The sequence below is a fragment of the Pseudoneobacillus rhizolycopersici genome, assembly GCF_054786815.1.
Window position 1 is genome coordinate 230,685 of the sequence record NZ_JBTOOE010000004.1, and the last position, 44,540, is coordinate 275,224.

The following is a 44,540-nucleotide window of genomic DNA, read 5'->3' on the forward strand; positions in this document are numbered from 1 at the left end:
GCTCTCCACCTAGGCCCATTCCAATGAAGAACCGCAACATTAAAAAGAACGATAGCGTTGTGGCAAAAGCCGATACGCCGCTGCCGACTGAAAATAATAATAGGGTGATGATAAAGACATTTTTTCTACCGATTCGGTCAGCCATAACGCCAAACACTAGCGCCCCAACGGCCATACCAATACTGTTAATGCTACCGATCCAAGCCATTTGTTCAACAGATAGGTCCCAATCTGTCTTCAATGCGGCAATAATAAAGGATAATATCCCGACATCCATCGCATCAAACATCCAGCCAAGTCCGGCAACTCCTAGCAATCTTTTCTTGGAAAATTCTTTCTTTCTAGCCATACGTCCCTCCGTAAATGCCATTATGTAATAGTTTACCTTAATTCCTACCATCTCATTCTAACAGGTGTCTTGACAGAGGTCATCCATTAGTTTCAATAATAATAAAGGATTGTCCTACCCCAGTGCCGAATAGTTATGACAAACGAAAAAGTAAGGAGAGATATCAATGCCACACATCCAAAAAATCGGTCAAATTGGCGTTCCTGTTAAAGACTTTGCCAGAGGGGTGCAATTTTACCAGGAGACTTTAGAACTACCGCTTCTGTTTAATACAGGTAACCTTGCTTTCTTTGACTGCCAAGGAGTACGCTTACTCGTAAGTCTCAATGAAAATGACCAATTTCCAGACCGTAGCTCCGTTCTCTATTTCCAAGTAGAGGATATTAAAAAGTCCTATGAAAATCTACTAGAAAAAGGTGTCTCCTTTATTGATGAGCCGCATCTCATTGCGAAAATCGGGCAAATGGAAACGTGGATGGCGTTTTTCAACGATTCAGAGGGGAATATCCATGCGTTAATGAGTGAAATCACTGTTGAATAATGTTAAGGGGGGACTACTCTGGTGGTCCCTCCTTCCTATTTTAGAAAGAATACTTTATGGTAAAATAATTGCAAGGAGGTGTTTGTATGTGGGATAAAGCCAGGTATTGGGACTTATCACTATTTTTTGCCGCTGTCGCCATTGCGTTTTTTTCCGAAAGGGTTCCGATAGACCGATCCATTTTTGTTATATCATTATTCATCTTTTGGCTTTTCTCCAGTCTTTACTATCACCTTCGTGTTTTAATAAAGAACGGCCAGACCAATATTGATTACGGAATTAGCTATAGCTTTGCCTTTGTGCTTTTTGCAGGTCCGTTAGGTTTATTCATTTTCGAATCTCTCTATCGTTTTACTGTCTATGTGGCGAAAAAAAGGTCAAAAACGGCTGACCCCGGTGAATTTTTAGACACGCTTTATAACATAGGAGTCTTTGTCGTCACCACTTCGATTGGCTATTATTTGTATGTTGCTCTCCTTCCCTTTTTTCAACAGATTCCTTTTGGTTACTGGATTCTAGTATTTTTGCTCACGTTATTATTATCGATTCTTTCTAATCTCTCTTTAATGATTGTTTTCTTTATCAAAGGCGATATGAAAACGTTCAAGGAAGCCTATACCTTCTTCCGGCGAAGTCGAGCTAGCTTGGATATTGCAAAAGTAGCGCTTACGAACGGGCTGCTTTACCTTTTCTTGCAAGAGCAGCAATGGGAAATGATGATTAGTTTATTTATTTTAAATTATATCGTTAGTCGCTCGTTTATTTCTAAAGAGCAAAATATCGAGGATAAAATGGAACGCGATAAATTTGAGCAAATGGCCTATACCGATTTTTTAACTGGTATTCCCAATCGAGCCTTTATGGACAAAATAATAGCCAAACTTAATCAAAGTGAAGAGTACATCGGCATCGTCGTTGTGGATATCGATAAATTTAAACGCATTAATGATAACTACAACCATGCCGTCGGAGATCAAGTGATTCGCCATTTTGCCGAGACACTAAACAGTTTTATAACCAAAGAAGATTACTTATTTCGAAGCGGTGGCGAGGAATTCACTCTCTTCTTAAGAGGACGTACCTTTGAGCATTGTCAGAAACTAGTGAAGCAGATTCAAATGAAGGTGGAGAAAACCAGTGTCGAGGTCGAATTTCGTTCCGAAATGACCACCCTTGTCTATACCGCGTCATTTGGGCTGTATTATATTAAAATAAATGAAAAACTCCCAATGGAAAAAGGCTATGTACTTGCCGACCACTTACTGCTCCAATCAAAACAATCCGGTCGAAATACGGTTTCCGCCATAAATGGCCAAGCTACCCAAAACCGCGCTAAAGGCTCTGTCTGAATGACAGAGTCTTTTTTTAGGTTTGAAAACATAAGCTTTTCTTTTCCCTCATAAAATTTAATACCTGTCCACTTTAGAAAGGAACATGATTGAATGCATGCATTTCAAAATAAAACCTATGCCCTAATGAATTTTCTTTTTCTCTATGTCAATGTGTTGGTCACATTTGCGGTCATTTACCTCTTTTTGGATATCACCGGACTTGGTCCTTTAATTAGTATTCTTCCCTCAGACGGGCAGCCCGTTCTATTAATGGAAAAATGGCGAAATTCGTTACAATTTAGTCTAAAGGCCTTATTTTTTGATGATTTTAGTGGGGACATCGCGGTTGGCTGGGCCAAAGGGGTGGCATTGGTGGAAGGCACGGTTGGCTTTCTTCTGCCGGCTTTTATCATGTTAAAATTTATGTCGGTGGACCATGTCCGCTTAGAGCGGCAAAAACGACCGATTATTAGAAAAGTATTACGCGCTTTTTTTGTAACGGCCGGAGCTTTATTTGTCGCCGTTGGGTTGGAGCTCTTTTTAGTTCCAAATAAAATCATCGATGGTGGAATTGTTGGTATTTCTATCATGATGAGCTATTTAACGGGGCTAAAGCTTGAATTGTTCCTATTGGTGTTAAACATCCCCTTTCTCTATCTTGGTTATCGACAAATCGGCCGCAATTTTGTTCTGGCCACCCTTTTGGGAATTACCATCCTATCACTGGGGACTTTGACGCTTTATAATGTCGCGGTCGCCACGGACAACTCTTTATCCGCGTCGCTTTTCGGTGGCGTTTTCTTAGGAGTAGGGGCAGGATTGGTGATTCGCCATGGCGGCTCCCTTGATGGCACGGAAATTCTAGGGATCCTGCTAAACCGCAGAACCCCATTCTCCGTCGGCAACGTCATCCTATTTCTTAATATCTTCATCTTTGCCAGCTCCGGATTCGTCTTCGGCTGGGATCGCGTTGTTTATTCCTTATTTGCCTACTACATTGCCTCGAAAATGATCGATATAACATTAAAGAGGTATCATTGAAGTCATATTTGGCCTAGGTGAGGCTGTAAATTCCCAAACTTGGATCGATTGGCGAAGTTAGGGAATTAACTAGGTCATTTTATTCCCAAACTTGGCCGACTCTTCGGAGTTTGGGAATTAACTTAGCCTTTTAATTCCCAAACTCCGCTGACTCCTCTCGGTTTGGGAACCAACGAAATCTTTACTTTAAAACCTTCTTAGTCAAATAATCCGAAAAACTCGCCGTATCCCTCTTCTTCGAGTTTGTCTTTTGGGATAAACCGTAGTGCGGCGGAATTAATACAGTAGCGTGCATGGTCCGGGCCTGGGCCGTCATCGAAGACGTGTCCGAGGTGGGAGTCACTCGTTTTGGAGCGAACCTCGATTCGTCTCATCCCATGTGAGGTATCAAATTTCTCCTCGATTTCATTGCGGCGAATCGGTCTCGTAAAGCTCGGCCAACCACAGCCGGCATCATACTTATCCTTAGAACTAAACAATGGCTCACCCGAGATAATATCGACATAAATGCCGTCCTCTGTATGATCCCAAAACTCATTACGAAACGGCGGCTCGGTTGCGTTACGACGTGTGACCTCAAACTGCAGCGGGGTTAATTCTTCCCTCAGCTCCTCATCACTCTTCCGTTTCTTCCAATTTTCACGAATAAATCCAGCTCGGCCAGATCCCTCGCGATAAAGATTATAGTGGAACGGATTTCTTTTATAATAATGCTGATGTTTTTCCTCCGCTCGATAAAACGGACCTGCCGGCAGAATTTCCGTCACAATCGGTGCCGAAAACCGTCCACTTGCAGCCAATTCCGCCTTTGAAGCCTCCGCCTCGGAACGTTGCTCTTCATTATGGTAAAAGATAGCAGTCCGATACGAAAGCCCGCGGTCATTAAACTGTCCGCCCGCATCTGTCGGATCAATTTGCTGCCAAAACAGCTTTAATAACTTCTCATAAGGATATATGGCTGGATCAAACGTAATCTGGACCGCCTCATAATGCCCGGTTGTATCCGAACACACTTCTTCATAGGTTGGATTCTCCTTATGACCACCTGTATATCCTGAAACCACCTCGATAATCCCCGGCTGCTCATCAAATGGTGACACCATACACCAGAAACAGCCGCCGGCAAATGTCGCCAACTCAAACTTTCCAGACATGCGATTCACTCCTTATTATTTGTAAAAAATTTCCCTAACAAAAAGGAATTCCACTACCTTTTATTGTATGATAAAAAAAGATAATTACAAAGGAGTACGAACTGTATGTCATTCCTACAAGACAATATTGAAAGTATCATTGAAAAATCAATGGAAAGTAATCGAATCCCAGGCGCAGCCTTTGCCGTCATTCAAAACAATGAAATCATCCTATCAAAAGGATTTGGACGTACAACCCTTGAAGAGTGGGGGACCCCGGTTGGCCCGAATACACTATTCCGGATTGCCTCCGTCAGTAAGCTTTTTACCGGCACGGTTATGATGATGTTAGTGGAAAAGGGCCTGATTGATTTGGATAAGACGGTCCAAGATTACATTCCATGGTTCACAACGGCAGACCCGGAACGCTCGAAGCTCATCACCATTCGGATGCTTCTGTCCCATTCATCGGGACTGCCGACCGGAGGGGGCTTAAGCTTCCACTACAATGAATCGGCATTATTAGAATACATGAAGGAAGTCGTTCCAACATTACCCATTCTTTTCGACCCGGGAACAGCCTATTCCTATGGCAATCACGCCTTAAATATTGCCGGATTCGTAGCGACCCAGGTAACCAATAAACCATTTGCAACCCTTATCCAGGAAATGTTGTTTGACCCGTTGGAGATGACGCAAACGACCTATCAGCCATTGAGGGCGATGACCCAGTCGCTAGCACTAGCGCATGAGCATGATCAAAATGGAAAATTAGTACCGGCACAGCAATTTTTCGATAATGCGGCCAGTTATCCGTCTTATTATGCCTTTTCGTCGATTGCGGATTTAATAAAATTTGCCCAATTCCACTTAAACGAAGGGCTTTACCAAAATAACCAAATCCTACAGGCATCCTCGATCAAAGAAATGAGGAGCGAGCAAAGCAAATGGTATAACCTGAGCGATGGCGGCTGTGGGATTACTTTTTTCAAAGAAACGAAGGATGGGATTACTCGTTTCTGGCATTATGGCCAGTATAGCCATCAGTATTCCAGTCAATTTATCCTCGTTCCGGAAAAGGGAATCGCCGTAATCGCATTGGCAAACGGGGAAAATATCTTCCAGGCCGGCTACGAGATCGTCGATGAACTGCTAAAACAAGAAAAGAGTCCCCGACAGGAAGAACTACAGACCAACGACGAAATACCGAATCTCGCCAACTATCAAGCTACTTATTTACACAGTTATTACGGGCTATTCCAGCTTGATCAAGAGGGGGAAAACTGGAATTTAATCCACGATGGCCAAGCCTACGAACTAACACCTTATCGCAACGATATTTTTGTTTGTAAGGATGAGCAAGGTCAAATCCGCTTTACGGTTGGTTTCCCGAAGTTCCAAACCCAAAAGTGCTTGATGATCAACAGCAGTGCCTGCCCGGAATTTGTACAAGATTACCAATGGAATCCTGAAGACTGGAAAGCTTGGCAGGGTCGCTATGATGATGGTCGAGAATCGTACGAAGTTTACATTGAAGAAAACCAGTTCATCATTCAGGAGCAGCCAACCAATAAACGATTCGTCGGACAAGCCATTAAGCACAATCAATTCCTCACCAAGGAATATGGTCTAATCCGTTTTATTGACGTCCATGGCCAAACCAACTTGGAATTTGGCTATGCCTGGCGTTATCCGAAACAAATGGAGTGAAACCGATGTTCAAACTATTATTAATTGAGGATGATGTTACCCTTTTTCAAGAAATCAAGGAACGGCTCACTAGCTGGTCCTATGATGTGTATGGAATTAACGATTTCTCCCATGTTCTCCAAGAATTTGCCGAAGTCAAACCAGATTTAATTATCATTGATATTCAACTGCCAAAGTTTGACGGCTTTCACTGGTGCCGGATGATTCGTTCCCATTCCAATGTGCCCATTTTGTTTTTATCATCACGGGACCACCCAACCGACATGGTCATGTCGATGCAGATGGGTGCCGACGATTTCATTCAAAAACCGTTTCATTTTGAAGTGCTAATTGCGAAAATCCAAGCAATCCTCCGTCGTACCTATAATTACAGCACGGAGCAGAACACGCTGAAAACCTGGTGCGGGGCAACGATTGATTATGATAAAAATACGGTCACCAATGAAACAGGAAGTATCGAACTAACCAAAAATGAACTATTCATTTTAAAACAGTTGATTACGCAGAAAAACAAAATTGTCAGCCGCGAGGAATTAATCAGAAGTCTATGGGAAGACGAGCGCTTTGTCAGCGACAATACGTTAACGGTCAATGTCAACCGGCTGCGAAAGCGACTTGATGAAATTGGCCTCGGTCATTTTATCGAAACAAAGGTTGGTCAAGGCTATATGGCATTGGAAGGGGAATCCCTATGATTAGAGCATTTTTACGGGAACGGCGTAGCTGGATTCTCCTCTTTTTTATCTTACAATCTTTGATTTTTTTTGTAAGCTATACGGACCCAAGTATTCCATTGCATGCTACTTTTTATATTTTTTTCTTGTCCTTACTGATTTTCATTCCATTTCTATTGATTCGCTACTTCAGAGAAACGAGATATTTTCGAAGTTTAACGGAATGGGAGAATGAGCTTGATTTAACCCACCTTGACGCTGCGGAAAGTCCATTTGAAAAAATCATCGAAGACAGTCTAACCAATCAGACGGAAGCGCTTAAAAGATCCGTTACGCAGAATTGGGTCGCTCTAGAGCTGGAAAAGGACGAGCTGTTGGCGTGGATTCACGAGGTAAAAACACCGTTAACGGCGATGCACCTAATGATTGACCGACTGCAGGACCCGTTAAAGGCGTCGATTGCCCATGAATGGTTGCGGATTCATCTATTGCTTGATACCCAGCTCCATCAAAAGCGGATTCCATTTATCGAAAATGACTTATTTATGGACGAGCTTGATTTAAAAACGATTATCTATCAAGAGATTAAAACGCTGCAATCATGGTGCATTCAGAAGGGAATTGGCTTTGAGGTGGAGTTAGCGGTGCCGCGCGTCTTAAGCGATGCCAAATGGCTTGCCTTTATCATCCGGCAGCTACTGACAAACGCCGTTAAATATAGCGAGGCCTCCGACATTATCATTAAAAGCTATCAAGAGGACGAACAAACAAAACTAATGGTTCAGGACTTTGGCCGGGGGATTTCCCAAGCTGACTTGCCGCGAATCTTTGAAAAGGGATTCACCTCAACCGCCAACCATCACGACAACGCAGCAACCGGTATGGGGCTATTCCTAGTCAAAAAAATCGCCCAACCATTAAACATACACATCAACATCCAATCACAACTCGGCAACGGAACCACCGCCAGCCTCACATTCCCACGCAAAAACGACTTTAACACTTTAACACTTTAAAGCGCAGCGGGACAGTCCCCACATGCTTTAAAGCACTAAAGCGTGCATGTGACAATAATGTCACATGCTTTTGTTTGTTTGTTAGGTGATTCGAAGGATGGGGTTTCGGGTTGGGGCTATAATGGGATTATCAAATGTGGAGTGTGGGAAACGATGATGATTTTAGAAGCGACGAAGATTCAAAAAAGTTATGGGAATAAGTTTAATAAACAGGAAGTGTTGAAGGGGATTGATATCCAAGTTCAAAAAGGAGAATTTGTTAGTATAATGGGGGCGTCAGGCTCGGGGAAAACGACCTTGCTGAATGTGCTATCTTCAATCGATAAGGTCAGTGGAGGTACGATCCGTATCGAGGGCAAGGAAATGACGGCGATGAAGGAAAAGCAGTTGGCTGAGTTCCGCAAGAACCATTTAGGATTTATCTTTCAGGAATACAACCTGCTTGATACGCTGACCGTCAAGGAGAATATCCTGTTACCGCTATCGATTTCAAACGTATCTAGAAAAGCCGCCGACCAGCTTTTCAAAGATGTGGCTGAAGAACTGGGAATCTATGAAATAAAAGATAAGTACCCGAACGAAATTTCTGGTGGGCAGAAACAACGGACCTCAGCGGCGCGGGCATTTATCCATGAACCAAGCATTATATTCGCCGATGAGCCAACCGGGGCGCTAGATTCGAAATCAGCCTCCGACCTCCTAAATAAACTAAGCGATTTAAATCAAAAGCGTAATGCGACGATTGTGATGGTCACTCATGACCCATTAGCAGCAAGTTTCTCTAACCGCGTTGTTTTTATCAAAGACGGGCAAATCTATACGCAATTGTATAAAGGCGATCAATCAAGACAAACATTCTTTAAAGACATAATGAAAACGCAAGGAATCTTAGGTGGGGTGCAAAATGAACATTAATCAGCTCATCTTCCGAAACTTGAAAAAAAATCTCAAAAACTATTTTCTTTATGTGTTTGCATTAATTTTTAGCGTTGCCTTATATTTCGCCTTTGTCACCCTGCAATACGACCCGGCGATGGATGCAACAAAGGGTACGATTAAAGGAGGAGCAGCCATCAGAACAGCTTCCATCCTCTTGGTAGCCATTGTCTCGATATTCCTTTTATATGCCAATAATATTTTCATCAAACGACGCAGTAAAGAAATTGGCTTATTCCAACTAATTGGGATGACAAAAGGAAAAATCTTTCGCATCCTCACAACCGAAAACTTTATCCTTTATTTCGGGTCGATGTTAATTGGAATCTTTCTCGGCTTTGCGGTTTCTAAATTGGTGTTAATGACGCTATTAAAAATCACCCATGTTGACGCAATTGCCACGCTACATTTTTCAGATAAGGCATTCTTGCAAACGGTGATTGTCTTCGCGATTATTTACTTGTTTATCATGCTGACAAACTATCTTTTTATTAAAAGGCAGACGATCCTAAACCTATTTAGGGTGACTTCCTCAGCCGAAGGGAAAGTTAAAAAATTATCCGTGTTTGAAATTTTACTAGGAATCCTGGGGATTGCCTTCATCATCTCCGGTTATTATGTCTCTTCCAAATTGTTTAGCGGTGATTTGGTCACGATGATGGAGCTGTTTTTAGCAATGGCATTTATTTTAGGAGCCGTGATTCTGGGGACTTATTTATTTTACAAGGGTTCGGTTAGCTTTATTTTCAACCTAATCCGCAAAAAGAAAAACGGTTATTTGAACATTAACGAGGTCTTATCACTGTCATCCATCATGTTTCGAATGAAATCAAATGCGTTATTATTAACCATTATAACGACCGTTTCGGCGCTGGCCATCGGGTTATTATCACTTAGCTATATTTCGTATTTTTCCGCGGAAAAATCAGCAGAAAACCAGGTTGCTGGGGACTTCTCTTTTAATAATAAAGAGGACTATGAAGCATTTTCGAAAGCACTAACAGCGGAAAATATTCCTTTTACGGAAAAACAAATTGACGTTCTGATGGTGAACGCGAATTTAGAGTCGATTATGGATGCTGGCAAATTAATAACTGATACAAAAAATATGTCATTAGCCGTGATTAGCGAGAAAGATGTGACCGACAAAGATGTATCTCCAGAAGAGACCGTCTTTACCGGATACAACGATTTACTGCAGAAGTTTATGACGCTAAAAGAAAGTGGAAAAGTTGTTTTAAAGGGGCTGAAGTCTACTATCGAGTTAGACTACCTCGGTTTAGAAAAGGATTTCCCTGTTTCCTGGTATTTCACAAGCGGCGGTTCACCTGTTGCCATCGTTGATCAAACGGTATTCGACCAGTTGAAAGCTGACATGAATCCTGCGATTCAAAGGGAATCCTCTCTATTTATTGGAATCCACTTGAAAAATGAAGATCAGCTAGAAAAGGCTAACGATATTTTTACAAGAATGACCTTTAAAAATGAGCGATCTCATGATTCACGTTTGGAGATGAGTAATAATCAGAAAGAAGTCATTGGGCTAGCGATGTTTATCGTCGGTTTCCTTGGCTTAACGTTCCTGATTACGTCTGGATGTATCCTTTATTTTAAGCAGATGGGCGAGGGCGAAGAGGAGCAGCCAAGCTACACGATTCTCCGCAAACTTGGCTTTACTCAAACTGATTTATTGAAGGGAATCCGCGTGAAGCAAGCCTTTAATTTTGGGATTCCGCTAATCATTGGCCTTCTACACAGCTATTTTGCCGTCCAATCAGGCTGGTTCCTTTTCGGTACGGAAGTCTGGACGCCAATGATCATCGTCATGATCATCTACACGGGGCTTTATTCCATTTTTGGGGTGTTATCGGTCTATTATTATAAAAAAATCATTCGCGAAGCGCTATGATTGGGTGAACGGGGTCGAGGTTTAGTGCCTCGACCCGTTTTCTATTCCCCGCCCGCAGCTTCCCATTTCGCAATCTCTTCGCGGACGCGTGGAGCGACTTCTTTTCCTAATAGCTCAATCGACTTCATTACCAGCTCATGCGGCATTGAGCCAACCGGACAGTGCAGCATAAAACGAGTGACGCCAACATTTTTACGTAAATGTATAATCTTCTGTGCTACCGTCTCTGGGTCGCCAACGTATAGCGCACCTTCAAAGCTACGAGCGGCATCAAAACTTGAACGGTCATATTGCCCCCAGCCCCGCTCGCGACCAAGCACGTTCATTACATACTGTGTTGATGGGAAAAATTGATCTGCCGCCATCGCTGTATCTTCTGCGACAAACCCATGGGAATGCGATGCAACGGACAGCTTACTGATATCATGACCGGCTTGAGCTGCGGCACGGTAATACAACTTTACCAATGGTGCAAACTGAACTGGACGGCCACCAATAATCGCTAACACAAGCGGCAATCCTAACAACCCAGCGCGAATAACCGATTGGGAGTTTCCACCGCTACCAATCCAGACTGGAAGGGGATTTTGCTCTGGTCTAGGGTAAACACCACGATCGTGAATCGCCGGACGATGGCCGCCGCGCCATGTTACTTTTTCCGACTCACGAATTTTTAACAAAAGCTCCAGATTCTCATCGAATAACTCGTCATAATCCTTTAAATCAAAACCGAATAACGGAAACGACTCAATAAAGGAGCCGCGTCCAGCCATAATCTCGGCGCGACCATTCGAAATCGCATCCACTGTCGCGAAATCTTGAAAAACTCGGACAGGATCAGCCGAAGATAACACTGTCACCGCACTCGTTAACCGAATCCGTTTCGTCCGTGACGCTGCCGCTGCCAATACAATCGCAGGTGCAGATGCCGCAAAATCCTCACGATGATGCTCACCGACACCAAATACATCCAAGCCAACTTGATCGGCTAACACAATTTCCTCGACCACATCACGCAATCGCTGGGCATGGCTGATTACCTTGCCTGTTATCGGATCTGGCGTTGTTTCAACAAACGTACTAATACCAATTTCCATTCTAAAAAATACCTCCTACTTTCAAGTATCTCCATTTTGAGACATCTACAACTCACTTTCAAGTTTTTGAACTCCATACCATTTATTGTGACCAATTTTATTTACTAATTTTAATCCGCTGATAAACTTAATAATGAAGAAGAAGAGGGGGTGGTGCGAATGTTACCACAAAAACAAGGAGAGGCATTGACCTTAGAAAATAAATTTCAAACCTATCTCGGTTCACCTGAAAAGCAAACGGCACTTTACCGACGAACGCTATGGATTGTCGCAATCGCACAAATATTCAGCGGTGCCGGACTTGCTGCGGGGATCACAGTAGGGGCGCTGCTTGCCCAGGATATGCTCGGCAGTGACAGCATCACCGGGGTACCGGCAGCGATGTACACCTTAGGATCTGCGTTAGCGGCGTATGTTATCGGCCGGCTTTCGCAACGACATGGACGCCGTCTCGGGCTTGCCGCCGGTTTTTTAACAGGAGGAATGGGTGCGATTGGTGTTCTAATCGCCGCGATGACCAATAATATTTTCCTTCTATTTGCGGCCCTTTTCATTTATGGGTCAGGATTTGCCGCCAATCTCCAAGTTCGCTACGCGGGAACCGACCTCGCCAATGCCAATCAGCGGGCAACAGCCATCAGTATGACCTTGGTGGCAAGCACCTTTGGGGCAGTCGCAGGTCCTAACCTTGTCAATGTGATGGGGAACTTTGCAAAAGGGGTAGGGGTCCCAGCCTTAGCAGGACCATTTATCCTGTCGGCCTTTGTTTTTCTGCTAGCTGGATCGATTTTATTTATTTTCCTTCGTCCTGACCCACTTTTTGTGGCAAAAGCACTGACAGAACGCGAAAATCAACAAGCAAACACCCTTAGTGCCCCACAAGAAGTGAACAAACGTGGCATTGTCGTTGGCGCAGTCGTGATGATTTTATCGCAAATCGTTATGGTTGGGATTATGACAATGACACCAGTCCATATGGGTCATCATGGACATGACCTCGGGGATGTCGGTCTCGTCATCGGTATTCATGCAGGGTCGATGTTTCTGCCATCGCTTATAACGGGGCGACTCGTTGATAAAATTGGGCGGCTAGCAATGGCTATCGCATCAGGTATCACCCTTCTTGCTTCAGGGGTTGTTGCTGCGATGGCACCACCTGATTCCATGATCTTCATCACCATCGCCTTAGCTTTGCTTGGCCTTGGATGGAACTTAGGCTTAATTAGTGGAACCGCGCTCATTGTTGATTCTACCAGCCCTAAATCGCGTGCGAAAACGCAAGGGTCTGTCGACGTATTCGTCGCTCTGGCCGGAGCATCCGGAGGCGCGCTTTCCGGGATCATTGCGGCACATACCAGTTTTGCGACCCTGTCTCTCATTGGTGGCTTTTTGTCATTTTTGCTAGTTCCAGTTATTATCTGGTTTCGAAAAAATTAATGTCTCATTGGAAGGATGAACGCCTTGAAGAAACTTTGTCTATCTATCGCCATGATTTTGCTGATTTTATCAGGTTGCACCGCCAAGGACGACAGGGAAAACCAAAAAGCTTCCGAGAAGCAAGTTGAATTAACGGTTTCCGCAGCAGCAAGCCTACAAAACGCCTTAGATGAAATTAAGGCTAATTTTGAAGAAGAATATTCTAATGTTAAAATCTTTTTCAACTTTGGTGCTTCCGGTGCGCTCCAGCAACAAATCGCTCAAGGCGCTCCGGTCGACTTATTTTTCTCGGCGGCTGAAGATAAATTTGATGCTTTATTAGAGAAGGGGCTCATCAACCCTGGCCAAGGCATCGATTTAGTCGGCAACGAATTAGTTTTAGTCGTGCCAAAGGATGGGGATCAAGCCATCAAAGCTTTTGAAGACCTTCCTAAAGCTAAAAAAGTTTCCATCGGCACCCCTGAAACAGTCCCAGCCGGAAAGTACGCCAAGGAAACATTAGAAAATATCCAAGTTTGGCCATCCCTCGAGGACAAGGTGGTTTACGCAAAGGACGTTCGCCAGGTGCTCACCTATGTGGAAACAAACAATATCGATGCGGGTATTGTTTATAAAACGGATGCCTTAATTTCATCTAAGGTTGATATTGTCGCAACCGCACCGGAAACGGCTCATGCGCCAATCATCTATCCTGTCGGGATGATTAAAAAAAGCTCACATAAAAAAGAAGCCCAACTGTTCTATGAATACCTGCAAAAGGATGAATCAATAAAGGTATTTGAGAAGTATGGGTTTAAAAGCTTAAAATAAAAAACCAGCATCTTTGTTGGTTTTTTTATTTTAAGGTAAATATTTTTACTTTATAAGGTAATTACCTATTGCTTTTAAACGTAATTTTTATTACTATGAAACTAGGAGGTGTAAATATTGGAAAATATACGTTTGAATGTTCCGTTATTGCGTAGAAAGGTGCCAAACCTGACGAGTGCGGCAAAATCAATCGGTTTACGTCCAGCAACCGTATCGAATTTATGTACTGGGAAAATCCCAGTCGGGCGTGCTGAGGTTCGTACGCTAGTCGCGTTGGCAACATTAGCGGAATGTAGTTTAGATGAATTAATTTTACGAGGGGAGACCGTCGAGATGATTGAAACCAAAATTAAGACATTGGATTTATTTGCTCCGATTGCCAAGGGCGGCACGGTTGGTTTGGTGGCGCGTCCGGGAATGGGACAGTTAGTCGTGCTATCGGAATTATTTTACCGACTAAAACAAGAAGGGTACTTTACTATCTTGCTGAAGCCGGAAGGAAACTACCCTGAAATCAGTGACATGCTTGATTATGTTGACGCTTTAGTAGATTCAATTGAGCAGGCTTATGAGAAAGCCGTTTCCCTAGGTGGAAATGTTGATGTTCTGTTTGCCGCTGACCGTTCCCATGTATTAACGGGAGCAATCTATAAGCTTCAGGAGCAATTCCAAGCATCCCATGTTCAATCGGTGACAACTTTCCTACTAGATTTAAAAGGGGAGGCAATGGATGAAGAGCTTCCGTATGGACCACTTGAAACATTGTGGCACTTCGACGCAGACCTCACAGCTAGACATCGATTCCCTGCGGTCAATCCTATCTCTTCAACATCATCTGTCCTAGAGGGTATTCACCTCGATCAAAACCATCTATCTCTCCAATTACGAGCGCAAAAACTATTACGCCGCTATCGTGAATTGCGTTCTTTGGCGAATGCACGCGGATTAAGTTCGATTCCAGCTTCAGAAGAGCAAACCTATAGTAGGGGCGAACGACTAGAAGCTTATCTCACCCAGCCGTTTTATGTCGCAGAAGCTTATACCGGCAAAAAGGGTGAATCCGTTGAGATAAAGGACACCTTAAACGATGTTCGCAAAATTCTTGACGGCGGAATGGACTCGGAAGAACTGAAAGCATTGGATTATATCGGAAAGCTTTAAGCTGGTAAAAGTTAGGGTAATTGAGTGGGTGTGATATGAAGCTAATCGTGACCGAGAGAGATTTTTCCCGGGAGCGATTAGCTTTTTTTTCATGAATGAGAGAGCTTTTGCTGTCACGATTTGCTCTTTTTCGTGACCGAGAGGGCTTTTGCTGTCACGATTTGCTCTTTTTCGTGACCGATAAAGCCCATTTTGACCTCGTCCTGTCTGAACTCATGCCTTGTTCGGACTCCATTTTGCTTTTTCGAACCTAGCCTGTCCGAACTCATGCCCTGTTCGGACTCCATTTTGCTTTTTTGACCTTGTCCTGTCCGAACTCATGCCCTGTTCGGACTCCATTTTGCTTTTTCAACCTTGTCCTGTCCGAACTCGTGCCTTGTTCGGACTTCATTTTGCTTTTTTGACCTTGTCCTGTCCGAACTCATGCCCTGTTCGGACTTCATTTTGCTTTTTTGACCTTGTCCTGTCCGAACTCGTGCCTTGTTCGGACTCCATTTTGCTTTTTCAACCTCGTCCTGTCCGAACTTATGACCTGTTCGGACTCCATTTTACTTTTTCAACCTCGTCCTGTCCGAACTTATGCCCTGTTCGGACTTCATTTTGCTTTTTCGAACCTAGTCCGTCCGAACTCACACCCTGTTCGGACTCTGTTTCTCTTTTTCAACCTCGTTCTGTCCAAACTCGTGCCTTGCTCGGACTCTGTTTCGCTTTTTATCGGCCATTTTGTCCGAACTAAGAATATAAAAGCTAAATTACCCTATTTTTCCAAATAAAATAAAATTTTTCCAAAAAACTTGATACGAAACCCAACTTACTTCGTCTAAATAATTGGAAATGACAAAGGGCCCTTGTCATCAAAAGAAACTTCAATGATGAAAGGAAAATGAATTATGAAGAAATCATTTATTTTAGCAACCGCATTAGTAATGGGAATCACAACAGCCTCCTATACGGCTTATGCCGGCCAACAGCCTCGTAATGAGGTAACGCCAGTCCAACAAGTGGTGGAAAAAGGCTCCATTGAGGAAAGACTAGAAATGTTGGAAAGAGCGATTGTGCCTACTACAGCAGAAGGAACTATTAAACTGTGGGCAACCGCAGTCAAAGATCGCAACGCCGCCCTCCAATATGCTCTATTCACAAAGGAATCTAGAGTAGGATTAAAGCAATCCTTCGAGGCATTCCACTGGGTATCAGGAGCTTCCAGTCCATGGGTCGAATCGTTTAAGGTAATTAGCGAAAAAGAGAATCAAGACAAATCGCTAACCGTTGTGGTCGAATTCGAATTAGCGACTTCCACAGGTTTTGCAGGGGTTGACCGCGCGAAGCTTACGCTAGTAAAAATCGGTGGCCAATGGTTCATCAAGGACTTAGGTCCATCCAATGAAAAAGCAGTCGGGATTTGGAACACACCAGAATCCATCAATGAACAGAACTTAGAAAATAATGCAAAAGACATTAAAACCTTTGAAAGCAAACTAGGCTACAACCTACAGTTACAAAAAAGAGACATGGACAAAATTTCAGCAAAAGATTCAACTTGTAAAAATGAACAAGGCAATCCACCATGTACGAACATTTATTATAAAGATGCCAAAACTAAAAAAGACGTATTAATTGTCACGCTAATAAAATTAACCGATAAGCAAGTGAAATCGAGCTATTATCAGGACCACCCGTTCCTTCATAAAATCGGCTCAAACGGAAAAGATACGTACTTCACTATCTACCCAAGTGAGCACGCTTATGCGAAAAACCCAAATTCAGCTGAAGCGAAGGAATATACGTACTTAACCGGTGTTCTAAAGGATCGTACTTCAAAAATCATGATTAAAAAATAGGCCCAAAATGAAACCGAATTGCCCATGAAAAACTGGGTAATTCGGTTAATTTTTTATAATAAATAGTTTTTCACATACTCCAAAAACTTCCTTACCGCTGGAGAGGCATCCTGCAACGAATTCACTGCTATTCCAAGTGACCGAAACTCCCCCAAACCAACGATAGAAATCTGGCGATGCTGTCCACGCAAAACCAACTCAGGCAAGATACTGACCCCAAGCCCCTGTTCCACCATCGCCATAATCGCATAGTCGTCAGCGACTACGAATTTCACATTCGGCACCAACTTGCCAAGTACGCGATTGATGTCATCATCGCCACCCTCTCGCGGCATAATAAACGGCTCCCCCGCAAGCTGCGCCAAATTCACAGAAGGCTGACCACTTAACGGATGATCCATTGGCAAAATGACCATCATCTGATCCTTCTTCAAGGGAATCACATCCAGTTTATCCAAGGTCGGCAATGATAAAAACCCACAATCAATCTTGCCCTGGGCAATCCAATCCTCTATCTGCCGATAATTCCCTTCCATAACCTTCACCTCTATATTCGGGAAGTCTCGGCTAAATCCATTCAAAATCACAGGCAGCCAATGCACCGATACACTCGTAAACGTTCCGATCCGAATCGTCCCCGTCTCCATGCCGTGAATCGAGGCAACCTCCTGCTCTAAATGCTCATTCCATTTCAGAATTTCACCGATTGTTTTTAAAATTTGCTCGCCATTCGGGGTTAATTTTACCCCAGAACGACTCCTCGTCAGCAATAAGAATCCGAATTCATCTTCTAAACTATTAATCGTGTGGCTGACACCGGATTGGGTAAAGCCTAGCTCCTCCGCTGCTCTCGTTAGGCTGCCAAGCTCGACGACCTTCATCAATACCCTATATTTACTTATACTCAATACTACCAGCCTCCACCCTCGCTTACATGAATTTTACTCATGTTATCCATCAAAAACATGCGTTTTACTTGTTTGTTTTAGCTTAGTATACTGAATCTACTCAACTATGAAAAGGAGGGAAACAAGGCCATGCAACCACGAAGAGCCGAGTTTTTACTATTTATGGTCACTGCCTTTTGGGGCTCATCGTACTTGATGATGAAAATGGGGCTCGAATCCATTGGAGAATTTAATTTGATTGCCCTCCGTTTCGGGCTTGCCTTTGTACTCGCAGGTGCTATTTTTTTCAAAAGACTGCGCCATATCAACCGGAAAACATGGCAATATGGGGCTCTCCTAGGCTTTATTTTATTTGCTGTCTTTACGGCAATAACCTTTGGTCTGAAAACAACAACCACCTCCAACGCCGGCTTCCTAGTCAGCTTAACCGTCATATTTGTTCCATTAATCAACATCATCCTTTTCAAGAAAAAGCTCGAGTCCAAACTCATCATTAGCCTTCTTCTCGCGATTATTGGAATAGCGTTCCTAACGGTCAAACTTCCGTTTAAAATGACCCCAGGAGACCTATTATGTATGGCTACAGCCTTGTTTTATGCTATCCATATCACTGTCGTAGGTTTTGCCGCAAAAGAAGTCGATACTCTCAATCTTGGAATCTTACAGCTCGGCTTTGCTGCTTTGTTTGGTCTGAGCTTTTCAGTTATCTTTGAAGTGCCTGTGCTACCAACGTCAACGGAAGGTTGGATATCCATCCTATATCTAGGCATTATTTGCAGCGCTCTCGGGTTTATCCTTCAAGTGGTCGCCCAAAAATATACTCCACCGTCCCGGACAGGACTCATTTTCTCGCTCGAGCCCGTATTCGCCGCCCTTTTCGGTTTCCTCTTTGCCGATGAAATCATGTCCGTTCAAGAATACTTTGGCGCTACCCTTGTTTTCCTTGGTGTTCTCATCTCAACTGCCAAAAAAGAGCAGTTGCAACCAGCCGAATTAACCAAACAAAAAGAGGCCCTTTAACTAAATCACAATAACATTTTGCGTGAATTCACAAACGAATTCGCGCTTTTATTTCACTTAATATTTTTACGTTTTTATCCAAATAAAAAAAGCCACAATCTTTATTACTATAGAGCATTTTTTTATATGACTATAAGAAAGTTGCGCAGCCCCATCTAACCAAAATGTCACAAAATGTTATGCATAAATACTAATATTTATTCATTTGTTTCAAAAATGGGTAGTGAGCTAACGAAGCAGTTTAGTTGCGGAATGCTGAAGGTGATTATGGTAAAATATAGGGTGTATTGGTGGATATTTTTTGGGGGGATGGTGGAGTATGAATAACGATACTTTTACTAAAGTTATTTTAAGTGGCATATTAGTGTGTTTAATAGTAATTGCTTTCAAGATGAATAAGAATGAGTATATCCAATCAGCGACACCAAATGTTGAAGTTGTTAGTAACCAAATTGGGAGAGTTGTTCAAATAGCACCTAATAGGGTTGGAGTAGTTGATACAGGAAATGGAAGTGGTTGGGAACAACTTGTTGTTTTTGAATACAATCCAAATACAAAAATGTTTGAAGTTGTTAGTTCCCTAACCTATGAAGACATTTTTAATCATCCAAAAGAATATGGTATTCCAGTAAGGGATGATAATATTGATACTAATTATTAATAAGCTAACGTAAGGCTTTTTTACCATAACAGATTATGTTAAGGAGTCTAAAATATGCACGATTTTATTCATATCCTTGCCGTAGCTTGGACTTTTTTGTTTTTAATGTCAGTAGAGGTGTAGTAATGTTGTAAATGAATTGATGATTTTTCTAACGAATACTCAAAGAGAGGATTTAATCATATGAGTAATTCAAAATTTAAAGATAATGGGGAAACGATTTACAACTTTTTATTCAATTTTCCTATCTTATTGAAATGTCTTAATTGTAGTAAGGTTGTTGTAGCAAAAAGAAATAATGTTGAGGATTTGGGGTTTAGGTTAATATGTTGTAATTGTGGAATTGTCCACAAAAATAATCCGTTTGAGTCATGGGGTCACGGAACCTTTTATGGGCATAATACATGGTTAAATACTAGATGTTGTGGTGAAGTTCTTTGGGCATATAATAAAGAACACCTTGATTTAATGGAAGGATTCATCCTTTCCAGTCTTAGAGAGAGGCTGCCAAATATAAATCAAAGTCTTGCGAGTAGACTTCCAAGTTGGATGCAATCATCCAAAAATCGTCAAGAACTAGAAAAAGGGTTTAGTGTACTTAGAAAACAGTTAGCTGAAGCAGAAAGGTTACTGAGCTAAAGGGGAGCGTTTTTTCTATAACAATTTATCAATTTATCATAAGAAGTACAAAATATGCAGGATCTTATTCATATCCTTGCAGTATATTGGACTTTTTTGTTTTTAACAGCATTAAAGAAACAGGTTAGCTTTATAAAATGAAATAATTAAAGGATTAGAACAACTATTTATCGAATTAAATATTCATCAAAATTAGCTAAAAGGAAATGAGTTATGGTTAGTTCGTTAACACTTGAAAATTTTCAAAAGGCTCGCAGTTATTTAATGAATCAAGGAAGAAGATTGGAGCAGGAATTGTTTCGTTTTCATTTCGAAAATGGGAATCCACAAAACATAGTTTCCTTATTGCAGAAGTACCAAGGTGAAAATGGCGGGTTTAGAAATATGGGAGAAGGACATTCTGTTATCCCAAATGCAATGGATACAAGTATGGCTTTTCAGTATCTTAGTGAAGCCGGTGCTTCAACAAATGACGAGGTAGTACAAAAAGGAATTCAATACATTATAGATTCATATGATAACGAATTAAAATGTTGGCACGCTAGACCTAACCAAAGAAGCAAGAGGTGGTTAGATAATCCTTGTGCTGAATTAGTAGGGTATTTGTATGAGTATCGCGAATTAGTTCCAGAGGCTTTTCTCAGGAACGTTACCGAAAATGCTTTAGCAAATATGAGTACCATTCACACTACGGAAGAGCCACGACAGTTTTATTTCTTAGCATCACTATGTTTACTTCGTTTAGCAATAAGAATAGATGAACCTTATAAGTCCATCATTTTGGAACAATTAACGAAAGATATAGATGAAATCATTGAAACCGACTCCGAAAGATGGTCAATTACTTATAGCGCAAAACCTTTTTTCTTTGCTCATTCGCCAAACAGCCCGATGTTTTTACCAATTAAAGATTATGTTATTCGAAGTTTAGAGAATGAAATAATAACACAATCCGAGGATGGGCATTTCATTTTAAATTGGAATTGTGATGGAGAAGGGGCTAGAGTTTGGAAAAGTATTTGGACAATGGATGTTTTAAAGGCCCTTCACCATCACAGTATGATTGAAATAGAAAATACAATTTACGAGGAGAAAGTTTAAATGAAAGCTCAAATTAACCTGATAACAATAGTAACTGATAATGTTGAGATAATGACTAATTTTTATAGAGATGTCATAGGATTTTCAATTCAAAGTGAATCTCCACATTATGTAGAGTTCAATAATGAAGGAGTAAGATTTTCTATATGCTCTAGAGAGATTATGTCTGATATTACTGATGGGCACAGTTCATTTAAAGAAGAAAAAAAGGGACAATCCTTCGAATTGGCTTTTCCTTGTGAAACACCAGAGGAAGTAGAGAAATCTTACAAAGAAATTATAGAAAAGGGAGCCATTCCTATTAAAGAACCTTCGCAAATGCCTTGGGGTCATACAACCGCTTTTTTCGCGGACCCTGATGGGAACATTCATGAAATATTTTGTTAAGAAAATGGGACTTTCTTTTCAATAGGAGACAAAGTCCTTTTCTTATGGAACTATGGGCTAGAGTTCAAGATCAGGAGCTGCAACAGAAGCAGCTTTTTCATATTCGACTCACGCTCCAAATAGTTTAACAAGGAAATTGAATTCTTTACTAAAGAGAGGGAGAGGATTTAATGGAAATCGCTATTGTTGCATTTGATGATTTCACGGATATTGATGTTTTTTTACCTTGGGACATATTAAATCGTGTTAAACATCCTGGGTGGAATGTGAAAATTTATGGGACTAAAGAAACTCATCGTTCGGTTACTGGTCTTACAGTTCCGATTCATTCTTCTATTGATGAACTAAGAAATGCTGATGCAATTTTATTTGCCAGTGGTCCAGGAACGAGGAAACTTTATAAAGATGAAAATTATCTTAAAAGACTAAAAATAAATCCATCGAAACAGTTAGTAGGTTCTATGTGTTCAGGAGCACTTATATTAGGAGCTCTTGGTTTATTAGACGGTAAGACTGCAACCACTTACCCAACAGCGAAAAAGGAATTAGACAAATTTAATGTTAACGTTGTTGAAAAGTCATTTATTATTGAAGATAATATTGCAACCGCGGCTGGTTGCTTAGCAGCACAAGATTTAGTTGGATGGATTATTGCAAGATTGGTAAGTAAGAAAGTAGCAGATGCAGTAATAAATTCGATTCAACCTGTGGGAAAGGGATTATCTTTTATAAAGTAATGTTATTAAACTGGAAACAAAGCTTGTAAAAAAAATTTATATTTTAACGTTTAAAGGAAGTAACGGATGCGATTATTTTATAAATTACTTTATTAAAGAGCTTGAAATATACAAGGGATTATTCGGATCTTGACGCGAAAATTATTTAGGCTCAAGGAGGACTGGTTAGAATTTGAAGGTAGTAATGCAACTTTACTTTGAGTCATTTATTGGGAAAATGGAGGCAGCGGAGCTGTTCTTTAAACTCCTTGATGAATACGGGTTGTTACCTGAAAAAATAGGTTTGTATGAGCCAATAAGAGATCAATATTCTCTTAATCTCGCGCTCGAATATTGGACAATAATTGAGAAAGGGAACGGGAGAGAGGTTGGGGGAATGATGGGGAAAAGGAAAAAACCAGAATTCTCTTTTCTGATGGAATGGAACAGGGGAGAAAAGTACATTAGACCAAACTTTATTTTCATTTCTATTCCTAAAAATGCATTTAAAAGAGATAAGGAAACTTATTTGTATTTATTTAAGACCTTATTACAAAGCTTAAATGGAGTTTATGGATATATCTCAATAGAAACCGTGGAGAACCGCCAGTTTGTTCCGGGTACTTTGCAAACAAGACTACCAGGAATGTTCTGGGTAAATTATTTTGGCCAAGTCTATGTAGATTTCTTTGGCAAAGAAAAATTCAATAGTGGTCCTTGGTATCATACGGAAGAGTTAAATAATAACTCATTAGTTGTGATGTTATCGAAAGATCCCGATGAGTTGGAACAAGATGAATCCAATGAAAAGAAAGCTAAACTGCATTTAGGTATCGATTCCTTTGGTAATCGGGAGCATTATTTAAGTAATATCTTTGAGACTCAAATAAAAAATGTTCCTAAACTTGAACTGAAGGAACTAAGGTATAAAAAGTAATAAAAATGCTAGACTTTATTTGCATTCTGTACTTCTAGGTTCACGAAACAAATCTATAAATTAAAAGCGTTAAATAATGCCCCATATCCATGCATACTAATACCCTTGTGACCTTTGGTTGGATAAACAAATAAAGGGGGCTTTTCTTCAATATATAAGCTCCTATATGCATAGTTTAATTCATAGTAAATTATGTTTAAATTTTATTGTAATCATTACTAAATAAGTGAGGACTATATGAAGAATAGTAATTATTTTCAACTCGATACAAAAAATATTAATGTCCTTAAAGAGGAGATAAAAAATATTTTTTGGATGTACCACGATATGATTAAAAGTTATGGGGGCTTTGGTCACAATATAGATTTTGAAAAAGTAAATTATGAAAGATTTTTATTAACCGAAATTATTGAAGAATCGATGTTGACTTACTCACATGAAGTAGATTTGGTAAAACAAGGGTCATTAGTTGCTTTATGTTGTAAAGTAAATGATATGTTAGAAGAAAATAGACGCGATAATAATATTGTTAACTTCATAAAGGATACGTTAATAAATCCAAAGCTAGAGAAAATGGATTTTGAAAAAGAAGTATTATCAACAATGTTACTAGCATTGGAGGAAAAACCCAATGATGAGTGGTATTCATTAGAACAAGGTGGAAGGTTTTATCAGCATTTGAATATGGTCTATGACAGATTCGTATTGAACTACTTTAAAGTTATGTTTACTGAAGGCGAAAAGTAATTTTATCACCTTCAATATGGAAGTAACGGAGGCTCTTCGAAATAATTCTACAGGTCTGAAGGAAGTAACGAGGGCGTTTTTTCCCTAACAATTAATATTAAGAAGTCCGCTATATGCAGGATCTTATGCAAATCCTTAGCATATCTTGGACTTTTTTGTTTTTTTAGGCAGTTAAGAGCAGTTTACTTCTATAAAGGATTTTTCAAAAAGAAGGAGATTTATCGACTCAAATTGAACAAATAAATAAGTATAGTTTATATGAGTTCTGGAGGTTAAAATGATTAACTCTAAATTACTTGATGAAATTTTTGAGGACGACGGTAGTTATCGTGATTTGTATATTCTTGATGTCGAAATTAAAGATTGGGAGACAATACTTGAATTAATTAAAAACAACTTTGAATTTAAGTTTTTAAAGGATGCTGAAGAAATCAATATTGATTTGTATGATGCAGCAAGAATATTTAGAGAAAGAGGCGATTTTGCCTTTTTAATATCAATTAATTATAAAGGTGTAATTATTAATACTCATTTTTTTGATGAAGCAGAAATTGAGTTTGATATTTTCCCAATGGAAATCGACAGCCTAGAGAAAAGAATGGCTGTTTTTGAGTTTATGCATTTTATTGCTATATCAATAAATAGAAGTATTTCAATTACACAAGAAAACTCTCCAGAAGCTCCATACCTAGAAGTGACCCCTGAAGGTGAAATAACTATCTTAGTTTAGTTTCCTATGGAAGTAACGGGGGCTAATCTTCCATTGCAATTGGTCAAACTAAGGTCCAATTATGCAGGATTTTATTCACCTCTGTATTCTTCAGCTTATTTTTTTATCTCTCCGAAATGAATCAGCTTAATTGAAAAAGAAATTTTTAATAAAGGGTTTGGTGAACGTATTGCCTATTTTAAAAGAGTTTGAACTTGATTTAAAATACATTGCACAACAAGACTACATTAATGGATTAATGGTGGAGAATGGTTGGGAATATTTCGAAGCGACTAAATATGATTACGAAAAAAATTGGAAACAAAAGAGAATGAAGCTATTAAATGAGATGAGATGTATTGCAGCACTTTATGAAAGATATTTCAAGAAATATAAATTTAAGAACGATATATGTTGGAAAATAGCAGTTCAATGTGTTGATGAAATAACAGATAGTGAAATTAAGACCGTTGGAGGAGTTACTGAAGTAGAAGTTGTCTTTGACATAGATAATTATTTTTTGTTGGATGAATATGAGAAAAAAAAGATAGTATTAAATACTTTAAAAAAAGGCATTGATTTAGTGGTGGAAAAAGAGCAGTGGGACCATTCTCAATTTGAATATCCTTATAAAGAGGTTATTAATCTAAATTATGATAACAACTTTGTTTGGCAATCTAAACTGAATCCAAATAGAAAGTACATCGCTGAGGTTTATTGTGAACACAGTATAAGTTCTTTTGAAATTAGGATAAGTATAAAAACAAATATAGGTACTGAAGTTAAAAGTGTACCACTGATTTCTGAAAGACCAAATGAATGGAGCTTTGTTACACATCTTGGTAAGCTAAAATGGATTTCGGAAAATGAGGTAGCTTTGTTTAATAGGGACGAAACAAAACAATGGACTGTTAAGATTTAGATATACCTTGTTCAACTAACGAGAGCGATTATTGCTTAAACAGCAATTTGTGATAGCCGAAATTATACGAGTTTTTATTCATAAAAACTTGTCTATCTCGGCTTTTTTAAATAAGATTCAGTAGGGTTTATTCTTAAGATAATAAAAAGTTCAAATAAAATTAAACACCTTTCCCACCATTTTTTTATGCCAAAAATTATTGTTTTCATCCCATTACATGTCTCATACTCTCATTAAACTATGTTGTCGAAATAAGCGATTAACAATAGCTGTTATTGCTTTGAAAAAATTAGTGCTTGTTTACTAGAAAACAATTATAATCTTAAGTAGAGGTGATAACGTGGATAAGCAAATTCTTGAGATTCTTACAGAAATGAGTAAAGAAATGAAAAGTATCAAATCCAATATTTATGATTTAAAAACGGAAATGCATAATCGATTTGATTCTATTGATGCAAAACTCATAGGTGTTGGCGGTCAGTTTGAATTAACCAATGAATCCAGAATTATTGACGTAGATTTTATCGCTGATAAGGTAAATAAACTGGAGAAAGAATTATATATTTTAAAAAATAGAAGTAATAACTAAGGGTGCTATTTGCACTCTTTTTTGTTATGTAAATCTTTTGAAGGTGACAAAGGATACTAAAACTAACCAAGGCGTTTTTTCCGTATCATTTCATCTTAAGAAGTCCAAAATATGCAGGATTTTATTCATTTCCTAAGCATATCTTGGACTTTTTGTTTGTTAAATGCATTATCGGGGCAGTTTAGTTGAAGAAAAAACAAATAATCCGTATTTGAAATAAAATCGACATAAAAGACTGGAACAGAAAATTGTTCACTCTGTATAATGATTTATCTTTTTATCGGACGTTCAAGCGTTAAGATTTCATCTTCAAGAGAAGAAAATTGCTGTTCAACTACATGTTTAACATCCAAGACAGCAGCATTATAAAAGTGAGGCGCAAGCTTCTCCTTAATGAAATCTAATACCCTTTCTGCAGCAAATTCAGTTATTTCTTCATCTCTTTCTTGAGAAAAGAAATATTGGATATCAGAAATCATTAATTCTTGTTGGTCTTTTTTTAGTTTATAAAACATTTGGAACACTCCCTATATAGTTTTATTACCCAGTAAACTATATATATTAAATTAAGGAAATTAAAGGCTGTAATTTTATGAAAAAAAATGTACACGCATGTCTGAATCGTCCTCTTAATTCTGACTCATTTTCAGTGAAGGACTTTAAATAATGAACTCATGAAAAGTTGTTTGGCTACCCGTTGTAAGAGATAAACTTGTACAATTTAGGAGTGTCAGATATACTCCTGAAGAAACTTTCAATTTAATTACTCGAAACTTCGTTAGATAAAAAACGTAATGTAAGGGAAGGGATTTTTCTGGATAAACTACCGAAATTCTTAGGGGGAATATTATGTTTACAACGATTTTTTTTACTCTAGTAATTATGATTCCGATATACTGTTTGTTAATTTGGACCTACTATTATCCTGAAGAAAGTATGTTATTAGGAAAACGGTGGATGTACAAGGAAGAACCTGAAATATCTAGTTCAGCTATCCGCTATACTAAATTTGCATCAATTACTGCCATGATCGGGCTACCTGTTGTTGTATTAAGTCTTATTTTAGAAATATACGTTCTAAGATTAGTATGGGTTGTATTTCCATTAGTCATTGTATTAGGAGCAATAAAAATATTTACAGACAATAAAGATTAATGAACTAACGAAGCGTTTGTGCCTTAAGCTACAAATACAGAAATCTGATAAAACAAGCCCCACAAGCTTAGCTTGTAGGGCCACAAACAGTAATTTAGTTTTCCTCAATTTCCCGTCGATTTTTCTTAAAAATCTTCGACAATACTTCATACACAATTGGAACTACAATCAACGTTAGAAGCGTCGAGCTCGTTAATCCGCCAATAACGGTGATCGCTAGACCTTTCGAAATTAATCCGCCGCCACCTTCGCCAAATGCTAACGGAAGCATCGCACCAACTGTCGCAATCGCCGTCATTAAAATCGGACGAAGACGCGTCGCACCAGCCTCTAATACCGCCTCACGCATTGTTAAACCTTCACGTTCCATATGGATAATTCTGTCCACCAATACAATCGCGTTGGTAACGACAATACCAATTAACATGAGTAATCCCATCATAACCGATACCGAAATCGTCTCACCTGCAATCAATAGCCCAACAAACGAACCAATTACCGCAAATGGTAACGAGAACAGAATCGAGAACGGGGCAACCCCTTCACGGAAGGTAACAACCAAAATAAAGTAAACAATCGCCACCGCAGCAGCCATCGCTACGCCAAGCTGTGTGAACGTTTCAGCCATATCGGCTTGAACACCGGCAACTCCAACGGTTACACCTTTTGGCACATCTAATTCGTCAATCTCTTTGCCCACTTTAGAAGTAACTTTGGAAATATCCTTCGACTTTATTTCCCCCGAAACCGTTGCGAAATATTCCCCTTTACTGCGCGCCAACGTATTCATCGTTGTCCCTTTTTTCACCGTTACAAGCTCAGAAAGAGGCATTGTTGTTCCTAAAGCCGTCGGGATTCTCTTCGCTAATAATTCATCAATTGATTCAGGTTTGGTTGTTTGTTCCTGCTGAACGATGACATCTAACGAGTTGCCGTCCTTTTCAACCGTTGTTAAAACATCTTTGGAATGCATAGGGTTTAACATCATTATTAGCTGACCCGTGGTTAAGCCATATTGCAGCAAATTGGCTTGGTCCACACGGAAGGTGTATTCGACATACGCTTCTTCTGCACTTGAAGATACATTTTGTAAATCTTTGTGCTTCTTCAATGTGTCTTCGACTTTTTTAACCGTTTGATGTAATTTATTTAAATCCTCACTGTAAATCGTATAGCTAACTTCATTTGATGCACCTGACATCGAAGAGAAGTCCTGGCTCTTCCAAGTTCCTGGTGTATCTAGTGTCGTGAGATGTTTTTGAATCTTCTCCTTCTCTTTAGAGAAGTTTTTCATTTCAGGATCAAAGATTAAATACATTAACGCACCTGCTGAGCCACCGCCCATCATTGCTGCGGTTGGGTCACCGGCTTCGGTAATCGACACCTGAACGATATCGATATCATCGCGTTTCAACATTTCCTCTTCTAGAACTTGGACGTTTTTGAGCGTATCCTCATGAAGCTCTCCCGCTTTCGGCGTGTACGTTAAGTACATCACTTTTTCCTCTTCACTGCCCATAAAGCTAAAGCCAATCAGTGGAGTTAACGCTAAACTTCCTACTAGTAAAATAATCGCTACAATCGAACTAATGACTTTATGATTAAGCGACTTGTTAAGGAAACCTCGATACAGAGTCGCTAATCTGCCAACCTCTTTATGGCTGCTTTCTGTCTTCTCACCGTATAACTTCTTTTTAAATAAAGTATGTGAAAGCGCTGGAACAATCGTAATCGCCACTAGTAATGAAGCACCTAGAGCAAACGCCATTGTTAACGCGAACGGGGCAAACAGCTCTCCAACCATTCCGCCAACAAAAATCAGCGGAGCAAATACAGCCACCGTGACCAAAGTAGAAGAAAGAATCGGCTTAAACATTTCAATCGTCGCTTCGCGAATAAGCGCACGGCCGGTTAATTTTTCTTCACGTAAATGCAAGCGTCGGAAAATATTTTCCACAACGACAATGGAGTCATCGATAACACGACCAATAGCTACGGTTACCGCCCCAAGCGTCATAATATTTAAGGTGATTCCCATCCAGTTCAAAATCAAAAATGCCATAAAAATCGAAACTGGAATCGAAATGATTGAAATAATCGTTGATTTAAAGTCACGTAAGAATAGCAAAATGATGAAAACGGCAATTAGACCGCCAAATACCGCTTTTTCAACCATTGTTTTGACTGATTCTTCAATCGGTTTCCCTTGGTCAAGGGTAACATCAATGACCAACCCGTCCACTTTCTTCTTTTCATCTTCGACTAACTTCTTTACCTTATCAACAACATCAACCGTATTGGCCTGTTGACCTTTAACAATCTGTATGGCAATGGCCTCTTTACCATTTGTTCGCGATACGGATTGAACCTTACCAATTGTTTCGATAGTGGCAATGTCGCTAAGCTTTACAAATGGAGTTGGATTGGTCGCAGAAGGTGTGACCGGAATCAGCATATTTTTCAATTCATCGACAGTCATGAACTTACCGTCAATAGCAACCGCTTGTTCTCCTTCTTTAAACTCATAAAGTCCTAATGAGACAGCCAGATTGCTCGCCTGAATCATTTGTTTGACTTTATCTACTTCCAAACCAAGTTCGGCCAACTTCGCTTTATCATACGTTAAGTCAACCTCTTCAATATGCTGACCAGTAATGGTGGCAGAAGCCACACCTTCAAGCTTGTTAATTTTCGGAAGAAGGCTTTCCTCAACGGTTGAAGTTAACTCGACAATATCCTCTTTCGTACTACTAACACTTAGTGCCACAACCGGCATCATGTTCATGCTAATAGCGGTTACAGTCGGTTCCTGAGCTCCTTCTGGAAGTTTCAAGGAATCCAATGCGGACTTTAATTCGCGTTTAGCCTCATCCATGTCAATGCCATATTCGTATTCGACTTGAATACTCGACACATTGGAATAGGAATTGGAGTACACCGCCTTGACGTGATCCAAGTTTTCGACAGCCTTTTCTATCGGCATCGAAACATCTTCCATCACCTTTTCCGGAGTCGCACCCGGATAAATATCCATCACCATTAAATAGGGGATCGATATATTCGGAATCGTTTCCATATTCATGCGAGTACCTGAATAAATACCCGACACCGTGATAATAATCGTAAGCAGCCACACGGCCAATTTATTTTTCAAGACAAAATTAACTAACCCTTTCACATTTCCACCTACCCTTAATTGACTTACTAGACTCAATTATTTATACTAATGACCAATCGGTCAATTGTCAATGAATAACCTATAGGAGTGCGAGCATTTACATGGTTAAAAAACAACTAATTATGGAGAAGGCGTTGGAACTTTTTGCAAAACAAGGATTTGAATCCACTTCCGTCCAGCAGATCACGGAGCATTGCGGGATTTCAAAAGGGGCGTTCTATTTATCCTTTAAATCCAAGGATGAATTAATCATCGCCTTGATTGATCATTTTATGAAGGAAATCACCGCTGATATTGACCACATAGTCAAAACCACTAACAACGATCGGCTCTTATACGAATTTTATTATGCCATTTATGAATCGTTTCAGAAGCACTCCGACTTTGCAAAAGTGCTCATGATGGAACAGTCACAAACCCTTAATAAAGAATTGCTTTTAAAAATGAGATATTACGACAAATTATTTGAAAGTAATATATTAACTTTGATTGAACGTCTCTATGGGAAAAAACAACAAGAAACCAAATATGACTTAATGTTTAGTATTAAAGGTTTTATGAATCACTATTCACAGTTGTTCGTCTTATATCAGATTCCATTGGATTTGAAACTCTTGGCGGAATCGCTTGTTGAAAAAACAAACCTGCTGGCTCAGCATGCTACGATACCGTTTATTTCACGCGAACTTCTGCAATTATTTGAGCCAATCAATGAGGAAGTATCGGCGGAACAACTTTCGAAAATGATGGAAGAAAAAATCAGCGAAATGGAGGAATCAATCGAAAAGGAATCGTTCATTCTGTTAAAGCAGCAACTCGTGGAACCAACGTACAGCTTGGCGATTATCAAAGGATTATTAGAAAATATTCGAAACCACCCTCATTGTAAGTGGGAGTCTTATCTACTAAGACGTTATTTTCAACTATAAAACGAGAGAGCGCTAAAAAAGCACTCTCTTTTTATTTTTGCAGTAGATTTTGAGTGGGTATTTATCCTTTTCGAGGCGATATTTACCTTTCGGGAGAAGATATTTACCTTTATTGAGAGGATATTTACCTTTTCCGAGAAGTTATTTACCTTTTCAGAACGGATATTTACTTTTCGACATGGATATCAAACTTTTTTAAGCAGATATCAAACTTTTTTAAGCAGATATCAAACTTTTTTCGGCAGATATCAAACTTTTTCACATTTTCGTCACCATTCCCAACTTCACACCACAATAAAAAAGCTTGGAACCAAATCCATCGTTCCAAGCTCTACCCACACTCATTATGTATTTTTAATCAAGTCCCGCTTAAACGCTCTAATCATTTCAACTGTCCCAGCACTGATTCCCGCGCACTTATTAACTAATAAATTAATCTCAGCCAATTCCCCCGCAAAGGACAAACCAGCTCTGGCCCTTTCATAAGCAGCCAACCCTAATCGCCTCAACTCTTGCCTCTCAGTTTCACCAACAGAAACAAGCGGAATTCGTGCCACATAACCCGAGGTAATCATATTGGACCTAATCAACACGCCCCTCACTAGGTATGTTACTAGCTCTGAATTCAAGTAAGCGAGTAGCCACCAGGCATCCTCGTCCTCGCAAATAATATTGGCATTTACCCCAAATGTTGCGCCTTCGGGTAATCTACTTGCGGTAAACTCAACACCCATCGAGGAGCAAGTAATCCCTGGCAAAAATAAAAGCGATTTGTTCCTAACCATAAAATTATCTATTTCAGCGTCAAACTTCAAAAAATCCTTATGTAAAAATAATCTATTATCCGTAAAAAAACGATCTTTACCAGGATTTTTATAGAACGGTATCGTAAACGGATCTACCATTTCCCGAGATAAATACAACTCGTCTTTTCCAGTCGATATCCCCGTGACACAATGGAATCTTTCCCCTAGCCGTTCACCTAAAAATAGCCCCTTTATATCATCAGGACATTCAATAATGAATTCATGGTTATCTTTATCGCCTTGCAAAATGATATCCTCCAAGCGATAACCTTTAACTCTTCCTTGCTGGAAATCCTCTAGCTGTTTCTCCAACTGAACCTTAAAAGCATCCTTCGACAATGGCCGATTGCTAACGAACACTTCCCCTTGATATTGCTTACCCTTTTGTAAAATAACAATACTCGTTCTTACATCGGCAGCCTGGTCATGAAACAAATCATTCGAACACATCGTTATCTCAACAATCGAGCACTCATCGAGCAACTTCTTCCTAAGCTTACGATGCGCTTTAGCGGTAAAAAACGAATCACTCGTTATTAAGCCGATTAACGCCCCGTCTTTTGCCAGGTCAATCATCGCTGCGATAAACATACTATACATGTTATGAACGCCGACATCTGGAAAAAGCTCGAGCAGTTCTTTCTTATTATTTTTAATAAAATCAACTTCATGGCAATTATAAGGTGGATTGGCGACAAAATAATCATAGTCTAATTTTGCCAACTTATTTTCCCGGTAAAACGCTATAAAATTCAGCTGCCTAAAATGGCATTTATAACGATCCTGATAAGCAAAAATATCAAGTCCGTCTATTTTTTTACCAGCTAATAAAAACCCTTTCAACAGCTCCTCGCGGCCAACAGCAGGGTCCAGCACCTTTTCGCCAGAAGGGTTCAGCATTAACAGGCGCACGCTAATATATTCTGAAATAAAATTAGGGGTAGAGTAATACCCCAGTTCCCGTCTATCTACATAATCGTTTTCTACTATCTTTACATGCCTACCCAACCGGATCCCCCCACTTGGATTCACTGCCCTTTAGCGAGGAAAACTATACGATTCGACTTGTAAAATGGGCCAAAAACCGCTCTGCGTCAACCTCGGTGCAAACTTGAACTTTCGGCTCGCCTTCAAGGGTCCCCACTGTTCTTCCCACTTCTTCGCCATCTAAAACAACCTTCACATTCAACTTCTCTGTTTTAACAAAACTAGGGTCAATAACCACTCCAACGGCCAGTGGATCATGAAGGGCACAGCCGCCAATTCCCGGATGGAAGGTTTCGTATGACTGCATATAATAATTCACGATGTCTGCAAAAAAATCGGCTACATCCGTACCTTTCGCACGCCAATTATCCAATTCTGATACTGGCAATAACGTTTTCATCGTCACATCAAGCCCGACAATGGTAACTGGCAGTCCTGATTGAAAAACAAGATTAGCCGCATGCGGATCAGAGATAATATTCGCCTCACTGTATGGAGTCACATTTCCCTTGGTGAAAACTGCACCACCCATGATGACCACCTCTTTTACAAGAGAAACAATCTCGGGTTCCTTTTCAAGTGCGAGCGCCAAATTGGTCAATGGCCCAACCGCGATGATGGTGATTTTGTGAGGTCGTTTTTTCACTTCGCTGATGATATAATCGACTGCATTCTCAGTCTCTGCCTTGCCCGACGGTAACTTGTCTATTTTATTTCCAAGTCCATCTTCACCATGAACATGGGTAGGGTGATCTCTTGGCTCTCGTTTTAAAGGCTTGTCCGCCCCTGGATAGACAGGGACATTTTTCCCCAATTTCTCTAAAACCACCAACGTATTACGAGTCGCATCTTCCACGGAAACATTTCCGAAGCAGGTCGTAAACCCAATGACTTCTAACTCCGGGCTGTTTAACGAATAGGCAATCGCCATTGCATCATCAATTCCTGTATCAACGTCAAAAATAACAGATTTCATGATTATTCACTCCACTTATATGACTTTAATTGATGTAATTGAAAAAATTCGTCGACTTCATTTCTAAATGGCATGCCGCCTTGTGCGCCAAACTTGGTTACCGAGATCGCCCCAACCACATTGGCAAATCGGCAGGCATCCTCTAATTCCAGCCCCCCACATAGTGCAAAAGCCAATGCACCGTTAAAGGTATCACCTGCCCCGGTGGTATCCACTGCCTCAACGCGAATGCTCGGGATTTCTAGAATTTCATTATTTTTAAAAATAACGACTCCTTTAGACCCTTTTGTGACAACGCACTTTTCCTTCAGCTTTGCCAATTCCTGCTGGGTACCGTCTATTGAAGCAAAGAGTAGCTCCTGCTCATGTTCATTTGGCGTTAAAAAATCAACCATTTCCAGCAAAGACTTTGGAAGCTTTTGAATCGGTGCCGGATTCAATATGATGGGAACGCGATGTTTTTTTGCAAGCTCCACAGTCTTTAACACACTCTCAAGCGGAATTTCCAACTGTAATAAAATCATATTACTTTGCGCAATGATATCTTCGTTTTCTTCCACCAGCTTTGGGGTAACATAGGCATTTGCCCCTGGTACAACAATAATACTATTATCACCTGCAGATAATGTAATAGTAGCGGTTCCTGTCGATGTTTCTGAGATCCGCTTCACCTTATCCATGTGGATTCCTTGCTTCTTCAAGTGCTCGATAAGCGTTTCACCAAAAACATCGTCACCCACACAACCTATCATCGTCACATCAGCACCAAGCCTTGCTGCAGCAACCGCTTGATTCGCACCTTTACCACCTGGTATCGTATGGAAGGATAGGCCGAGTACCGTCTCACCCACCTTTGGGATCTGATTCGTACTCGTCACCAAATCCATATTAATACTGCCAATCACCGTTATTTTTCGATTTCCCAAACAACTCACCTCAATACGATGTTTGTTTCACATAAACAAAATGGATTTATTCCTTGTTAAACCATAGCTCTTCTTTGTCATCCACATCGCCGTTATAATTAATAAGGATCTCTTCGCCTGCTTTAATGTCCTTGTAAGCATAGAACTCAAATGTGTGATTATCAAAGTTTATCTCATAAATGGCATTCGGTTCATAAGAATGGTTAAACAACATTCCATAACCAAGAAGAATGGCCGTATGATTAATCCCATACTCAAAAGCATAATCAGCAAGTAGTGTTTGTTCAATGTGATGGTGTTGGTCGTTTGGATAAGCAATCACAGGAGCTTCATGTATGAGTGCTCCTTTTTTAATATCACATGTAGCAAATACCCCTCTATTGAATTCTCCATCACTTAGTGGAGAAGTTTTTACTTCAATCATAATTTCCTCCTACTTAACTAAAAATGTTATTTCCAGATAATAAAATGTTGATCATTTTATCTAGGAATGTTATCTCCAATATGTCTTATGTTTAGTCTAATCCTATATAGCCCGTGATGCAAACGATAGGAATAAAAAAACATTCATGGCCAAAATATAAAAAAGGAACACCACATGATGTTCCCATTGCTTTTATGCATTTTTCTCAAGGCTCATGGATGAATCTTCCTCCCATAGAAATCGGTCTAGCCTGTAAAAGGTAAAGTTGGTCCTCATCAAAGGACCATTCCAAATCAACAGGGTATGAATAATAGTTGGCCAATTTTTTTCCGATGCGATAGAGTTCAAGAAGCTGTTTTCCATCAAGGACAGGACGCTTGCTCCGCTCATCGCAAATTGGGATGGTTATCACACCTTCTTCTGATGGGCTTACTTCCCAAACTTTAGTGCCTATTATCTGCTCAATCACCCGACCGCTTTCATCATCAAGTATCCAGCGATCAGGTGAAATTTTACTAGATACTAAAGCCTCCCCTAATCCCCATGTCGCCTCGATCCATACCTGATTAGATAATCGGTCTAACGGATTTTTCGTGAACAAAACGCCAGCTGAAATTGGCCTCACCATCTTTTGGATGACAACCGCCATGGAAACATCGGTTAATGCAAGATTACTCTTCAGCCGATACATGATGGAGCGAAACCCCCATAACGATGACCAACATTTTTTTATAGCCACCAGCAGATATTCCATTCCTATGATATTTAAATGAGATTCAAGCTGCCCTGCAAATGACAACTGCATGGAATCTTCGTGTGTTGCTGATGACCGGACGGCCACTGCTTCCCCTCCCAGTTTTTCATAGGCATCGGCCAATTGTTGTTTGAATTTCGCCGAAAATGCTCCCCCATGAAACCGAGCCCTCATTTCATTAGATAAATCCTTAATTTCTAAAAGGTTATGACTTTTTCTTATTTTTCCGGCAAACTCTTCGAATAAATCTTTCAAAGAATTCTCCACAAGAAAGGTATCATATTCTGAAACATCAACCACAAATCCATTAGGAACTGGCAACCCTAACTGGAATAACTCTGCTAATTGAGCTCCCTTACCCCCAGTGAGGTTCCGATCCCTCGTTATCATTTCTTCCAAAAAGTAAATCACCCTACACCACCTTTAAGTCATTGCCTTCTTTAATTTAATCTCAGCCAGTCTAGCGAGATTTCTTGCTCGTTTTGATAAGGTATTGTGAATAGATAAATTTTCAAAAAACAAAAGATCTTCTGGGTCTTTCATTTGGGCGATCGCGGAAATAACAGCCCGTACGGTCGAATCTGATACGGTTAACTCCTTGTCAATCCATGTTAGAAGATGTTGTTTTATTAAGTTTTTTCCATTTGGCAATTGAACCATTCCTTCAGCTATTTGCTGCTCCCGCCTTCGCCATGGAAAAGTCGGTTCATTTTTGAGCCAATCGATTAAATATGGAAAGACTACGGGACTTCCAGATTTTAATAGAGCAGTCAAAAGAATTTCTGGCTCAATCCCCTTTGAAATCGCATTGATAATCGGCTTAATAGCCTCCTCCATCTTTGAATTCATCATACCCTTAACAGCCAGACAAAATGGAACTTTGTATCTCGTTTCCTCACCTAACAATGTTTTAAGAATAAACCCCATTAACTCGTCGTCGGCTAGTTCTTTTAACATTGGTGGAAATGTTACCCACCATGGACCTGGTATATGCTTTAATCTTTCTATTGCCAAATAAAATTCAGATTTCACAATTGCTCCACTTTCCTTTAAATCCATCAAACTTAACGACCGACCTGCTTCCGCTACCACTCCGGGATGTGGATGATGGAACGCTTTTACCACTTCCTTAATGACTTCTGTTTTTAATGTTTTAGGGATACTGTTTTTTGTCGTTCTCTTTTTATTTAAAATCCCGCCAAGAGCACCTAAAATAGCGACTTTCTCATAATCCTCTGAATCTCTCTGAAGGCATTTTAATAAACGTTTTAATGATTTTACCGACTCCACTCGTCCAAGACCATCAAACGCTTGGACTCTTATACTTGGATTCTCATCATCTATCATTTTTATAAAAATTTTTTCGATACCAGCCTTCCTTAGCTCGTCTATGGTAACTGGTATGTCCTTATTGGGAGGGGATATTCGCTGGGTCAGTACACTAATCGCCTCATTTGCCGCCTTATGTAACAGAAGATGAGGAGAATGCTTCACCACAGCCTGGATAGTTGAAATCGATTTTACACTTCCAATTCGGGAAAGCGTTCGGCAAATTTCCGCTTGAATCGTAGGTATTTCTTCCTTCACTAAGGCTACTAAAAGTTTTTCTTCCGCTCGTAAATCTCCCGTTTCACCAATTAATTTAATGGCCTGATGTCGAGTACTATCGTTATGACTTAATAAATCTTCATACAATCGTGGCAAATTTGACCTTGCTGCAAGTATTGCCAATTCTTTTGCAGCGATATTTCGCTCGATTTTGGTCTTCTCTAATGCCCTTTGAACCAATTGGACTAAATTCCTTAAATATAGGTCAACCGATGATTCCTCTTTATCCACCTGTTGTTGGAGTAACTTTTGCTTTAGCTGCTCCCGCCCACGGCTAAGGCGGGTATCTATAGCCTGGCGGGTTAAGTTCAATTCATACGCCACTTCTGCTGGGGTAAGCTCCTCTAAATAATGAAGTCTTAATACGTCACTTACACCTGATGGAAGTTGGGATATCACTTCACTAAGTTCATCTTTGCTAAAAAAGCTGTAAACATCTCGCTCGTTGGATTGAAAGTCCATTACTTCCATTTCTGTTTCAAAAAATTCAGCAACAAGAATATCCCTTTTCGGTTTTCGAAAATGGCCTTTGGTCAAATTCACGGCAATTTGTTTAAGCCAACTAGGAAACTTTACCGGGTTTTGAATGGTGGGCAAGGACATAAACGCCTTAATAAACGTTTCCTGGGTGATATCCTTTGCTAGCTCCATATCACCGCATAAATTAAAAACCAAGCCTAATAGGGAAGTTCCGTACCGAAGAACGATTCCATTAAAGCTATCTTTATCGCCATTCATAGTATTTAAAATCAAGGATAATTCCTTTTCGTTCATCATGACTCATCCCTTTTTAGCAGTTGAAATTTCCACCGTTCCTTCGAGTCCATTCAAGGCTAGCGTATCTCCCGTTTTTATCATACTCATAATCCCTGTAGCCCCAACAACAGTTGGCAGTCCATATTCACGGGCAACAATTGCCGCATGAGAGAGGATACCACCTGCATGGCTTTCAAGAACGATCCCGCTAACAAAAGAAAAGAATGGTGTCCAATCCGGTCCCGTTTCCTTCGCAACCAATATTTCGCCTTTTTGTAGGGCATACGCCTCTTCCAAACGATGAACCACCCTTGCTTTTGCTACCGTATTTCCAGGGGAAACACCGATTCCCTTTAGCGATTGGCTAGTTAAAGGTTCTTCATTCTCTTCAACCGGCCTGCCGACCCAAGGCTCTGGCCTAATGGATAATTGTTGCTGATGTTCTTCACGCCGCCTTGGTATATCATCTCTTATCCCTTTCTGGGAAATACCAAAACCAAATTCCACCAGTTCATTTAAAGTGATATATTGAATTTCACTTTTTTCTGTCAAAATTCCTGCATCCATTAGTCTTTTTGAGAATTCAACGCAAATTCTCCTAATTGCTGCTGTGGAGTGCAGTTCAATCCAAAAAGAATGCTCCTCCTTCACTCGGCTTGCCCTTAGCGCCAAATCGTGCAACTCGATAAAATCGGATTGTTCTTTCCCTGTTAGCAGAGACAGAATATCTTGCCTCAGCTGCTCCCTTTCAGCAACAAGCGAATCTAAGCGTGCCATTGGATCTTCAGTTTGTTGCTCTGCATAGTTAACAATAAGTTGTAAAACGGGTGTAGCATCTTCTATCCAAGTAGGGCCGTCAATATTACAGTACTGGTTGGGTCGATGTCCAAAATACATTAAAAATTGGTGAACTTCTTTTTCAAAATCAACAGGTAACTCATTCTTTAATTTGATGATTTCGGCAATTGGTGGTGTCACCTTCCGACTTAGTTTCCATAAGTGGTAATCACACTCGGTACTTGGATTTATTTGTCCTTGCAGTAGCTTAATAAATTCACCGTCAGCTCTTTCTTCAAACCTCATCTCATACCATCTCTTCAACTTATGCACGGCCATATAATGAAGGGAATGATGAATTTCCCAATGTCTTGCGTATAGCTTTAACGCATCTTCTAAACAGAACGCTAGCTCATCATTACTTAATACCTCGAGATTCATCTGTTGCAAATTTTCTAAATTCCGTTTGATTTCAGGCAGCCATTCCTTTTCCCAAGCAAAAGGAGAATAAAGAGCGTTTTGTTTTCCAAGTTCAGATAAAGCACTTCCCTGTTGGAAATGAACGTAAAAATAGCCATTAACAAAAAGCACTCTTATGTTGCTAGGCTTTTCTTTACTGAGAAACTCCTTTTGAGCTTTTGAGAATCCTTGAAAAATATAACGGTACAACGATTGAGTCAACGGACCAACTGGAACAGGGCACTGGTGATCATCCAAATACCATGTCAGTTGAGCATCAGTTGGTCTCTCAAATAATACATTCATCAAAACAACTCTCCTCCACTTTTTAATACTTCAATAGTAAGACGCGAAAAGGAGAGAATTTCTTACATTTGTATTCAAAAATGTTATAAAAACATCCATTGAACAAGAAAAAAACCATCAAGAATGACGGTTTTGGCATGATCAATCACTAATATTCTCAATAAGCTCCCGTTTCTCTTTTTGAAGAGCCTCTAGTTTTTTCATGTCCTCGGTGTAGCGTGTATTTAGATTGAGCAGTATTTTATTGATTTTCCCATATTGATTTTCGGTTTGGGTAATGGCTCGATTAATTTTGTTTTGAACCATAAAATCAACGATAAATCCATCAAAAAAGAAGTCGGCAAACTTAAGCATTTCGGAAATTTCAATTTCGATATATGCATGCTCATTCAAATCTAATAATTCCTTTTGGAATTGGCGCATTCTTGTTTGAGCTCGATGTAGACTGCCTTCCGCCTCATGAATATGCTGGTGTTTCTTTATTCCTGAAATGGTCCCACCACCAAACATATCAAAAGTTCCCCAGCTCCCGGCACTCTCAAGTGATTTTAATGCCTCTCGAAGGGCAGCCTTAACAAGGTTTCCCGCATCAATTGCTTCCTTTAATTCAGTCAGGTTAGCTTGAAGGCTTCCTTCCTGCTCCATCAATTCAAATACCTTTGCCGCCACAGGCAAGCTGCTTTCTTTGATCATTCTTTCCTTTTGTAAAAGAAGTTGTTGGTACTCCATATTGGCATTTTCTATTTTATCTAACTTATCGCGTAATTCTTGGATGGATTCTCCTATTTCCCGTTTCGTTTTCTCTGCTTCGGATAGCTTATGCTGTGCGACAAGTAGCTCTTGTTTTTCTTTTGATAGCTTCTCTTCCTTTGTTCCTGCTAAAGTTGCAAACAAGTTAGTTAAACTAATGGTTTCTAATTTTTTTACATCCATTTGTTCTCTATCAAACTGACTACGCAACCCATCAATCGTTTGCTCCATCGTCCTTAACTCAAACTCATAATCAGCCAGCTGGATTTGATATTTTACAGTCTTGCGCAATTCACTTTTTATCGCCACAAGCTTTGCATTCATTTCGGAAAACATCAGCATTCCCCCTCGTTTGACTCTCAAAAGGTATATACGAAAAAAGTTTAGAGATGTTTCAAAAATTAAAAAACCTTTAATCCACATGATGGATTAAAGGTTTTTATATTAAGAATATTAGCTATGAACTAATTCTTTTTCGCTTTCTTGCTTTTGTAAGGTCACCAAACCAAGTGTTTCCGAAGTGGTGGCATTAATTTCTTCAAAAAGCGTTGGATTTTCCGATAACGAAATTTTGTAAGAAGGAATCATCTTTTTAATTTTCCATTCCCACTCTTCCATATGTTGCGGGAAGCATTTTCGTAAAACTTCAAGCATAACATTAACGGCAGTCGAAGCACCTGGTGAAGCACCTAGCAATGCAGCTACTGAACCATCCGCAGCACTAACCACCTCTGTACCAAATTGAAGTGTTCCCTTACCAGCTTCGGTATCCTTAATAACCTGGACACGTTGGCCAGCTACGACCATTTCCCAATCTTCGCTCTTCGCGTCTGGAATAAACTCGCGTAATTCTTCAATACGCTTTTCATGTGATAATAAAACTTGTTCGATCAAATACTTTGTCAACGGCAACTCTTTTACACCTGCTGCCAACATCGTGATCACATTATTTGGTTTTACAGAATTAATCAAATCGAGATTGGAACCTGTTTTTAAGAATTTAGGTGTAAATCCGGCAAACGGTCCAAACAGTAAGGATTTTTGGTTATCAATAAATCTCGTATCCAGATGCGGAACGGACATTGGCGGAGCACCAACTTTCGCTTTTCCGTATACTTTTGCATGATGTTTCTCGACAACCTCTTGATTTTTACATACTAAAAATAGTCCGCTTACCGGGAATCCGCCAATATGCTTGGATTCAGGAATACCTGTCTTTTGAAGTAAATGCAGACTTCCACCACCACCGCCGATAAAGACAAATTTTGCTGTGTGGCGTTCAATATTACCTGTTTCCATATTCCAGATTTTTAATTCCCACAAGCCATCTTCAGTCCGTTTAATATCCTCAACTTGATGTTTGTAGTTGACTTCCACATTTTGTTTTTGTAGGTGATCGAATAACATGCGTGTTAAAGCCCCAAAGTTAACATCTGTTCCAGAATCAATTTTGGTTGCCGCAATCGGTTCATTGGATGTACGGCCCTGCATCATTAGTGGAATCCATTCCTTTAATTTTTCAGGGTCATCAGAAAATTCCATCCCTTGGAATAGAGGATGCTTCGAAAGAGCTTCAAAACGTTTTTTCAAAAACGTTACATTTTCATCCCCTTCTACAAAACTCATATGCGGGATTGGCATGATAAAGTCATGCGGATTACTAATTAGCTTGTTTTCTACAAGGTAAGACCAGAACTGCTTTGAAAGCTGAAACTGCTCATTTATTTTAATCGCTTTACTAATATCGACCGATCCATCCGCTTTTTCGGGCGTATAGTTAAGCTCACATAGAGCAGCATGTCCCGTACCCGCATTATTCCATTCGTTTGAGCTTTCCTCTCCAGCGTTCTCGAGTTTCTCAAACACTTTGATTTCCCATTCCGGTGCTAACTCTTTCAGTAAAGACCCCAAAGTTGCACTCATGACTCCAGCACCAATTAAGATAATATCTGTTTTTTGCTGTATGTTGCTCATGATATCCTTCCTTGTCCCCATATTTTTCAAAAAGAATAGGCGCTCCTGCTAATATGTTACAAAAGCAAAATTCGCCTTTTAGGAAAACACCTTTTCCGTCACATTTTTTCCATACCAATCTATTATAATGATTTATTGATTAAAATATCTAGTACTATATCACAATTATAAACTATTTAAATCAGGTAAAAAAGTGATAAGACTTTCCACAAAAGCCTAATGTACCCTTATTTCAAGATATGAGTGACTTTAAGAAACTTACTGGTCAGACTCCAACAACATGAAATATATATGTTTTCGCACGATGATTCATTCCGGATTTGCAGCAAAAATTATTTTTGTTATTTCCGAATGTTAACAGAATATCCATATTTATTATACGGAATTTTCTTAATCTTTTATAAACTATTCTTAGAACCTAAGAAAGGAAGTGGCTTATGATACTTAAAGAACGATCTGAGTCGGAAGAATTATTGATCCTGCGATCTTTAAACACACGAATGGAATTAACTGACAAGGAAAAACAACACTATGTTAACCTTGAAAGAGGCTATGAAGGGGAAGTGAAATTTGACCTGATGGCAAAAGGTCTTCAAGATAAAAGACATGTCATAAACGACCTGCTAGTTGAAGTAAACGGCTCCTTTTCCCAAATTGATTCCTCCATTATTTCACAGAGCGTTATTTATGTTTTGGATATTAAAAATTATCAAGGCGATTTTTACCTGGAATCCGACAAGTTTTATTCTTTGACAAATGGTCGTGAGTATAAGAATCCAATCATTCAGCTAAATAGGTGCGCAACTCTATTCCGCCAGTTGCTCCAAAACCTCAAACTAAATTACGTTGTTGAAGCCTACATTATCTTTATTAACCCTGAATTCACCTTGTATCAAGCACCTATGAATCAACCCATTATTTTACCCACTCAAGTCAATCGTTTCTTAAATGATTTACATAAAACACCGTCTGCATTGAATGACGGACACATGAAACTAGCCCAACAATTAATTTCACTACATCAACCCAAAAATCCATTTACCATTTTACCTTCATATCATTATAACCAACTACAACCAGGAAATTATTGTAAAGGTTGTAAATCATTCTTTGTCTATTTAGAAAACAATATCTTTGTATGTGGAAAGTGTGGGGAAAAGGAATCAATTGAACAAACGATTTTGAGGAATGCTAGGGAGTTTCAGCTACTCTTTCCCAATCAAAAACTGACCACCCAATCCGTCTATGATTGGTGCAGAGTGGATTTAAATAGAAAAACAATTTGCAGGGTTTTGAAGAAGCATTATACAGCAATTGGGAATACATTCGGTACTTATTATGAATAAATAAAGTGAATGCATTTCAGCAACCATACTCGGACTCAGTTTTGTTTTTTGGACCCTTTCCTGTCCGAACTCAACACCGGTTCGGACTCGATTTCCCTTTTGGCACC

The 44,540-nt window shown here is 39.8% G+C and carries 42 protein-coding genes (1 of these 42 only partly in view); 26 read left to right on the forward strand and 16 right to left on the reverse strand.

Features of this window, described 5'->3' with window-relative positions:
* Window positions 1–349 carry the 5' portion of an MFS transporter gene (locus tag ACX9YW_RS06805; RefSeq protein WP_460343786.1) on the reverse strand. 857 nt of this gene lie to the left of the window's left edge, so only the first 349 of its 1,206 coding nucleotides appear in the window; the start codon lies at window positions 347–349; its stop codon lies beyond the left edge, outside the window.
* 166 nt (window positions 350–515) lie between these two features.
* Here ACX9YW_RS06805 and ACX9YW_RS06810 point away from each other — a divergent pair, with 166 nt between their 5' ends.
* The 3 genes from ACX9YW_RS06810 to ACX9YW_RS06820 all read left to right on the forward strand — a co-directional run bounded on the left by ACX9YW_RS06810 (window position 516) and on the right by ACX9YW_RS06820 (window position 3,262).
* Window positions 516–890 (forward strand): VOC family protein, encoded by a 375-nt coding sequence (locus ACX9YW_RS06810; protein ID WP_460343789.1) that lies wholly within the window; start codon window positions 516–518, stop codon window positions 888–890.
* 86 nt (window positions 891–976) lie between these two features.
* Window positions 977–2,239 (forward strand): GGDEF domain-containing protein, encoded by a 1,263-nt coding sequence (locus ACX9YW_RS06815; RefSeq protein WP_460343792.1) that lies wholly within the window; start codon window positions 977–979, stop codon window positions 2,237–2,239.
* A 93-nt stretch (window positions 2,240–2,332) separates the two neighbouring features.
* Complete coding sequence (locus ACX9YW_RS06820; RefSeq protein ID WP_460343795.1) at window positions 2,333–3,262, forward strand: YitT family protein; 930 nt, start codon at window positions 2,333–2,335, stop codon at window positions 3,260–3,262.
* Window positions 3,263–3,459: 197 nt separating this feature from the next.
* Here ACX9YW_RS06820 and msrA read toward each other — a convergent pair whose 3' ends face one another.
* The gene (msrA, locus tag ACX9YW_RS06825) at window positions 3,460–4,416 is read right to left on the reverse strand and encodes a peptide-methionine (S)-S-oxide reductase MsrA (protein WP_460343798.1); all 957 of its coding nucleotides are present in this window, start codon (window positions 4,414–4,416) and stop codon (window positions 3,460–3,462) included.
* A 105-nt stretch (window positions 4,417–4,521) separates the two neighbouring features.
* Between msrA and ACX9YW_RS06830 the strand changes: the two genes are divergently transcribed.
* From ACX9YW_RS06830 to ACX9YW_RS06850, 5 genes are all read left to right on the forward strand, one after another.
* Window positions 4,522–6,105 carry a serine hydrolase domain-containing protein gene (locus ACX9YW_RS06830; protein WP_460343801.1) on the forward strand — a complete coding sequence of 528 codons (1,584 nt, stop codon included), beginning with the start codon at window positions 4,522–4,524 and terminating at the stop codon, window positions 6,103–6,105.
* Window positions 6,106–6,110: 5 nt separating this feature from the next.
* Window positions 6,111–6,800, forward strand: a complete 690-nt coding sequence (locus tag ACX9YW_RS06835; RefSeq protein ID WP_460343804.1) for a response regulator transcription factor — start codon at window positions 6,111–6,113, stop codon at window positions 6,798–6,800.
* Entirely contained in the window at window positions 6,797–7,795 is a 999-nt protein-coding gene (locus tag ACX9YW_RS06840) for a sensor histidine kinase (protein ID WP_460343807.1), read from the forward strand. The genes ACX9YW_RS06835 and ACX9YW_RS06840 overlap by 4 nt, the downstream gene beginning before the upstream one ends.
* A gap of 153 nt (window positions 7,796–7,948) precedes the next feature.
* Window positions 7,949–8,710: an ABC transporter ATP-binding protein gene (locus ACX9YW_RS06845; protein ID WP_460343929.1), complete on the forward strand. Its 762-nt coding sequence runs from the start codon at window positions 7,949–7,951 to the stop codon at window positions 8,708–8,710.
* Window positions 8,700–10,640, forward strand: coding sequence for an FtsX-like permease family protein (locus ACX9YW_RS06850; protein ID WP_460343810.1), 1,941 nt, complete (start codon window positions 8,700–8,702; stop codon window positions 10,638–10,640). The genes ACX9YW_RS06845 and ACX9YW_RS06850 overlap by 11 nt, the downstream gene beginning before the upstream one ends.
* Window positions 10,641–10,681: 41 nt before the next feature.
* Here the strand turns inward: ACX9YW_RS06850 and ACX9YW_RS06855 are convergent, their stop codons facing one another.
* On the reverse strand, window positions 10,682–11,737 hold the full coding sequence (locus ACX9YW_RS06855) for an LLM class flavin-dependent oxidoreductase (protein WP_460343813.1): 1,056 nt from the start codon (window positions 11,735–11,737) through the stop codon (window positions 10,682–10,684).
* Between the two features lie 159 nt (window positions 11,738–11,896).
* Here ACX9YW_RS06855 and ACX9YW_RS06860 point away from each other — a divergent pair, with 159 nt between their 5' ends.
* The 3 genes from ACX9YW_RS06860 to ACX9YW_RS06870 all read left to right on the forward strand — a co-directional run bounded on the left by ACX9YW_RS06860 (window position 11,897) and on the right by ACX9YW_RS06870 (window position 15,145).
* A complete protein-coding gene (locus ACX9YW_RS06860; RefSeq protein ID WP_460343815.1) occupies window positions 11,897–13,174 on the forward strand; it encodes an MFS transporter in 1,278 nt (425 codons plus the stop codon).
* 24 nt (window positions 13,175–13,198) lie between these two features.
* Window positions 13,199–13,984, forward strand: coding sequence for a molybdate ABC transporter substrate-binding protein (modA, locus tag ACX9YW_RS06865; protein WP_460343818.1), 786 nt, complete (start codon window positions 13,199–13,201; stop codon window positions 13,982–13,984).
* A 117-nt stretch (window positions 13,985–14,101) separates the two neighbouring features.
* Window positions 14,102–15,145 carry a F0F1 ATP synthase subunit beta gene (locus ACX9YW_RS06870; RefSeq protein ID WP_460343821.1) on the forward strand — a complete coding sequence of 348 codons (1,044 nt, stop codon included), beginning with the start codon at window positions 14,102–14,104 and terminating at the stop codon, window positions 15,143–15,145.
* 113 nt (window positions 15,146–15,258) lie between these two features.
* On the opposite strand, the gene ACX9YW_RS06875 is transcribed toward ACX9YW_RS06870, so the two are convergent.
* Complete coding sequence (locus ACX9YW_RS06875; protein WP_460343823.1) at window positions 15,259–15,414, reverse strand: hypothetical protein; 156 nt, start codon at window positions 15,412–15,414, stop codon at window positions 15,259–15,261.
* Between the two features lie 621 nt (window positions 15,415–16,035).
* Here ACX9YW_RS06875 and ACX9YW_RS06880 point away from each other — a divergent pair.
* Window positions 16,036–16,986, forward strand: a complete 951-nt coding sequence (locus ACX9YW_RS06880; protein WP_460343826.1) for a hypothetical protein — start codon at window positions 16,036–16,038, stop codon at window positions 16,984–16,986.
* A 53-nt stretch (window positions 16,987–17,039) separates the two neighbouring features.
* On the opposite strand, the gene ACX9YW_RS06885 is transcribed toward ACX9YW_RS06880, so the two are convergent.
* Window positions 17,040–17,894, reverse strand: a complete 855-nt coding sequence (locus ACX9YW_RS06885) for a LysR family transcriptional regulator (RefSeq protein WP_460343829.1) — start codon at window positions 17,892–17,894, stop codon at window positions 17,040–17,042.
* Window positions 17,895–18,023: 129 nt separating this feature from the next.
* On the opposite strand from ACX9YW_RS06885, the gene ACX9YW_RS06890 reads away from it, so the two are divergent.
* The 11 genes from ACX9YW_RS06890 (at window position 18,024) to ACX9YW_RS06940 (ending at window position 26,322) form a co-directional block, all read left to right on the forward strand.
* Window positions 18,024–18,914: a DMT family transporter gene (locus tag ACX9YW_RS06890; protein WP_460343832.1), complete on the forward strand. Its 891-nt coding sequence runs from the start codon at window positions 18,024–18,026 to the stop codon at window positions 18,912–18,914.
* A gap of 319 nt (window positions 18,915–19,233) precedes the next feature.
* Window positions 19,234–19,575, forward strand: coding sequence for a hypothetical protein (locus ACX9YW_RS06895; protein ID WP_460343835.1), 342 nt, complete (start codon window positions 19,234–19,236; stop codon window positions 19,573–19,575).
* Between the two features lie 183 nt (window positions 19,576–19,758).
* Window positions 19,759–20,214 carry a hypothetical protein gene (locus tag ACX9YW_RS06900; protein ID WP_460343838.1) on the forward strand — a complete coding sequence of 152 codons (456 nt, stop codon included), beginning with the start codon at window positions 19,759–19,761 and terminating at the stop codon, window positions 20,212–20,214.
* 213 nt (window positions 20,215–20,427) lie between these two features.
* Entirely contained in the window at window positions 20,428–21,315 is an 888-nt protein-coding gene (locus ACX9YW_RS06905; protein ID WP_460343841.1) for a prenyltransferase/squalene oxidase repeat-containing protein, read from the forward strand.
* A complete protein-coding gene (locus ACX9YW_RS06910) occupies window positions 21,316–21,702 on the forward strand; it encodes a VOC family protein (protein ID WP_460343844.1) in 387 nt (128 codons plus the stop codon).
* A gap of 170 nt (window positions 21,703–21,872) precedes the next feature.
* Window positions 21,873–22,439, forward strand: coding sequence for a DJ-1/PfpI family protein (locus ACX9YW_RS06915; RefSeq protein WP_460343847.1), 567 nt, complete (start codon window positions 21,873–21,875; stop codon window positions 22,437–22,439).
* A gap of 172 nt (window positions 22,440–22,611) precedes the next feature.
* Complete coding sequence (locus ACX9YW_RS06920; protein WP_460343850.1) at window positions 22,612–23,355, forward strand: hypothetical protein; 744 nt, start codon at window positions 22,612–22,614, stop codon at window positions 23,353–23,355.
* A 237-nt stretch (window positions 23,356–23,592) separates the two neighbouring features.
* A complete protein-coding gene (locus ACX9YW_RS06925; RefSeq protein WP_460343853.1) occupies window positions 23,593–24,102 on the forward strand; it encodes a hypothetical protein in 510 nt (169 codons plus the stop codon).
* Window positions 24,103–24,379: 277 nt separating this feature from the next.
* A complete protein-coding gene (locus ACX9YW_RS06930; RefSeq protein ID WP_460343856.1) occupies window positions 24,380–24,832 on the forward strand; it encodes a hypothetical protein in 453 nt (150 codons plus the stop codon).
* Between the two features lie 130 nt (window positions 24,833–24,962).
* The gene (locus ACX9YW_RS06935; protein ID WP_460343859.1) at window positions 24,963–25,733 is read left to right on the forward strand and encodes a hypothetical protein; all 771 of its coding nucleotides are present in this window, start codon (window positions 24,963–24,965) and stop codon (window positions 25,731–25,733) included.
* A 340-nt stretch (window positions 25,734–26,073) separates the two neighbouring features.
* Window positions 26,074–26,322 carry a hypothetical protein gene (locus ACX9YW_RS06940; RefSeq protein ID WP_460343862.1) on the forward strand — a complete coding sequence of 83 codons (249 nt, stop codon included), beginning with the start codon at window positions 26,074–26,076 and terminating at the stop codon, window positions 26,320–26,322.
* A gap of 269 nt (window positions 26,323–26,591) precedes the next feature.
* On the opposite strand, the gene ACX9YW_RS06945 is transcribed toward ACX9YW_RS06940, so the two are convergent.
* Window positions 26,592–26,837 carry a DUF2164 domain-containing protein gene (locus tag ACX9YW_RS06945; protein WP_460343865.1) on the reverse strand — a complete coding sequence of 82 codons (246 nt, stop codon included), beginning with the start codon at window positions 26,835–26,837 and terminating at the stop codon, window positions 26,592–26,594.
* 334 nt (window positions 26,838–27,171) lie between these two features.
* Here ACX9YW_RS06945 and ACX9YW_RS06950 point away from each other — a divergent pair, with 334 nt between their 5' ends.
* On the forward strand, window positions 27,172–27,477 hold the full coding sequence (locus ACX9YW_RS06950; RefSeq protein ID WP_460343868.1) for a hypothetical protein: 306 nt from the start codon (window positions 27,172–27,174) through the stop codon (window positions 27,475–27,477).
* Between the two features lie 94 nt (window positions 27,478–27,571).
* On the opposite strand, the gene ACX9YW_RS06955 is transcribed toward ACX9YW_RS06950, so the two are convergent.
* Entirely contained in the window at window positions 27,572–30,655 is a 3,084-nt protein-coding gene (locus ACX9YW_RS06955; protein WP_460343871.1) for an efflux RND transporter permease subunit, read from the reverse strand.
* Between the two features lie 101 nt (window positions 30,656–30,756).
* Here ACX9YW_RS06955 and ACX9YW_RS06960 point away from each other — a divergent pair, with 101 nt between their 5' ends.
* Window positions 30,757–31,584, forward strand: a complete 828-nt coding sequence (locus ACX9YW_RS06960) for a TetR/AcrR family transcriptional regulator (RefSeq protein WP_460343874.1) — start codon at window positions 30,757–30,759, stop codon at window positions 31,582–31,584.
* A gap of 344 nt (window positions 31,585–31,928) precedes the next feature.
* On the opposite strand, the gene ACX9YW_RS06965 is transcribed toward ACX9YW_RS06960, so the two are convergent.
* The 9 genes from ACX9YW_RS06965 to ACX9YW_RS07005 form a co-directional block, all read right to left on the reverse strand.
* Complete coding sequence (locus ACX9YW_RS06965; RefSeq protein ID WP_460343877.1) at window positions 31,929–33,398, reverse strand: N-6 DNA methylase; 1,470 nt, start codon at window positions 33,396–33,398, stop codon at window positions 31,929–31,931.
* A 43-nt stretch (window positions 33,399–33,441) separates the two neighbouring features.
* On the reverse strand, window positions 33,442–34,353 hold the full coding sequence (locus ACX9YW_RS06970) for a nucleoside hydrolase (protein ID WP_460343880.1): 912 nt from the start codon (window positions 34,351–34,353) through the stop codon (window positions 33,442–33,444).
* 2 nt (window positions 34,354–34,355) lie between these two features.
* Window positions 34,356–35,279, reverse strand: coding sequence for a ribokinase (gene rbsK, locus ACX9YW_RS06975; protein ID WP_460343883.1), 924 nt, complete (start codon window positions 35,277–35,279; stop codon window positions 34,356–34,358).
* A gap of 46 nt (window positions 35,280–35,325) precedes the next feature.
* Window positions 35,326–35,703, reverse strand: a complete 378-nt coding sequence (locus ACX9YW_RS06980; RefSeq protein WP_460343886.1) for an SET domain-containing protein — start codon at window positions 35,701–35,703, stop codon at window positions 35,326–35,328.
* Between the two features lie 205 nt (window positions 35,704–35,908).
* Window positions 35,909–36,868 (reverse strand): PEP/pyruvate-binding domain-containing protein, encoded by a 960-nt coding sequence (locus tag ACX9YW_RS06985; RefSeq protein ID WP_460343889.1) that lies wholly within the window; start codon window positions 36,866–36,868, stop codon window positions 35,909–35,911.
* Between the two features lie 12 nt (window positions 36,869–36,880).
* The gene (locus ACX9YW_RS06990) at window positions 36,881–38,842 is read right to left on the reverse strand and encodes a sigma-70 family RNA polymerase sigma factor (protein WP_460343892.1); all 1,962 of its coding nucleotides are present in this window, start codon (window positions 38,840–38,842) and stop codon (window positions 36,881–36,883) included.
* A gap of 3 nt (window positions 38,843–38,845) precedes the next feature.
* Complete coding sequence (locus tag ACX9YW_RS06995; protein ID WP_460343895.1) at window positions 38,846–40,363, reverse strand: PEP-utilizing enzyme; 1,518 nt, start codon at window positions 40,361–40,363, stop codon at window positions 38,846–38,848.
* A 141-nt stretch (window positions 40,364–40,504) separates the two neighbouring features.
* The gene (locus ACX9YW_RS07000; protein WP_460343899.1) at window positions 40,505–41,449 is read right to left on the reverse strand and encodes a hypothetical protein; all 945 of its coding nucleotides are present in this window, start codon (window positions 41,447–41,449) and stop codon (window positions 40,505–40,507) included.
* Window positions 41,450–41,566: 117 nt separating this feature from the next.
* On the reverse strand, window positions 41,567–43,108 hold the full coding sequence (locus tag ACX9YW_RS07005; RefSeq protein ID WP_460343932.1) for a malate:quinone oxidoreductase: 1,542 nt from the start codon (window positions 43,106–43,108) through the stop codon (window positions 41,567–41,569).
* 416 nt (window positions 43,109–43,524) lie between these two features.
* On the opposite strand from ACX9YW_RS07005, the gene ACX9YW_RS07010 reads away from it, so the two are divergent.
* The gene (locus ACX9YW_RS07010) at window positions 43,525–44,433 is read left to right on the forward strand and encodes a nuclease-related domain-containing protein (protein WP_460343902.1); all 909 of its coding nucleotides are present in this window, start codon (window positions 43,525–43,527) and stop codon (window positions 44,431–44,433) included.
* Window positions 44,434–44,540 lie beyond the last annotated feature (107 nt).

Excerpts from the sequence above, each read along its gene's own strand:
- ACX9YW_RS06810 (WP_460343789.1), top strand. The coding sequence starts at position 516 with ATGCCACACATCCAAAAAATCGGTCAAATTGGCGTTCCTGTTAAAGAC.
- ACX9YW_RS06815 (WP_460343792.1), top strand. The coding sequence starts at position 977 with ATGTGGGATAAAGCCAGGTATTGGGACTTATCACTATTTTTTGCCGCT.
- ACX9YW_RS06820 (WP_460343795.1), top strand. The coding sequence starts at position 2,333 with ATGCATGCATTTCAAAATAAAACCTATGCCCTAATGAATTTTCTTTTT.
- msrA (WP_460343798.1), bottom strand. The coding sequence starts at position 4,416 with ATGTCTGGAAAGTTTGAGTTGGCGACATTTGCCGGCGGCTGTTTCTGG.
- ACX9YW_RS06830 (WP_460343801.1), top strand. The coding sequence starts at position 4,522 with ATGTCATTCCTACAAGACAATATTGAAAGTATCATTGAAAAATCAATG.
- ACX9YW_RS06835 (WP_460343804.1), top strand. The coding sequence starts at position 6,111 with ATGTTCAAACTATTATTAATTGAGGATGATGTTACCCTTTTTCAAGAA.
- ACX9YW_RS06840 (WP_460343807.1), top strand. The coding sequence starts at position 6,797 with ATGATTAGAGCATTTTTACGGGAACGGCGTAGCTGGATTCTCCTCTTT.
- ACX9YW_RS06845 (WP_460343929.1), top strand. The coding sequence starts at position 7,949 with ATGATGATTTTAGAAGCGACGAAGATTCAAAAAAGTTATGGGAATAAG.
- ACX9YW_RS06850 (WP_460343810.1), top strand. The coding sequence starts at position 8,700 with ATGAACATTAATCAGCTCATCTTCCGAAACTTGAAAAAAAATCTCAAA.
- ACX9YW_RS06855 (WP_460343813.1), bottom strand. The coding sequence starts at position 11,737 with ATGGAAATTGGTATTAGTACGTTTGTTGAAACAACGCCAGATCCGATA.
- ACX9YW_RS06860 (WP_460343815.1), top strand. The coding sequence starts at position 11,897 with ATGTTACCACAAAAACAAGGAGAGGCATTGACCTTAGAAAATAAATTT.
- ACX9YW_RS06875 (WP_460343823.1), bottom strand. The coding sequence starts at position 15,414 with ATGAGTTCGGACAGGCTAGGTTCGAAAAAGCAAAATGGAGTCCGAACA.
- ACX9YW_RS06880 (WP_460343826.1), top strand. The coding sequence starts at position 16,036 with ATGAAGAAATCATTTATTTTAGCAACCGCATTAGTAATGGGAATCACA.
- ACX9YW_RS06890 (WP_460343832.1), top strand. The coding sequence starts at position 18,024 with ATGCAACCACGAAGAGCCGAGTTTTTACTATTTATGGTCACTGCCTTT.
- ACX9YW_RS06895 (WP_460343835.1), top strand. The coding sequence starts at position 19,234 with ATGAATAACGATACTTTTACTAAAGTTATTTTAAGTGGCATATTAGTG.
- ACX9YW_RS06900 (WP_460343838.1), top strand. The coding sequence starts at position 19,759 with ATGAGTAATTCAAAATTTAAAGATAATGGGGAAACGATTTACAACTTT.
- ACX9YW_RS06905 (WP_460343841.1), top strand. The coding sequence starts at position 20,428 with ATGGTTAGTTCGTTAACACTTGAAAATTTTCAAAAGGCTCGCAGTTAT.
- ACX9YW_RS06910 (WP_460343844.1), top strand. The coding sequence starts at position 21,316 with ATGAAAGCTCAAATTAACCTGATAACAATAGTAACTGATAATGTTGAG.
- ACX9YW_RS06915 (WP_460343847.1), top strand. The coding sequence starts at position 21,873 with ATGGAAATCGCTATTGTTGCATTTGATGATTTCACGGATATTGATGTT.
- ACX9YW_RS06925 (WP_460343853.1), top strand. The coding sequence starts at position 23,593 with ATGAAGAATAGTAATTATTTTCAACTCGATACAAAAAATATTAATGTC.
- ACX9YW_RS06930 (WP_460343856.1), top strand. The coding sequence starts at position 24,380 with ATGATTAACTCTAAATTACTTGATGAAATTTTTGAGGACGACGGTAGT.
- ACX9YW_RS06945 (WP_460343865.1), bottom strand. The coding sequence starts at position 26,837 with ATGTTTTATAAACTAAAAAAAGACCAACAAGAATTAATGATTTCTGAT.
- ACX9YW_RS06950 (WP_460343868.1), top strand. The coding sequence starts at position 27,172 with ATGTTTACAACGATTTTTTTTACTCTAGTAATTATGATTCCGATATAC.
- ACX9YW_RS06960 (WP_460343874.1), top strand. The coding sequence starts at position 30,757 with ATGGTTAAAAAACAACTAATTATGGAGAAGGCGTTGGAACTTTTTGCA.
- ACX9YW_RS06970 (WP_460343880.1), bottom strand. The coding sequence starts at position 34,353 with ATGAAATCTGTTATTTTTGACGTTGATACAGGAATTGATGATGCAATG.
- ACX9YW_RS06980 (WP_460343886.1), bottom strand. The coding sequence starts at position 35,703 with ATGATTGAAGTAAAAACTTCTCCACTAAGTGATGGAGAATTCAATAGA.
- ACX9YW_RS06990 (WP_460343892.1), bottom strand. The coding sequence starts at position 38,842 with ATGATGAACGAAAAGGAATTATCCTTGATTTTAAATACTATGAATGGC.
- ACX9YW_RS06995 (WP_460343895.1), bottom strand. The coding sequence starts at position 40,363 with ATGAATGTATTATTTGAGAGACCAACTGATGCTCAACTGACATGGTAT.
- ACX9YW_RS07000 (WP_460343899.1), bottom strand. The coding sequence starts at position 41,449 with ATGTTTTCCGAAATGAATGCAAAGCTTGTGGCGATAAAAAGTGAATTG.
- ACX9YW_RS07005 (WP_460343932.1), bottom strand. The coding sequence starts at position 43,108 with ATGGGGACAAGGAAGGATATCATGAGCAACATACAGCAAAAAACAGAT.
- ACX9YW_RS07010 (WP_460343902.1), top strand. The coding sequence starts at position 43,525 with ATGATACTTAAAGAACGATCTGAGTCGGAAGAATTATTGATCCTGCGA.